Origin of the sequence: Ligilactobacillus araffinosus DSM 20653 (genome assembly GCF_001435375.1) — a bacterium.
Classification (GTDB): Bacteria; Bacillota; Bacilli; order Lactobacillales; family Lactobacillaceae; genus Ligilactobacillus; species Ligilactobacillus araffinosus.
This window is the reverse complement of the sequence record NZ_AYYZ01000012.1, coordinates 1-57,671: the sequence shown is the minus strand read 5'-3', so window position 1 is coordinate 57,671 and position 57,671 is coordinate 1. Positions and strand designations below refer to the sequence as shown.

Annotated in this window: 52 protein-coding genes, 1 tRNA gene and 1 pseudogene (1 of these 54 running past the window's edge); 24 read left to right on the top strand and 30 right to left on the bottom strand. The window is 39.5% G+C overall.

What is annotated here, in order from left to right; genetic code table 11:
• Nucleotides 1-211: the 3' portion of a polysaccharide deacetylase family protein gene (locus FC64_RS02310; protein ID WP_057906357.1), read on the top strand. 713 nt of this gene lie to the left of the window's left edge; the window shows 211 of its 924 coding nt (coding positions 714-924); the start codon falls outside the window, past its left edge; the stop codon is at nucleotides 209-211.
• Nucleotides 212-249: 38 nt separating this feature from the next.
• On the opposite strand, the gene phoU is transcribed toward FC64_RS02310, so the two are convergent.
• From phoU to FC64_RS02275, 7 genes are all read right to left on the bottom strand, one after another.
• Nucleotides 250-1,005, bottom strand: a complete 756-nt coding sequence (gene phoU / locus FC64_RS02305; RefSeq protein WP_057906356.1) for a phosphate signaling complex protein PhoU — start codon at nucleotides 1,003-1,005, stop codon at nucleotides 250-252.
• A gap of 14 nt (nucleotides 1,006-1,019) precedes the next feature.
• Nucleotides 1,020-1,775: a phosphate ABC transporter ATP-binding protein PstB gene (pstB, locus tag FC64_RS02300; RefSeq protein ID WP_057906355.1), complete on the bottom strand. Its 756-nt coding sequence runs from the start codon at nucleotides 1,773-1,775 to the stop codon at nucleotides 1,020-1,022.
• A gap of 12 nt (nucleotides 1,776-1,787) precedes the next feature.
• On the bottom strand, nucleotides 1,788-2,576 hold the full coding sequence (pstB, locus tag FC64_RS02295) for a phosphate ABC transporter ATP-binding protein PstB (protein ID WP_057906354.1): 789 nt from the start codon (nucleotides 2,574-2,576) through the stop codon (nucleotides 1,788-1,790).
• Nucleotides 2,576-3,472, bottom strand: coding sequence for a phosphate ABC transporter permease PstA (pstA, locus tag FC64_RS02290; RefSeq protein ID WP_057906353.1), 897 nt, complete (start codon nucleotides 3,470-3,472; stop codon nucleotides 2,576-2,578). The genes pstB (FC64_RS02295) and pstA overlap by 1 nt, the downstream gene beginning before the upstream one ends.
• Complete coding sequence (pstC, locus tag FC64_RS02285) at nucleotides 3,472-4,374, bottom strand: phosphate ABC transporter permease subunit PstC (protein ID WP_057906352.1); 903 nt, start codon at nucleotides 4,372-4,374, stop codon at nucleotides 3,472-3,474. The genes pstA and pstC overlap by 1 nt, the downstream gene beginning before the upstream one ends.
• On the bottom strand, nucleotides 4,374-5,240 hold the full coding sequence (locus tag FC64_RS02280) for a phosphate ABC transporter substrate-binding protein (protein WP_057906351.1): 867 nt from the start codon (nucleotides 5,238-5,240) through the stop codon (nucleotides 4,374-4,376). Before FC64_RS02280 ends, pstC begins: the two co-directional genes overlap by 1 nt.
• A 251-nt stretch (nucleotides 5,241-5,491) precedes the next feature.
• Nucleotides 5,492-6,373: a phosphate ABC transporter substrate-binding protein gene (locus FC64_RS02275; RefSeq protein ID WP_057906350.1), complete on the bottom strand. Its 882-nt coding sequence runs from the start codon at nucleotides 6,371-6,373 to the stop codon at nucleotides 5,492-5,494.
• Nucleotides 6,374-6,567: 194 nt separating this feature from the next.
• Between FC64_RS02275 and FC64_RS02270 the strand changes: the two genes are divergently transcribed.
• The gene (locus FC64_RS02270) at nucleotides 6,568-7,386 is read left to right on the top strand and encodes a response regulator transcription factor (protein WP_057906349.1); all 819 of its coding nucleotides are present in this window, start codon (nucleotides 6,568-6,570) and stop codon (nucleotides 7,384-7,386) included.
• Between the two features lie 48 nt (nucleotides 7,387-7,434).
• Here the strand turns inward: FC64_RS02270 and FC64_RS02265 are convergent, their stop codons facing one another.
• The 5 genes from FC64_RS02265 to rpsF all read right to left on the bottom strand — a co-directional run bounded on the left by FC64_RS02265 (nucleotide 7,435) and on the right by rpsF (nucleotide 11,095).
• Entirely contained in the window at nucleotides 7,435-7,761 is a 327-nt protein-coding gene (locus FC64_RS02265) for a heavy metal-binding domain-containing protein (protein WP_057906348.1), read from the bottom strand.
• A gap of 457 nt (nucleotides 7,762-8,218) precedes the next feature.
• Nucleotides 8,219-9,706: a peptide MFS transporter gene (locus tag FC64_RS02260; RefSeq protein WP_057906347.1), complete on the bottom strand. Its 1,488-nt coding sequence runs from the start codon at nucleotides 9,704-9,706 to the stop codon at nucleotides 8,219-8,221.
• A 219-nt stretch (nucleotides 9,707-9,925) separates the two neighbouring features.
• Nucleotides 9,926-10,162, bottom strand: coding sequence for a 30S ribosomal protein S18 (gene rpsR / locus FC64_RS02255; RefSeq protein ID WP_057827196.1), 237 nt, complete (start codon nucleotides 10,160-10,162; stop codon nucleotides 9,926-9,928).
• A 21-nt stretch (nucleotides 10,163-10,183) separates the two neighbouring features.
• Nucleotides 10,184-10,774: a single-stranded DNA-binding protein gene (ssb, locus tag FC64_RS02250; RefSeq protein ID WP_057906346.1), complete on the bottom strand. Its 591-nt coding sequence runs from the start codon at nucleotides 10,772-10,774 to the stop codon at nucleotides 10,184-10,186.
• 30 nt (nucleotides 10,775-10,804) lie between these two features.
• Nucleotides 10,805-11,095, bottom strand: a complete 291-nt coding sequence (gene rpsF / locus FC64_RS02245; RefSeq protein ID WP_057827198.1) for a 30S ribosomal protein S6 — start codon at nucleotides 11,093-11,095, stop codon at nucleotides 10,805-10,807.
• Between the two features lie 251 nt (nucleotides 11,096-11,346).
• Here rpsF and FC64_RS02240 point away from each other — a divergent pair.
• A pseudogene (locus FC64_RS02240) lies at nucleotides 11,347-12,576 on the top strand (MFS transporter).
• Nucleotides 12,577-12,638: 62 nt separating this feature from the next.
• On the opposite strand, the gene gyrA reads toward FC64_RS02240, so the two are convergent.
• The 7 genes from gyrA to dnaA form a co-directional block, all read right to left on the bottom strand.
• Nucleotides 12,639-15,224, bottom strand: coding sequence for a DNA gyrase subunit A (gene gyrA, locus FC64_RS02235; RefSeq protein WP_081035616.1), 2,586 nt, complete (start codon nucleotides 15,222-15,224; stop codon nucleotides 12,639-12,641).
• Between the two features lie 54 nt (nucleotides 15,225-15,278).
• Nucleotides 15,279-17,228 (bottom strand): DNA topoisomerase (ATP-hydrolyzing) subunit B, encoded by a 1,950-nt coding sequence (gene gyrB, locus FC64_RS02230; RefSeq protein ID WP_057906345.1) that lies wholly within the window; start codon nucleotides 17,226-17,228, stop codon nucleotides 15,279-15,281.
• 5 nt (nucleotides 17,229-17,233) lie between these two features.
• Entirely contained in the window at nucleotides 17,234-18,415 is a 1,182-nt protein-coding gene (gene recF / locus FC64_RS02225; RefSeq protein ID WP_057906344.1) for a DNA replication/repair protein RecF, read from the bottom strand.
• A gap of 4 nt (nucleotides 18,416-18,419) precedes the next feature.
• Nucleotides 18,420-18,638 (bottom strand): S4 domain-containing protein YaaA, encoded by a 219-nt coding sequence (gene yaaA, locus FC64_RS02220; protein WP_057906343.1) that lies wholly within the window; start codon nucleotides 18,636-18,638, stop codon nucleotides 18,420-18,422.
• A gap of 213 nt (nucleotides 18,639-18,851) precedes the next feature.
• The gene (locus tag FC64_RS02215) at nucleotides 18,852-20,228 is read right to left on the bottom strand and encodes a sugar porter family MFS transporter (protein WP_057906342.1); all 1,377 of its coding nucleotides are present in this window, start codon (nucleotides 20,226-20,228) and stop codon (nucleotides 18,852-18,854) included.
• 180 nt (nucleotides 20,229-20,408) lie between these two features.
• Entirely contained in the window at nucleotides 20,409-21,548 is a 1,140-nt protein-coding gene (gene dnaN, locus FC64_RS02210; protein ID WP_057906341.1) for a DNA polymerase III subunit beta, read from the bottom strand.
• 162 nt (nucleotides 21,549-21,710) lie between these two features.
• Nucleotides 21,711-23,099, bottom strand: coding sequence for a chromosomal replication initiator protein DnaA (gene dnaA, locus FC64_RS02205; protein ID WP_057906340.1), 1,389 nt, complete (start codon nucleotides 23,097-23,099; stop codon nucleotides 21,711-21,713).
• A gap of 511 nt (nucleotides 23,100-23,610) precedes the next feature.
• Here dnaA and rpmH point away from each other — a divergent pair.
• From rpmH to FC64_RS02170, 6 genes are all read left to right on the top strand, one after another.
• Entirely contained in the window at nucleotides 23,611-23,745 is a 135-nt protein-coding gene (rpmH, locus tag FC64_RS02195) for a 50S ribosomal protein L34 (RefSeq protein ID WP_057827207.1), read from the top strand.
• A 71-nt stretch (nucleotides 23,746-23,816) separates the two neighbouring features.
• Nucleotides 23,817-24,191: a ribonuclease P protein component gene (gene rnpA, locus FC64_RS02190; RefSeq protein ID WP_057827208.1), complete on the top strand. Its 375-nt coding sequence runs from the start codon at nucleotides 23,817-23,819 to the stop codon at nucleotides 24,189-24,191.
• Complete coding sequence (locus tag FC64_RS02185) at nucleotides 24,191-25,036, top strand: YidC/Oxa1 family membrane protein insertase (protein WP_057906338.1); 846 nt, start codon at nucleotides 24,191-24,193, stop codon at nucleotides 25,034-25,036. Before rnpA ends, FC64_RS02185 begins: the two co-directional genes overlap by 1 nt.
• 151 nt (nucleotides 25,037-25,187) lie before the next feature.
• On the top strand, nucleotides 25,188-26,381 hold the full coding sequence (locus FC64_RS02180; protein WP_057906337.1) for an acetate/propionate family kinase: 1,194 nt from the start codon (nucleotides 25,188-25,190) through the stop codon (nucleotides 26,379-26,381).
• A 237-nt stretch (nucleotides 26,382-26,618) separates the two neighbouring features.
• Nucleotides 26,619-26,840 (top strand): immunity protein, encoded by a 222-nt coding sequence (locus tag FC64_RS02175; protein ID WP_235804829.1) that lies wholly within the window; start codon nucleotides 26,619-26,621, stop codon nucleotides 26,838-26,840.
• 468 nt (nucleotides 26,841-27,308) lie between these two features.
• Complete coding sequence (locus FC64_RS02170) at nucleotides 27,309-28,091, top strand: glycerophosphodiester phosphodiesterase family protein (RefSeq protein WP_057906335.1); 783 nt, start codon at nucleotides 27,309-27,311, stop codon at nucleotides 28,089-28,091.
• A 57-nt stretch (nucleotides 28,092-28,148) separates the two neighbouring features.
• Here the strand turns inward: FC64_RS02170 and FC64_RS02165 are convergent, their stop codons facing one another.
• Both FC64_RS02165 and FC64_RS02160 read right to left on the bottom strand, forming a co-directional pair.
• Nucleotides 28,149-28,400: a GlsB/YeaQ/YmgE family stress response membrane protein gene (locus tag FC64_RS02165; protein WP_057906334.1), complete on the bottom strand. Its 252-nt coding sequence runs from the start codon at nucleotides 28,398-28,400 to the stop codon at nucleotides 28,149-28,151.
• A 34-nt stretch (nucleotides 28,401-28,434) separates the two neighbouring features.
• Nucleotides 28,435-29,217, bottom strand: a complete 783-nt coding sequence (locus tag FC64_RS02160; protein ID WP_057906333.1) for a hypothetical protein — start codon at nucleotides 29,215-29,217, stop codon at nucleotides 28,435-28,437.
• Between the two features lie 135 nt (nucleotides 29,218-29,352).
• On the opposite strand from FC64_RS02160, the gene FC64_RS02155 reads away from it, so the two are divergent.
• On the top strand, nucleotides 29,353-29,730 hold the full coding sequence (locus FC64_RS02155; protein WP_057906332.1) for a DUF302 domain-containing protein: 378 nt from the start codon (nucleotides 29,353-29,355) through the stop codon (nucleotides 29,728-29,730).
• A gap of 153 nt (nucleotides 29,731-29,883) precedes the next feature.
• Here FC64_RS02155 and FC64_RS02150 read toward each other — a convergent pair whose 3' ends face one another.
• Both FC64_RS02150 and FC64_RS02145 read right to left on the bottom strand, forming a co-directional pair.
• Complete coding sequence (locus tag FC64_RS02150; protein ID WP_057827216.1) at nucleotides 29,884-30,150, bottom strand: hypothetical protein; 267 nt, start codon at nucleotides 30,148-30,150, stop codon at nucleotides 29,884-29,886.
• Between the two features lie 68 nt (nucleotides 30,151-30,218).
• Entirely contained in the window at nucleotides 30,219-30,983 is a 765-nt protein-coding gene (locus FC64_RS02145; RefSeq protein WP_057906331.1) for a CPBP family intramembrane glutamic endopeptidase, read from the bottom strand.
• A 217-nt stretch (nucleotides 30,984-31,200) separates the two neighbouring features.
• Here FC64_RS02145 and FC64_RS02140 point away from each other — a divergent pair, with 217 nt between their 5' ends.
• From FC64_RS02140 to mnmG, 3 genes are all read left to right on the top strand, one after another.
• On the top strand, nucleotides 31,201-32,418 hold the full coding sequence (locus FC64_RS02140) for a coiled-coil domain-containing protein (RefSeq protein ID WP_057906330.1): 1,218 nt from the start codon (nucleotides 31,201-31,203) through the stop codon (nucleotides 32,416-32,418).
• 343 nt (nucleotides 32,419-32,761) lie between these two features.
• A complete protein-coding gene (mnmE, locus tag FC64_RS02135; protein WP_057906329.1) occupies nucleotides 32,762-34,153 on the top strand; it encodes a tRNA uridine-5-carboxymethylaminomethyl(34) synthesis GTPase MnmE in 1,392 nt (463 codons plus the stop codon).
• Nucleotides 34,154-34,174: 21 nt separating this feature from the next.
• Nucleotides 34,175-36,100, top strand: coding sequence for a tRNA uridine-5-carboxymethylaminomethyl(34) synthesis enzyme MnmG (mnmG, locus tag FC64_RS02130; RefSeq protein ID WP_057906328.1), 1,926 nt, complete (start codon nucleotides 34,175-34,177; stop codon nucleotides 36,098-36,100).
• Nucleotides 36,101-36,149: 49 nt separating this feature from the next.
• Here the strand turns inward: mnmG and FC64_RS02125 are convergent, their stop codons facing one another.
• From FC64_RS02125 to FC64_RS02110, 4 genes are all read right to left on the bottom strand, one after another.
• Nucleotides 36,150-37,523 (bottom strand): Bax inhibitor-1 family protein, encoded by a 1,374-nt coding sequence (locus FC64_RS02125; RefSeq protein WP_202987238.1) that lies wholly within the window; start codon nucleotides 37,521-37,523, stop codon nucleotides 36,150-36,152.
• A gap of 110 nt (nucleotides 37,524-37,633) precedes the next feature.
• Nucleotides 37,634-38,185, bottom strand: a complete 552-nt coding sequence (locus FC64_RS02120) for a hypothetical protein (protein WP_202987237.1) — start codon at nucleotides 38,183-38,185, stop codon at nucleotides 37,634-37,636.
• A gap of 96 nt (nucleotides 38,186-38,281) precedes the next feature.
• The gene (locus FC64_RS02115) at nucleotides 38,282-40,198 is read right to left on the bottom strand and encodes a M13 family metallopeptidase (protein ID WP_057906325.1); all 1,917 of its coding nucleotides are present in this window, start codon (nucleotides 40,196-40,198) and stop codon (nucleotides 38,282-38,284) included.
• Nucleotides 40,199-40,664: 466 nt separating this feature from the next.
• Nucleotides 40,665-40,737: transfer RNA gene (locus tag FC64_RS02110), tRNA-Lys, on the bottom strand.
• 184 nt (nucleotides 40,738-40,921) lie between these two features.
• Between FC64_RS02110 and FC64_RS02105 the strand changes: the two genes are divergently transcribed.
• The 7 genes from FC64_RS02105 (at nucleotide 40,922) to FC64_RS02075 (ending at nucleotide 49,209) form a co-directional block, all read left to right on the top strand.
• Nucleotides 40,922-41,440, top strand: coding sequence for a GNAT family N-acetyltransferase (locus FC64_RS02105; protein ID WP_057906324.1), 519 nt, complete (start codon nucleotides 40,922-40,924; stop codon nucleotides 41,438-41,440).
• 626 nt (nucleotides 41,441-42,066) lie between these two features.
• Nucleotides 42,067-42,783, top strand: coding sequence for a response regulator YycF (gene yycF, locus FC64_RS02100; protein ID WP_057827225.1), 717 nt, complete (start codon nucleotides 42,067-42,069; stop codon nucleotides 42,781-42,783).
• A 27-nt stretch (nucleotides 42,784-42,810) separates the two neighbouring features.
• Nucleotides 42,811-44,709: a cell wall metabolism sensor histidine kinase WalK gene (walK, locus tag FC64_RS02095; protein WP_057906323.1), complete on the top strand. Its 1,899-nt coding sequence runs from the start codon at nucleotides 42,811-42,813 to the stop codon at nucleotides 44,707-44,709.
• A complete protein-coding gene (locus tag FC64_RS02090) occupies nucleotides 44,699-46,030 on the top strand; it encodes a YycH family regulatory protein (protein WP_057906322.1) in 1,332 nt (443 codons plus the stop codon). The genes walK and FC64_RS02090 overlap by 11 nt, the downstream gene beginning before the upstream one ends.
• Nucleotides 46,031-46,045: 15 nt before the next feature.
• Nucleotides 46,046-46,840: a two-component system regulatory protein YycI gene (locus tag FC64_RS02085; RefSeq protein ID WP_057906321.1), complete on the top strand. Its 795-nt coding sequence runs from the start codon at nucleotides 46,046-46,048 to the stop codon at nucleotides 46,838-46,840.
• A 46-nt stretch (nucleotides 46,841-46,886) separates the two neighbouring features.
• A complete protein-coding gene (locus tag FC64_RS02080) occupies nucleotides 46,887-47,675 on the top strand; it encodes an MBL fold metallo-hydrolase (RefSeq protein ID WP_057906320.1) in 789 nt (262 codons plus the stop codon).
• 208 nt (nucleotides 47,676-47,883) lie between these two features.
• Nucleotides 47,884-49,209, top strand: a complete 1,326-nt coding sequence (locus FC64_RS02075) for a S1C family serine protease (RefSeq protein WP_057906319.1) — start codon at nucleotides 47,884-47,886, stop codon at nucleotides 49,207-49,209.
• Between the two features lie 165 nt (nucleotides 49,210-49,374).
• On the opposite strand, the gene FC64_RS02070 is transcribed toward FC64_RS02075, so the two are convergent.
• Nucleotides 49,375-49,560, bottom strand: a complete 186-nt coding sequence (locus tag FC64_RS02070) for a hypothetical protein (RefSeq protein WP_057906318.1) — start codon at nucleotides 49,558-49,560, stop codon at nucleotides 49,375-49,377.
• Nucleotides 49,561-50,007: 447 nt separating this feature from the next.
• Between FC64_RS02070 and rlmH the strand changes: the two genes are divergently transcribed.
• From rlmH to FC64_RS02055, 3 genes are all read left to right on the top strand, one after another.
• A complete protein-coding gene (gene rlmH / locus FC64_RS02065; protein WP_057906317.1) occupies nucleotides 50,008-50,487 on the top strand; it encodes a 23S rRNA (pseudouridine(1915)-N(3))-methyltransferase RlmH in 480 nt (159 codons plus the stop codon).
• Between the two features lie 116 nt (nucleotides 50,488-50,603).
• Entirely contained in the window at nucleotides 50,604-52,157 is a 1,554-nt protein-coding gene (locus tag FC64_RS02060; RefSeq protein ID WP_057906316.1) for an Nramp family divalent metal transporter, read from the top strand.
• A gap of 12 nt (nucleotides 52,158-52,169) precedes the next feature.
• Nucleotides 52,170-52,610, top strand: coding sequence for a universal stress protein (locus tag FC64_RS02055; RefSeq protein WP_057906315.1), 441 nt, complete (start codon nucleotides 52,170-52,172; stop codon nucleotides 52,608-52,610).
• Between the two features lie 108 nt (nucleotides 52,611-52,718).
• Here the strand turns inward: FC64_RS02055 and FC64_RS02050 are convergent, their stop codons facing one another.
• Complete coding sequence (locus FC64_RS02050; RefSeq protein ID WP_057906314.1) at nucleotides 52,719-54,170, bottom strand: APC family permease; 1,452 nt, start codon at nucleotides 54,168-54,170, stop codon at nucleotides 52,719-52,721.
• Nucleotides 54,171-54,369: 199 nt separating this feature from the next.
• Between FC64_RS02050 and FC64_RS02045 the strand changes: the two genes are divergently transcribed.
• A complete protein-coding gene (locus FC64_RS02045) occupies nucleotides 54,370-56,484 on the top strand; it encodes a putative ornithine decarboxylase (protein WP_057906313.1) in 2,115 nt (704 codons plus the stop codon).
• A 55-nt stretch (nucleotides 56,485-56,539) separates the two neighbouring features.
• On the opposite strand, the gene FC64_RS02040 is transcribed toward FC64_RS02045, so the two are convergent.
• Nucleotides 56,540-57,433 carry a LysR family transcriptional regulator gene (locus FC64_RS02040; protein ID WP_057827237.1) on the bottom strand — a complete coding sequence of 298 codons (894 nt, stop codon included), beginning with the start codon at nucleotides 57,431-57,433 and terminating at the stop codon, nucleotides 56,540-56,542.
• Nucleotides 57,434-57,671 lie beyond the last annotated feature (238 nt).

The window sequence follows — 57,671 nt, the reverse complement described above, 5'->3', positions numbered from 1 at the left end:
TCGAACCCCTTATTTTGCCTATCCATATGGGGAAGGTACCAAACGTGAACAAAAATATCTTGCAGATCATGACATGGTCACTTTCTCTCTTGATAACGGAATCGTTACCCCTGGTTATGATTTACGTCAGCCCCTTCCGCGAACAATGGTTGATGAGCATTCCTGGAATAACGTTATTAAAAAGTGGGTAAATGCTAGTGTAGAAAATTAAAAAATAAGCTTGACGCAGTTATGGTCAAGCTTATTTTTTTATTTATTTTCCCGTTTCATTCGTGCTTTTTTCCGTTCATGACGGACCAGTGCTTCTTGTTCCTCTATTTTTAAATATTCATCGCGATTAAGCTTTCCTGGGTTTAATTCTTGAATCTTTCCTGTTGTATCATAAACAACCCATTCGCAAAGGTTAACAATATGATCACCAATTCGTTCCAAGATCCGTGCAACCATTAAATAACTCATTGCCGCCACGGCGGTATCCGTTTCACGTTTCATGATTTCAACAATCATTTGATAGATATGATAATATTGCTGATCAATTTCCGGATCCAATGCCGCAATCTTCCGGGCTTCAGCTTCATTATCCCGAATCGATGCATCCAGTGACTGTTCAAGCATATTGCGAATATCCGCCGTTAAACTTGAAATCAACTCTTCGATTTCCGGAATCCGGTTATTACCTTTTAACCGAATCGTTTCCCGGGCAATAATAATTGCGTGATCGCCAATCCGTTCCAAATCAGAACTGGCTTTTAAAATACTAATAATTTTCCGAAATTCATGGGCAACTGGCTGTTGCAATGCAATTAAATTCAATGCCCGTTCTTCAAGTGAAATTTCATTATTATTAATCGTTTCATCACGCTCAATGATTTTTTCTGCAAGTTGTTGATCATGCTCAATAAATGATTTTGTAGCCTGATAAATTTGCTCGCTAATGTCAATTCCCATTTCATTAAAACGGCCGTTAAGTTTTTTCATTTCGTCTTTGAAAATTTCTTTTACCATTTCTTTTTTCCTCCTTACCCAAATCGTCCATTAAGATAGTCATCTGTTAATTTTTCTTTAGGGGTTAAAAATAGTTCTTTCGTCTTTCCATATTCTATCAAATCGCCGTTTAAAAAAAAGGCCGTATTATCAGAAATTCGTGATGCTTGTTGCATGTTATGAGTCACGATAATGATTGTATAATCTTTTTTTAACTCAACCAATGTATCTTCAATTTTAGCATTTGAGACTGGATCAAGAGCGCTCGTTGGCTCGTCCATCAAAATAATTTTAGGCTGAACTGCTAAAACACGTGCAATACAAATCCGTTGCTGCTGTCCTCCAGAAAATGCCAATGCATCTTTTTTCAAATTATCTTTAACTTCATCCCATACAGCTGCTTTCTTTAAACTTTCCTCAACAATTTGGTCAATCAAATGCTTATCCTTGATGCCTTTTAATTTCAATCCAAAAGCAATATTATCATAAACTGATAGCGGAAATGGATTAGGTTGTTGAAATACCATCCCAACTTCTTTTCGAAGTTCGACAACATCCATTCGTGGACTATAAATATCCTTACCCTGAAGCTTAAAGCTGCCGGTGATTGTCACATTTTCAATTAAATCATTCATTCGATTTAAACATCTTAAAAAAGTTGATTTCCCACATCCTGAAGGTCCAATCAAGGCTGTAATTTGTTTTTCATTAAACCCAATATCAAATCCGTGAAGCGCTTCTTTTTTTCCATAATATAAATGAACCTTTTCTACTGTCATAATTTGTGTCATTCGATTCACTCCTTAGCCAAAATTTCCTGAAACATAATCTTCGGTCATCTGAATACGTGGTGCGGTAAAAATTCGTGAAGTTTTATCAAATTCAACAATCTGACCTAAATTAAAGAATGCAGTATAATCACTGCTTCGTGATGCTTGCTGCATATTATGCGTTACAATAATAATTGTGTATTTTTGTTTCAGTTCTTGAAGAGTGTCCTCAACTTTACGAGTCGAAATGGGATCAAGTCCACTCGTCGGTTCATCAAGTAATAAAATATCCGGTTCCATTGCAATTGCCCGAGCAATACACAGTCGTTGTTGTTGTCCTCCTGAAAGCTGCTTCCCATTTTTATCAAGTGAATCTTTGACTTCATCCCATAAAGCAACCGCCTTAAGACTTTGCTCAACTTTTTGATCTAAAACTGAGTGTTTTCTAATTCCGTGATATTTAAGTGCATATGTAATGTTTTCGCGAATTGATTTATAAAATGGGTTCGGATGTTGAAATACCATTCCAATCCGTTTACGTAATTCATAAATATTGATATCATCATTGTTAATATCTAATCCATGATACATAATTTGACCTTCAACCCTGGCAATGCCGTCATTCATTCGATTCAATGAACGTAAAAATGTCGACTTTCCACATCCAGATGGGCCAATCAAGGCTGTAATTTGATGTTGCGGGAATTCAATTGTTCCCTCCGCAAAAGCCTTTTTTTCTCCATAAAAAACTGCCAAATCTTTAGTTTTCAACGCAATTTTTTGATTAATTTTCTTAATATATTTTTCTGTTATTTCCATCATTACCGTTCCTTATCCGTTGCCGTTAGTTTTCGATAAACTACATTACCAAGCCAGCGTGCCCCTAAGTTAAAACCTAAAATAACAATAATCAATACTGCTGCCGAGCCGCTTGAAACTTGATGCGCATCAGGCAAAATAGATTCAGTATTAACCTTCCAAATATGCACTGCTAATGTTTCAGCTGGTCGGAAAACATTTAATGGACTAGTTGACGAAAATGGATTCCAGTTTGCATAATTAACTACTGAATCACTTTGTCCTGCCGTAAAAATTAAGGCTGCTGCTTCCCCAAAAATTCGCCCGGCACTTAAAATCACTCCAGTTAAAATTTTAGGTAAGGCACATGGGAAAACAATTCCCATAATTGTTTTCCACTTTGAAATTCCAAGTGCAACTCCCGCTTGCCGTTGTTCAAGCGGAACTGCCCGAAATGCATCTTCAATACTACGCGTTAATAATGGTAGATTAAAAAATGTCAGTGTAATTGCTCCGGAAATAATCGAAAAACCAATTTGAAACTTAATTACAAATAGTAAATATCCAAATAATCCAACTACAATTGAGGGTAATGAACTTAACAACTCAATGATTGTTCGTAAAAGATTTGTAAACCAACTGTCTTTAGCATATTCGGCCAAATAGATTCCCACTCCCAATGCAATCGGAAACGAAATTAACGTTGTCAAAATCAAGATATATACCGAATTAAAAATTTGATCCCGAATTCCACCGCCTGCCGCAAATGATTGACTTACACTTGTAAGGAAATGCCATGACATTCCTGGCAAGCCAGTAACTAAAATATAGCCAATTAAGAACAATAAAAGTAAAATTAATAATCCAACCGATCCGTAAATAATATTTTTAGCAATCTGATTAGTTTTTTTAGGATTCATTACTTAATTGCTCCTTTCCGGGTAATTACTCTGATTAATAAATTGAAAATTAATGACATTAATAGTAATACCAATGCTAAAGACCATAATGCGTTATTTGATACGGTTCCTAGAACTGTATTCCCCATTTGACTTGTTAATTGACTCGTTAATGTTGCCGTTGGCGTTCCCAATCCTTTAGGCATTAAAACGGCGTTGCCGATTACCATTTGAACTGCAAGCGCCTCACCAAAGGCCCTGGTCATTCCGAAAATAACGGCGGTCAGAATTCCTGGAAGGGCTGCTCGTAAAACGATTTTATAAATTGCTTGCCATTTTGTAGCTCCTAATGCTAAGGCTGCTTGCCGATAATTAACTGGAATGGCTTTTAAACTATCAGCTGTTAATGAAATTACCGTTGGTAAAATCATTACAAATAAAACCAATGTTCCCGCTAAAATTCCAAAACCGGTTCCACCAATCAATTTACGCACTAATGGCACAACGACCATTAACCCGATATAGCCATATACAACGGATGGAATCCCGACAAGGAGCTCAATGACAGCCCGTAATGCCTTTGTTCCTTTACGTGGTGCATATTCAGTCATAAAAATTGCCACCCCGATTGCAAAAGGGGTTGCAATTAAAGCCGCTAGAATCGTCACTAAAAATGACGTTACAATCATTGGTAAGGCTCCAATTTGATGATGGTTGGGATTCCATTGCTTCCCCGTTAAAAATTCAACGATGCTTAAATGATCTTGTGTAAAAGTTGCTATTCCTTTATTCATAATAAAATAAAGAATTGAAATAATTAGAACAACGATCAAGCCCAAACAAGCATAACATAAAATTTTTCCTCGCCGATCTTCAGATATTTGCTTTGATTTACTCGTCAATTTTTGTTTAATCTCATCCATTATTGCCCCTCCTTTATTGGCGTAACTTTACCACTAATCGTCTTTTGAACTTGCATATCATGGATACTGATATATCTCATTTCCTTAATCATTTTATGTTGAACAGGAGTTGAAAGCATATATTTCAAAAACTTCTTTGTTTCACCCGTCGGCTGTCCCTTAGTATACATGTGTTCATATGACCAGATTTTCCATTTATTCGTTGCGACATTTTGGGTTGTAGGCTGAACTCCATCAATTTTTAATGGATGAATTCCTTGACTTCGAAGGTATGCAAACGAAATATAACTGATTGCTCCTGGAGTATTTGCAACGATCTGCTGAACCGTTCCATTTGAATCTTGTTCCTGGGCATTCATCATTTCCCAACCGTTCATTACGTCACTTTCAAAAGTAACTCGTGTTCCACTTCCTTTTGAACGATTAATAACCACGATTTTTTGATTTTGTCCGCCAAGTTGCTTCCAATTAGTAATTTGACCTTCAAAAATTTCGCGAAGTTGCTGCATTGTAATATTTTTAACTTTTACTTTCTGATTTACAATGGGCGCAATTCCTGCAACCGCCACCTTATGATCAACTAATTCATTTGCTCGAATTCCGTTTTGCTGCTGTGCAAAAACATCTGAGTCACCAATTTGAACCGCTCCTTCTTGAACCTGGCTTAATCCGGTTCCGGAGCCACCTCCTTGAACAGTAATATTACCGCCATGTTCTTTTTGATATTCCGTTGCAGCTTTTTCAACTAGTGGTTGTAATGCAGTTGAACCCACAACGGTAATTTTATTCTGGGTTTGATTTCCGCATCCGCCTACAAAACCAACTATCATGCACAACATTATGATTATGATTGTCTTTTTCTTCATAATGACGCTCCTTTTACACTACTCATTGCACTTTATAAATTACTAATAATATGTAAACTTTTAATCTGATATTTGTAAATCGAATGTAAATTTTGTGTAAAAGGAAATTTACTAAGCCAACTAGACTGTACTTTAATATGCTATGAATTAAACTATGGGTTACGCCTAAATAAGCTATACTTATAACAAGTACAGCTTTTGTTTTAACTAAAGATTAATTTATATTTTAAAAAACGAACTTTTCAAAATACTTATTTTTTAGAAGTTACGATTCCATTTTCAGCTTTTTGAACTTTCATATCATGAATACTAATATATTTTGTTTCTTTAACTAGTTTATCTTGAACATGATTGCTCATCATATATTTTAAAAATAATTTTGTCGCCCCTGTCGGCTTTCCCTTAGTGTACATATGTTCATATGACCAAATTTTCCATTTATTTGTTTCAACATTTTGATTGGTTGGTCGAACTCCATCTATATTTAATGCCCGGATTCCTTCTTTATTAAGATATGAAAATGCAATATAGCTAATTGCCCCTGGAGTTTTTGCAACAATTTTTTGAACTGTTCCATTTGAATCTTGTTCTTGACTACTTACAGTCGGCTTGCCATTCAAAACAACGGATTCAAACGTTGCTCTTGTCCCACTCCCCTTAGCTCGATTAACAATAACTATTTTTTGATCTTGACCACCTACTTGCTTCCAATTAGTAATTTTTCCTGTAAAAATATCCTGCAGTTGATGCATGGTTAAGTTTTTTACGTTTACATCTTGATTAACGATTGGAGCCATTCCTACAACGGCTACCTTATGGTCAACAAGTTTTTTTGCATCAATTCCTTTTTGTTGACTTGCAAAAATATCTGAATTCCCAATTTGAACTGCACCTTCTTGAACTTGACCTAAACCTGTTCCGGAGCCACCTCCTTGAACTGTTATGTTTCCTCCATTATTATTTGTATATTCATCAGCTGCCTTTTCTACCAGTGGTTGCAATGCCGTTGAGCCTACAATTGTAACTTTCTCATTTGACTTTGCAGTTTTTTGACTATTACTTCCACATCCTCCAAGGATGCCTCCAGTAAATACAAGAACTGTAATGAGTGATAACAATTTCCTTCTTTTCATTTTACATATCTCCTTTCCTACACTGTTACCTTATTCTTAAAACGTAAATTTCAATTCGATTTAATGTAAAACCGATGTAAATAAAAGACGTCAATGTAAAATATTCATGAATTTATTATTTTTTTATATATTTTTCAAAAAATTATCCCTTTTCATTTATAATTAATAGTAAATGAGTTATTCGAGGTGATTTTATGGAAGACCGGTTGATACTAATTACCAAAAAGATTTCATTATTTATGAAGTTAAATACCTATTGTAATGATCATGGATGGATGGTTTACAATACGACTGAACCTGAAGAATCATTGGATTTTATTAATCATCGACATGTTGCTGGAATTATTTGGGACTTAGATGCGGCTTCGCCTGAAATTACCCTCTCATTAATAAAAAAAATTCGGACACAATTTAATAAACCAATCTTAACGTTAGCTGCTAATAAAAATTTTGACTATGAAATGAAGCTTTTTGCCTTACATATTGATGATTATATTGTTGAGCCTTATGAATATGAAGAGGTCATTGTCAGAATGCAGCAGCGACTTTGGGGAAGAACAATTCAAACACCCAAACAACCGCCCGAACTAATTGACCAAGAAGTAACTGTCAATGATGAATTATTTGCAGAATATATTACGGCGGAAAATCTTTCTCCTCATCAACATCACCATAAACACCAACATTTTCAACTTGATGATCTTTTATTGGACATTGACCATTATCGTGTTCTAAAAGATAATGAAGATCTTGGACTAACACCTAAAGAATTCAAGCTTCTTTACTTTCTTATAAAAAACAAAGGTCAGGTTATTTCACGCGAACAACTTTTACGTGGCGTATGGGATTATAATGATGATCTAGGCACCTCACGAATCGTTGATATCCATATCAGTCACCTTCGTGATAAAATTGAACCAGACCCTCATCATCCTAAATACATTAAAACTGTACGTGGATTTGGATACACCTTTGAAGGTCAGGGATTAAAAATTGTTAAGGATAATAAATAAGCTGTGCTTAAACTTAAGCACAGCTTTTGTTTCATGTGAAACTTGTTTTTAATCTGTAAATTTAACGGCCGTTCCGTATGCTACAACGGATTGCATATCGCCGCCGATTGAACCGGAATCAAAACGCATCATGACAACTGCATCGGCATCAACATCAATTGCTTCCTGCTTTAGCCGCTCAATCGCTTTTTCTCGTGATTCATGTAGCATACGCGTGTATGCCTTAATTTCACCACCAACAATGTTTTTCATGCTGGCACCAAAATTACTGAACATATTTTTCGATTGGGTCGTCACTCCAAAGACTTCCCCAATAACTTCATATGAACGTCCTGGAATATTTTCCGTTGTTGAAATTAAAATCTCTTTGCTCATTCTTTTTCCTCCTCTAAAAGTTGATTCAATTTTACCAGATGGAATGTCAAATTGCACGCTAATTTTTTCAGAAAATCCGGCGATTTTCACGTTGCTTTTCACAAAGGAAGCCCGTCAATTTGAAATTTAATTTTTATTTTCGTATAAAAAACTCCGCAGACTGAACTGCGGAGAAAAAAGGAGTATATTTTATGAAATCTCAAAGGGGAAGCTTGAGTTTCATGATTTGTAATCAACTACTTTTCAGGGGAGAAAAAGTAATGAAAATGTTTCGGCCTTTTCTATCAGGCTATGAATATAATTTACAACCAAATTATGAATTTTTTGTGAAGATTACGTCGCATAATGTCTATTAAAGTTTAAGATTTTATTAAGAAGGTGGATTTTCAATCTCTTTTTTAATTTTTCAATAACTTACATCCTTAATTTTGTGATTGTAAATCATTTCACTTTTAATTTAATCCACGCCTTCCATCAATGCATGAATCTTCTTTACAAAAAATACCAAGATAATCCCAAAGATAATGCTTACTGCCCCGATTGCAAGGAAGTATGGAACTTCGGTTGCTGATGAGTAGTATTTAACGATCTGAGAGTTAATTGCTTGCCCAGCCGCATCCGCTAAGAACCACATACTCATCATTTGAGAACGGAAAGCTTTTGGCGCTAACTTCGTTGTTACTGATAACCCGATTGGCGAAATCAGCATTTCCCCAATTTCAACAATAAACCATGAGCCAACTAACCAAAATGGACTAACACGGCCTTGTGTTCCGTCCAAAATTCCCGGAAGAGCCATCCAAACGTATGACAATCCGGCAAAAATCAATCCAGCAGCAAATTTTCCTGGAGCACTCGGCTGTTTCTTCCAATGATTCCATAACCATACAAAAAGCGGCGTTAAAATCATAATAAATAACGGGTTAAGCGTTTGAAAGTTCGAAGCTGCAAAATGCCAGCTACCAATATGTAAAACTGTTCGATTTTCAGCAAATAACGCTAAAACAACTGATCCTGACTCTTCAATTGCCCAGAAAATCGCTGCCGCAATAAATAACGGAATATATGCTCGTACTCGTGATCGTTCAACCTTCGTAACCTTCTGACTGCGAAGCATGATCACAAAGTAAACAATTGGAAGGGCAACTGCAATAACGGTGATCAATGTAATAACGTTATCGATATTCAATGCATAAAACGCAGCCATGATTCCAAGGACCACTGCAAAAACGATGATTCCAATTATTGACCCGCGAATTACAGTTTTCAAACTTTGCTGATCAATCGGATCTTTTGGATGCAAACTTGAATCAGATAAATATTTCTTTCCTTCAAAATAGTATTGGACCAACCCAACAAACATTCCAATTGCAGCTAAGGCAAATCCTGCATGGAAGTTCATATTTCCTGAATGTCCAAATAAGTTTGCCACAAATGGCACCGCCCATGGTGCAACTGCTGCTCCTAAGTTAATTCCAAAAACAAAAATGTTAAATCCTGCATCCCGGCGCCGATCGCCTTCAGAATACAGATCACCGACCATATCAGAAACATTTGGCTTCAATAACCCTGTCCCGATTACAATCAATGCAATTGAGGTATAGAGTGCAACCTGACCGAATGGGAGGGACAATGCAATATGCCCAAACATAATGAAGACTCCACCAATAAAGACTGTCTTCCGACTTCCCCAAACCCGGTCACTTAACCAGCCACCGACAACGCCGGCCATATATACAAGCGAGCCGTAAATCGCCATGATCGAAGCAGCCGTCCCCTGGTCAATTCCAAGGCCGCCTTTCGAAATGGCAAAGTACATATAAAATAGCAAAATTGCCCGCATCCCGTAGTAACTGAATCGTTCCCATACTTCAGTTGAAAACAGAGTTGCAAGCCCCCGCGGTTGTCCAAAAAATTCTTTTTGTGGTTGATCTTGTTCTTTCACATCAATTCTCCAATCTTTTCTGCCTTTTTAACAACAGTTTGTATATTTTTAATTTTACCAAAAAATTAAATTTTAACAATAGTAAAATTAAAAATAAATTAGTAAATCAGGAGAATATCCCATATTTATTGGATTTTAAAAATTAATTATTATCTAATCTTTAAGCATACAAAAAAGGCATGCCTTCTACATGCCTTTTTGCTCGCTTTTAACGAATTATTAGTCTTCAGCAACGAATGGTAATAAGCCCATGATCCGTGCACGTTTGATAGCTGTTGTAAGCTTGCGTTGGTTCTTTGCGCTTGTACCTGTTACCCGACGAGGTAAGATCTTACCACGTTCTGAAATAAAACGACGTAATAAGTCTGTATCTTTGTAGTCAATGTATTCAATGTGGTTTGCTGCGATGTAGTCTACCTTACGGCGACGACGACCGCCACGACGTTGTTGTGCCATGTTGATTTCCCTCCTTGTTAATTAGAATGGTAAATCATCATCTGAAATATCAATTGAATTTCCATTATCTGCAAATGGATCATCATTGTTTGAAGTATCCTGATCGTTATCATTTGTACTTCCTAAGTTGCCAGTTTGAACATTTCCATTGAAACTTCCACCCTGGTTTGCATTTCCACTTGGATTTGGATTACCAAATGGATTTCCGTTTCCAAATGATGAATTATTATTCATCGGAGCGCCTTGACCTTGTGCTTCTTCAGGATGTTCCCGGCGATATTGTTCTGATTGGGCCTTTGTTTCTAACAATGAGAAGTTGTCAACAACGACTTCAGTCACATATACCCGAACTCCTTGCTGGTTTTCATATGATCGCGTTTGAAGCCGACCTTCAACCGCCACCATTGAGCCTTTGTGGGTAAAGTTGGCAAAGTTTTCAGCTGCTTTCCGCCACATTACACAGTTAATGAAGTCGGCATCCCGGTCACCATTCTGATTTGTAAACGGCCGTTCAACAGCAACTGTAAAGCTTGCCACCGCAGAGCCGGATTGGGTGTAACGTAAATCAGGATTCTTTGTTAATCGACCAACGAGAACTACGCGATTAATCACGGTCATGACCTCCTTTATCGTTTTTCAATATTAGTCTTCACGCTTTACGATCATGTGACGTAAAATACCGTCATTGATCTTTGAAAGACGATCAAACTCGTTGATTGCATCTGCGTTTTCAGCGTTAACGTTTACGATATGGTACATACCTTCGGTGTAACCGTTAATTTCATATGCAAAACGACGCTTTGACCAATCCTTTGAATCAATAATTTCAGCACCATTGTCCTTCAAAACGTTATCAAAACGTTCAACTAATTCATTTTTAGCTGCTTCATCAAGTGAAGGATTGATGATGTATGTGATTTCATAATGTGTCATAGTGTTTGCACCTCCTTATGGACTTTTGGTTCTTTTCCAAAAAAATAGAAAAAGAACAAGGTATTACAAGTTATAAGTTTATCATTTAAGTTTTCGATTTGCAATAAGAATCGTAAATTCCGTTACAAATATATATTCGCAAACAAAGTTGCTTTTTGAAAGATTGAAAAACAAAAAAGAAGAGTAGAATATTTTCAGGAAATTGTCAAAATAAACAACGCCTGTGAGCGTTACTTTTGGAGGGAACGTTTATGAAAGATTCATCAAAACCCCGTCTCAGTAAAGAGCAGAAACTTGTAATTGCCTCCACTGCGACGGGTTTTTCTTTTGAAAATATGGATTTCAATTTTATGTCGTTTGCATTATCGTCAATCATTGCCAGTCTTGGAATCTCAACCGTCCAAGCTGGATGGATCACGACGATCACCCAGTGGGGCGTTCTTTTAGGCGGACTGCTGTTTGGCCTTTTAAGTGATAAGTACGGTTGAATTAAAATTTTTTCGTACACAATTTTCATCTTTGCTGCGGGAACGGCTTTAATGTACTTTGCCCATAACATCACGACAATCTACATCCTGCGGTTCCTCATCGGTCTTGGAAACGGTGGAGAGTACGGTGTTGGAATGGCCTTGATTGCCGAACACTTTGCTGCCAAACAATACGGTCGGGTCTCATCTGTCGCCACAATCGGCGGTCAACTCGGGAGTATTCTTGCCGCTATCTTATCAGCCTTGATTCTTCCGCGACTTGGCTGGCACGTCCTTTTCCTTGTAGGGGTATTTCCAGTTATTTTAGCCTTCTTCATTCGGCAAAATCTTAAAGAAAGCAATACTTTTATTACTAACCAGCAAAAAGAAGACAAACCGAAAGTTTCATTTAAACGACTTTTCTCAACTCCGAAACTTTCAATACAGACCCTTGGATTGATCTGCATGGTTGTTGTCCAAGCTGGCGGATACTTTGGATTAATGAACTGGCTGCCAACGATTGTTCAAAAGCAGCTTGGAATCAGTGTCCGCGGTTCTTCTTTATGGATGATTTCAACCATCATCGGAATGTGTATTGGAATGCTTGTTTTCGGTAACATTTTAGACCTCCTCGGGCCGCAAAAGTCATTCGGACTCTTCCTTTTTGGAGCAGCATTGGTAATTTACATTCTTGTCCGTGCCCGGAACATGATTGAGTTATTGATTCTCGGAGCAATCGTTGGGTTCTTTGCTAATGGGATGTATGGCGGTTATGGGGCAATTATTAATTACCTTTATCCAATCGACATTGTAGCGACAGCTAACAGCTTTATCATGAATATCGGCAAGTTCATTGGAAGTTTCTCAACCGTTGTGATTGGCTTCTTAATGAGCAAACTCCCAATGAAAGGCGTGATGGCATTCCTTTCAATCATGTACCTCGTCAGCTTTGCTATCATGATGTTCCTTCCAGGCTTAAAGACCATGACAAAGGAATTACGCGCAAGTAAATAGTAAAACATTAACATAAACAAAAAAACGGTTGTGTCATCTGGCACAACCGTTTTTCTATGCTCTTATTTGTCTTGTTCTTCATTTTCTTGATGAGTAAGTTCACGATCAGCTAAATCTTGAACCCCTTGCTTCATCAAATCATGTTCGTTTTCACCACTCGCTGATGTATCCGCGTTTGCATGCGTTTCTTCATCTGATTGCTCTTCATCTTCCTTTGGTTCTGGATCAACCTTGGCAACCGTTGATACCGTTGAATCATCTTCAAGGTTAATCAAATGAACCCCCAATGTTGACCGTCCTGTTTGGGATACATCTGCAACGTTAAAGCGAATCAAGACCCCTTTATTCGTGATCACCATGATATCCTCATCGCCATTGACGATCGTTAATCCTGCTAACGGACCGTTTTTTTCGGTGATATTGGAAGTTTTAATTCCTTTACCACCCCGGCCCTTGATTGGATATTCACTGACTGGCGTCCGCTTTCCGTATCCCTTTTCAGAAATTACGAAGACGTCGCTGCCCGGAACAAGAATATCTGATCCGATAACATAGTCATTTTCACGCAACCGAATTCCACGAACCCCAGCTGCTGACCGGCCCATTGACCGAACTGTGTTTTCGTTAAATGATACTGCATATCCTAAATGCGTTCCGATGATCATGTTTTGGTTACCGTCTGTCAACGAAACGTTGATCAATTCATCGCCATCGTGCAAGTTGATAGCTTTCAAACCGTTCTTCCGGATGTTTTCAAAGTCTTCAACCGGCGTCCGTTTAACGGTTCCTTCCTTCGTCGTGAAGAAGAGGTATTTAGCATGTTCACCATTATCATGCGGAATATTGATCACCGTTGCAATTTTTTCGCCGGCATCGATATTCAATAGATTAATTACCGGAATTCCTTTCGCTGACCGGCCGTATTCAGGAATTTCATAGCCCTTCATGCTGTAAACTTTTCCGAGGTTCGTAAAGAACAGCAACCGGTCGTGGGTTGAAGTTGTAACCAGATGTTCAATAAAGTCATCATCATGAACGCCCATACCTTGAACCCCACGGCCGCCACGCCGCTGAGCTTTGAAGTCGCTTGTTGGAAGCCGCTTGATATAACCGTTATGAGTCAAGGTGATTGCAACTGATTCTTCTTCGATCAAGTCTTCATCTTCAATACTTGTGACTTCACCAACCATCAATTCGGTCCGTCGTTCGTCACCGTATTTAGCTTGAATATCAAGCAATTCTTGATAAATGATGTCATTGATCCGATCCTTACTTGCCAAAATACCTTCGTAATCAGCAATCGCTTTCATTGTCTTATCATAATCAGCTTCAACCTTATCGCGTTCCAAACCGGTCAATCGGACAAGCCGCATATCCAAAATCGCTTGGGCTTGTTTGTCACTTAATTCAAATTCATTCATCAAGCGGTCCTTGGCAACATCGCCGCTTTCAGATTTTCGGATAATGTCAATGATTGCTTGAATATGATCCAATGCGATCCGCAATCCGGCTAAAATATGAGCCCGGGCTTTGGCTTTCCGCAAGTCGAATTCAGTCCGCCGCCGAATAACTTCAACTTGATGTTTCAAGTAGTATTGCAAAATCTGCTTCAAGCTCAAAATTTTTGGGGTACCATCGACAATGGCAAGCATATTAAAGCCGAATGACGTTTGCATCAGCGTCATTTTATATAAGTTATTTAAAACAACTGACGCACTTACATCCCGGCGAATGTCAATTGTGACCCGCATTCCGTCACGGTCAGATTCATCATGGATCGCCGTGATTCCGTCAATTTCCTTTTCCCGGGCAAGTTCTGAAATGCGTTCGATCAACCGAGCTTTATTTACCATGTACGGTAATTCGTGAATGATAATTTGCTGTTTACCGTTCTTCTGTTCTTCAATGTCAACCTTTGCGCGTAAAATAACCGTTCCACGACCTGTTTCATAAGCTTTTCGAATGCCTGACTTCCCCATTACAATTCCACCAGTTGGAAAGTCTGGTCCTGGAATGGCTTCCATCAAGTCCGCCGTTGTTGCATCTGGATTATCCATCAAAATATGAATTGCCGAAATGACTTCTGATAAGTTATGCGGTGGAATGTTGGTCGTCATTCCGACTGCGATTCCGGTTGCTCCGTTAACTAACAAGTTTGGAAAACGTGCCGGCAAAACTTTTGGTTCCCGTTCAGTTCCGTCATAGTTTGGTTGAAAATCAATGGTATCTTTATTGATATCTCGCAGCATTTCCGTCGCAATCTTAGACATCCGTGCTTCGGTATACCGCATTGCGGCCGCTCCATCACCATCGACAGAACCAAAGTTCCCGTGACCATCAACTAACATGTAACGGTAACTAAAGTCTTGTGCCATCCGAACCATTGATTCGTAAATTGCCGAGTCGCCATGCGGATGAAATTTCCCCATAACTTCCCCAACAATTCTGGCTGATTTTTTATAAGGCTTGTCGGGTGTAACGCCAAGTTCGCTCATTCCATATAAAATCCGACGATGAACTGGTTTCAAACCGTCACGCACATCTGGCAATGCCCGCGCAACTAAGACACTCATTGCGTAGTCCAAAAATGACGTTTGCATGACGTTCGAAAGATCAACGTCTTTAACACGATCTGGTAATTCTACCAAAACAGCTGCCTCCTCCTAGAAAATCATTTTTCATCAAGCTTTTTATTTTTTAGATTAAACGTCCAAGTTATCAACGAACGTTGCATTCTCTTCGATAAATTGCCGCCGCGGACCAACCTGATTACCCATCAGCATTTCAAAGATTCCGTTTGCTTCTTCGGCATCTGATAATTGAACCCGCAACAACCGCCGCTTTTCAGGATCCATTGTCGTTTCCCATAATTGTTCAGCATCCATTTCTCCAAGCCCCTTGTAACGCTGGATAACTGGTTTTGGTGATGCTGGTAGTTGGGCTAAAACTTCATCTAACTCCTCATCTGAGTCAATGTACCGAACCATCTTTCCTTGCCGAACCTGGTACAAAGGCGGTTGGGCAATATAAACATAACCCTTTTCGATCATTGGCCGCATAAACCGATAGAATAATGTTAATAGCAATGTCCGAATGTGGGCCCCATCGACATCGGCATCGGTCATAATGATCAATTTGTGGTAATTAGCCTTTTCAACGTCAAAGTCTTCACCAAATCCGGTTCCTAAAGCGGTAAAAAGCGACCGAATTTCTTCATTGGCTAAAATTCGATCAAGGCTAGCCTTTTCAACGTTCAAAATCTTTCCCCGAATCGGAAGAATCGCCTGGGTCAACCGTGAACGGCCTTGCTTTGCTGAACCGCCAGCTGAATCTCCTTCGACGATAAATAATTCTGAAATTTCAGGATCTTTGCTTGTATTATCAGCTAATTTTCCTGGAAGGTTTGAAATTTCCAATCCATTCTTCTTCCGGGTAACTTCCCGTGCGCGTTTAGCAGCAACCCGCGCTTTGGATGCAAGGATTCCCTTATTAACGATTTCCTTGGCAACCGTTGGATTTTCAAGCATAAATTTACTGAAAACTTCACTGAAAATCTTATCCGTTGCAGCCCGCGCATCTGAATTTCCAAGCTTTGTCTTGGTTTGGCCTTCAAATTGTGGGTCAGGGTGCTTAACTGAAACAACAGCCGTTAATCCTTCCCGGACATCTTCACCTGAAAGATTAGATTCATTATCCTTCAGCAGGCCTGTCTTCCGTGCGTAATCATTTATAACCCGGGTTAACGCCGTTTTAAATCCTGATTCATGCGTTCCCCCTTCGTATGTATGAATATTATTCGTAAAAGTTAACAGATTAGAATGGAAATCATTGGTATATTGCAATGCAACTTCAACGGTAATTCCTTTTTGCACCCCTTCAACGTAAATTGGTTCAGGAAAAATAACTTCCTTGCCCTTATTCAAGTATTCAACGTAGTGCTTGATTCCGCCAACATAATGGAATTCTTCATGCGTTGGTTCTTCCGGCCGTTTATCATCAATCGTAATCTTAAGCCCCTTATTCAAGAAAGCTAATTCACGAATCCGGGTCGTCAATGTTTTGATATTGTAAACCGTTGTTTCGGTAAAAACATCTGGATCTGGTACAAAGTGAACCGTTGTTCCGTGTTCGTGAACTCCGGTTTGACCGATCACATGCATTGCTGTATTGACTTTCCCTAACTTAAAGTCCATTGCATAAATATTCGGATCGCCTTCCCGAGTAACTTGAACATCAAGAGAAGTTGATAACGCATTAACAACAGAAGCACCGACCCCGTGAAGTCCACCGGATACCTTGTATCCGCCACCGCCGAATTTTCCGCCGGCGTGCAATACTGTAAAGACCGTTTCTAGGGCTGGCCGTCCCGTCTTCTTTTGAATATCGACTGGAATTCCCCGGCCGTTATCCTTAACAGTAATACTATTATCTTTTTCAACCGTTACATTAATTTCAGTTGCAAAGCCCGCAAGAGCTTCATCGATTCCATTATCAATGATTTCCCATACAAGATGATGCAATCCTTGTTCACTCGTTGACCCAATATACATTCCGGGACGTTTTCGAACCGCCTCTAGTCCTTCTAAAACCTGAATTTGACTTGCATCGTATTCTTTGGCTTTTTCTTCTTGTAATTCTTTATCTTCCGCCATGCATATCACTCCTTATTCGCGGTCTTATCTTGTTTCGTTGGATAAAACACTTCAGTTTTCAGCTCTGGTTGCTTTTCGGGAATGATTTGGCCATCCCGAATATGAAAAATCCGTGGTTCTTTGATCAAATTTCGAGCAACATCACTTAATCCTGGAGTTGTTAAAAATGTCTGAACCTTGTCTTGAATGGTTTTTAAAAGGTGTGTTTGCCGTGCGCCGTCGAGTTCTGACAAAACATCATCAAGCAAGAGAACCGGATACTCGCCGGTTTGATTTTTCATTAAATCAATTTCCGCAAGTTTGACCGATAATGCCGTGGTTCGCTGTTGTCCCTGTGAACCATACGTTTGGACATTTTTTTGATTGATCAAAAAACGGACATCATCGCGATGTGGACCATAAAGGGTCGTTCCTTGGAAAATCTCTTTGGCTTGATTTTGCTGGTACAGCTCCATCAAGGCTTCTGAAAGTTCAACCTCCGTTAGTGTAGCCGCATCCTTAACAGTACTTGAGTACTCAAAGGTCATTTTTTCCTTTCCCTGGGTAATGCTTTGGTGAAGCTTTTGCGCATATCCTTCCAACTCGCTTAAAAATTTAACTCGTTGACTGATAATTGCACCGCCAACCGCTGCCAGTTGTTCAGATAAAACTTCAAGGTACAACTGATCTTGAGCCTCATGACTTTGCAGCTGTTTCAAATACCGGTTACGCTGTTTTAAAATATCTCGATACTGCGTCAAATCATGCAGGTATTTCGGCGAAACCTGACCAAATTCCATATCAATAAAGCGACGGCGAACAGTTGGGGCGCCCTTAACCAAGGCCAGATCTTCCGGTGCAAATAAAATCACGTTCAACTGACCAAGATATTCGGACAACCGTGCCTTTTCGAGGTGATTGGCCTTCGCCTTTTTACCATGTTTTCCGATATCCAGTTCCAATTTTAATGATCCGAGTTCGCGCTGAACGTTCCCCTTGATTTGGGCAGCATCCTTGCCAAACTCAATCAGCTCACGATCATTATTCGTCCGATGACTCCGAGTCATCGCTAAAACGTAAATCGATTCTAACAGGTTGGTCTTTCCCTGTGCATTTTCCCCAATCAAAACATTGATTTGTGGTGAAAATTCAACCTGCGCCTCATCGTAGTTTCGAAAATGGTGGAGATTTAATTCCGTTAACTTCAATTCCTTAGCGGCCCGCCTTCATGACATACGTTTTGCCGTTTGGAAGTTCAACCTTATCATCCGGATAAAGTTTCCGTCCCCGACGATCGTCAATTTCACCATTGATCTTGACGTTATTTTCACTCAGATACCATTTTGCCTGTCCGCCCGATGAAATTTCATCAACGATTTTTAATAATTGGCCTAAGGTAATGTAAGGTGTTTTCAGATTAACGGTTTCCATTCGTCAAACCTCCTTCAAAAACCAGTCTAATACTTAATAAGTATACCCTTTTTTGGATGCAAAAACAATTTAACTCGCGATAAAATGCGTTTTAAGCTCTTTTAACATCATTGAGTGGGAATCCATTAATCAATGGTAAAAATGCTTATTTTGAATTTTAAGCATAAAAAACGAGATTACCGTCTTGGCAATCTCGTTCAAATTCAAATTTAATTATTTTTGACTTTCACAAATGCCACGCCGTTCAATTTCTTCAAGCGTATGGCCCTTTGTTTCCGGAACCTTAAAAATCACGAAGGCAACGGCAAGCAAACAGATCACGCCGAAAATCGCAAAAACTGTTTCCTGTGACATTGAAACGGTCATTAATGGAAAAATCAATCCGACTGCAAACGCTCCGACCCAATTAAATGCTGAGGCCGTTCCGGTAGCCTTGCCCCGAATCGCAAGCGGAAAGATTTCGCCAACAATAACCCATGTCAGTGGAGCCCATGTAAATCCATAGAACCCAACATAAATGCATAAGAAGATAATCGTGATCAATGGATTAACGTGGTTAAATAGGGTATTGATCACGGCTGGCAAAATAAATGCCAATCCCATTCCGGTTCCGCCAAAGATCAATAATGTCCGTCGATTAAACTTATCCGCAATTGCAAGAAAAATAAATGATGATAATACTAAAATCAGGCCTTCAATTACCGGCCACATCAAATTCGAAGAAGCAGCATGCCCGGTTGCCTTAGCAACAATCAACGGAATGTAGTAAAAAATGGCATTGACTCCCATAAATTGCTGGAAAGCCGCAACGCCAACACCGGCAATTACTAAGTAACGGTATTTACCTGTAAACATCTTGCTTAATTTCTGCTGATCTTTACTTTGATCCTCAACATTTTTAATATTTTGAATATCTTGGATTTCCTTTTCAGCCTGCGCACATGGTTGAACAAGTTGAAGAACTTGCCGGGCTTCATCGATGCGGTCATTTCTTACTAAATATCGCGGTGATCCTGGAAGATTCAAACTTCCTAAAAATAGAATCAATGCCGGGACAGCTGCCATTCCTAGCATTGTTCGCCATGCAAACGTTGCTGGCAAATATTGCAGAAAATAATCAATCACGTATGAAAGCAACGTCCCCAAGGCAATCATCGTAAAGTTGATTCCGGATAATCTTCCCCGAGATTTGGCGGGAGTCATTTCCGACATATAATTTGGAACCGTTGCGGAAATCATTCCAACCGACAATCCCAAGAAAACCCTGACTAACGATAAATAAATATATCCATTCCGCGGTGCAAATGCTGAAAGCAATGACCCGGCAATAAAAATCAGCGCTGAAAACGATAATACCCGTCTCCGCCCAATTTTATCAGTCAAATGCCCCGCAAGCATCCCACCGAAAATCGCGCCAAACATTAAGGATGAAGTAATACATCCTTCCCAAAATGCAGAGTGCATATTCCAGTCAATCTGCAAAAACGGCAAAGCTCCAGTCATAACTCCAATATCGTAACCAAATAGAATTCCACCAAATGAGCCGAAGAAATAAATATACTTTCGCGGTACTTTCTTTATCGTATTCATAATATGCACATCCCTTTTCATTTTATGTTTTGCACAACTTATTATCGTAAAAAAATTCACAATCAATTTTACAAAACATAATTGTAAATTTTATTTTATCGTTTGTCACGAATTTTGTTTACAAAAAGTAAAAAAAAAGGCGGTGACACGTCACCGCCTTTTTCACTTCAATTCATTCAATTAGTATGTCCGAACTGGGGTAATCAATTGAACAAAGTCTTCACTGTCTTCCGTTGGCATCAATGTAAATGGCCGCAATGGTAATGTTAATGATAACTTAACTTCTGCTTGGCCAAATGCTTGTAATGCAGCCCTCATGTAATCTGGGTTGAAGGAAATTTCAATGTCATTTCCAGTCATCTTATCAAATTGTAATTCTTCTTCAATGTTTCCGACTTCTGGTGAATTACTTGATAAAACTGCCGTTTGACTTTCGCTGTTCAAACTTAATTTAACAACATTGTTTCGGCCTTCATGAGACAATAATGAAGCACGTTCGATCGCATGGAGCAAATTAACCGCATTTAATTCAATTTCGGTTTCTGAACTTTGTGGAATCAACCGATCTGTATCCGGATACATTCCTTCAAGCAACCGTGAATAAAATGCTGTAGTGTCAAAGTTAAATAAAATTTGATTTTCAGCAATCTGAATTTCCAAATTGCCAGTTGAATCAGCAATCATTCGTGAAAGTTCGATTAGTGAACGGCCTGGAACAATAATATCATAATCAATATTTTCAGCGCCTGATAATTTTACCTTGCGTTGACTTAATCGGTGCGAGTCCGTTGCAACTGCGTGTAATTCACCATCTTTGATCGTCAAATGAACCCCCGTCAACAACGGGCGGCTTTCTTGCGTTGATACCGCAATAACGGTTTGATTAATAACCTGTTTCATGATATCTGCTGGAATTGATAATTGTTCATTTGTATCAATTTCAGGTAAATGCGGATAATTATCGGCGTCAACCCCGTTAACTTGATATTCTGTTTGACCAGATGTAATAGTTGCTTGGAAATGATCATTGACTTCTATCGTAAATGTATTTTCAGGCAACCGTTTAATGATTTCACTAAAGAATCGTGCGGGTAAAACAATCGATCCAGGTTCGTCGATTAACAATTCATAATTGCTATCATCAATTGAAATTTCGTTTTCAATTGAAATATCCGAATCGCTTCCAGTTAACGTAATTGAATTTTCAGTTGCGGTAATTTTTAATCCCGTTAGAATTTCAATCGCGGTTTTAGAAGAAATTGCCCGTTGCACATCGGTTAATTTTTTAATAAATGCGTTGCGCTTAATTGTAAATTTCATAGGTAAGCTAGCTCCTTAATTAATATATATAGTAATTATTAATTAGTAATAGTATTAGGCTCTGTTATTCTTGTGGAAAACTTTTGAAAAGCTAAGATTTCCTGCATTTTCCTTGTGGATATGTTGTGGATAAAAATCTAATTGATTCACATTTGTCCACAATCAGACCTGTAACTGATCTTTGATTTCTTTAATATCGTTTTGAAGATCCTTATTTGTCAAAAGTTCAGTTTGAATTTTTTCATGCGCGTGGATCACGGTTGTATGATCCTTACCGCCAAATTCTTGACCAATTTTTGGAAGGGATGCATCTGTCAATTCCCGTGAAAGATACATTGCAATTTGCCGCGGCATGACGATTGATTTAACCCGTTTCTTTCCTTTGAGGTCAGTTACAGTGACATTAAAGTACTTTGCAACCTTGTTTTGAATAATTGGAATCGTAATTTCCTTTGTTGCTCCCTGACCAACTAATCCTCGGAGCGCTTCCGCAACCATGCTGGTCGTAATCGGAGCATCCGTCATTGAAGTAAAGACTTTGATCCGCGATAAGGCTCCTTCTAAATCACGTACACTAGAGTCAAAATGACCAGAAATATAGTTCAACGCTTCATCTGGAAGATCTAATCCAAGTGATTGCGATTTTTCACGCAAAATAGCAATTCGGGTTTCAAAATCTGGTGGTGTGATGTCGACCGGCAACCCCATCTTGAATCGGGTAACCAACCGGGTTTGAAGGTTTTGAATTTCGTTTGGTAATCGATCAGCCGTAAGAACAATTTGTTTGTTATTTTGGAAAAGAGTTTCAAATGTATTGAAGAATTCTTCCTGTGTCCCAACTTTATTTGCCAAGAACTGAATATCGTCAACAAGTAAAAGATCAACATTCCGGTACTCATCGCGAAATTCAGATTGGTTTTTTAACTGAATCGAATTGATAAAGTCGTTTGCAAATGCCTCGCTTGAAACATATTTAACTTTAGCTGTCGGATCGCGCTGCAAAATTGTATGACCAATTGCTTGCATTAAGTGCGTCTTCCCTAATCCGGCGCCGCCATAAATGAAAAGCGGATTGTAAACCCGTCCAGGATCTTCAGCAACGGCCAATGCAGCGGCATGCGCCATTTTATTTCCATTTCCAACAACAAATTTTTCAAACGTATAATCGCTATTTAATTGGTTGTTATGAACGAAATTATTGTTAGAAGCTTTTTTTGGCGATGTTGCTGGAATTGGCTTTTCAGTTTCAGTATTTAGGGTATTTTCAGCTGCTTGATTCGATGGTTCATCGTTATCATCTGCTGCGGAACGAATTACGATATTTATTCGCCGACCAATCGCTGGTTCAAGCAAATCAATGATCGTTTCGCTGATATTTCGTTCCCAATATTCTTTAACCATTTGAAATGGGACCTCAATGACAAGGGTGTCATTTTTAAACTCGATAGGTTTGGCCGGCTTGATCCAAGTATTAAATGCAATATCGTTAAATGAGCCGTGCAAACCGTCGAAAATGATTTTCCATAAGGAATCGAGTTCTGGTTCAAGCACGAAACGGCCCTCCTTTTGTAAAAAATTTATACGTCCATTGTAGCATTAAAAAAAATAGTTTTCCACAGGTGTGAAAAATAAAAAAATTCCAATTCACGGATGTTAGTTTAATTATCCACAGGTGGTTATTTTTTGTGGATAAAACTGGCTGATTGTAGCATTATTAACGGGCATTATTTAAAATTGAAGTCACTGGTATCAATGATTTCACAAGTTATCCACAAAATTATCCCGAAATCACAAAAGTTAAATTCACGGGATGTTAATTGTGGATATGTTTGTCTAAAAAGCTGTGGGTTTATTTTTGGTAATTCACAATTGTTCCAAAAATTTAAAAGGCAAATCGGGGATAAAAAGCGTCATGGCAAAGTTGAAAAATCACCTGGGTTTGGAAAAATCGCTTTTCAACTTAAAATTTGTATGTTAAACTTACAAAGTAAGTCTGTTTGAGGACTATTTTGATACAATAATTTAGATAGTTTTGACATCTAAAAATAAGGAGGTGGAATTCATGAAGAGAACATACCAACCTAAGAAACGTCACCGTCAACGCGTACATGGTTTCCGTAAGCGTATGAGTACAAAGAACGGTCGCAATGTGTTAGCACGTAGACGCCGTAAAGGTAGAAAAGTATTGTCTGCATAGATCACTGGACCGTCAGTGGTCTTTTTTCTTATCTAAAGAGCATTCGGATAAGTCCATTTAGGAGATCGACAATGAGAAAATCATATCGCGTCAAAAAAGAAGCAGAATTCCAAACGGTTTTTACAAAGGGTAAATCATGTGCGAACCGCCAATTTGTCGTTTATATGCTTGAAAAACCGGGACAGATTCATTTTCGGGTCGGCATCTCAGTTGGAAAAAAGATTGGGAATGCCGTTGCGCGAAACTGGGTCAAACGCCGGATCCGGCAAACATTAACGGATCTCAAGCCGCAATTGAAACAGGATTGCGATTTTCTTGTAATTGCGCGGCCGACAGTTGCGTGGATGTCAACGGCAGAAGTAAAAAAACATTTAAGCCATGTTTTGCGGTTAGCAAAGGTTTTGCCTGCAAATAACAAAGCGAAAAGTGAGGAATTACAAAAGTAATGAAACGACGTACAAAAAGAAACGTTGCGATCCTTGGCACTTTATCACTGGCCTTGCTTTTAGGCGGATGTACAAGTAATGCCCCAATTACATCTCATAGTACAGGTTTTTGGGATCACTACATTATTTGGAATTTCGTCCGGGCTATTCGGTGGCTGAGTAATTTCTTTGGCCACAACTACGGCTGGGGAATCGTGGTCTTTACAATTATTGTCAGAATTATTATCTTACCGTTGATGTTCTACCAGATGAAGAGTATGCGGAAGACCCAAGAAATTCAACCGAAATTGATGGCATTGCAAAAGAAGTATCCTGGAAAGGATCCGGAATCAATGCAAAAATTAAGCGAAGAACAGCAAAAGCTTTATGCCGAAGCCGGAGTCAATCCAATGGCAGGATGCTTGCCAATGTTGATTCAAATGCCAATTTTGATTGCTTTGTACCAAGCAATTTGGCGGTCACCGATTTTGAAGAACGGCGACTTTTTATGGATGCACTTGGGTGAAAAAGATCCGTACTACATCATGCCAATTTTGGCCGCAATCTTTACATTCTTAACTTCGAAATTATCAATGATGGGTCAACCGGAAGGAACAAACAACATGATGAATAATATGATGTTGTACTTCATGCCGATCATGACTGGTTTCATTGCTTTTAATTTACCGTCTGCATTGTCAATCTACTGGGTTGTAACCAACGCATTTTCAGTGGGACAGACATTGTTACTTCAGAATCCATTTAAGATTCGGCGGGAACGCGAAGAAAAGGAAGCGGCTGAAAAAGCCCGGAAGAAACGGCTTGAAAAAGCTAAACGGAAAGCTTATAAGAGTAAACGGAAATAGTTGCAAAGCTTATAACAGCAACCGCGTGTGTGCGAGGTTGCTGTTTTTTTATAAGAAAATTAATAACTTGATTTGACAACGAAGCCAACTTGCAATGTATTTTACTTAATGGTATCTTGATTTTAGATTTTTACATAAGGGAGAAATTCAATTGGAAAAAACATTAGTAATTAATTCAGGAAGTTCAACTTTAAAGTTTAAATTATACTTAATGCCTGAAGAAAAGGAAATTGCAAAGGGATTACTTGAACGCATTGGATTTGATGGATCAGCAATTAAAATTGTATACAATGACGGTAAAAAATATACGGAAGAATTACCGCTTGCTAACCATGCAGTAGCGATCAAAGAAATGCTGAGGTTATTGAAGGAACTTAAAATCGTCGATAATTTTGAAGAAATTACAGGAGTTGGCCACCGGGTCGTTGCTGGGGGTGAATATTTTGATCAGTCAGTCGTAATTGATGATGATGTAATTCAAAAAATTGACGAATTAGCTGATTTTGCACCATTACATAACCCGAATAATTTGATTGGAATTCAAGAATTCAAAAAGTTATTACCGGATGCAACCGCGGTTGCCGTTTTTGATACGGCATTCCATCAAACGTTGCCGGAAGAAAACTACATGTACAGCACACCATACGAATGGTATGAAAAATACGGCGTTCGGCGTTACGGCGCTCACGGAACAAGTCACCAATTCGTTGCTGAAAAGGCGGCTGAATACTTAGGCAAGCCATTAAAGGACTTAAAGATGATCACCTGTCACTTGGGCGCTGGTTCTTCAATGTGTGCCATTAAAGACGGCAAGTCATTTGATACTTCAATGGGCTTCACTCCGTTGACAGGAATTACAATGGGAACTCGGTCAGGGGATGTCGACTTTTCATTAGTTGCATACGTAATGAAGAAGATGCAGACAACGGATGTTGATGCAATTCTAGACACGTTGAATAAAAAGTCAGGGTTGCTCGGTGTATCGGGACGGTCACTTGATATGCGCGACTTACAGGCTGCCGAAAAGGATGGCGACCAACGTGCATCCCTTGCAATTCGGCTTTTTATAAAAAACATCGTTCGGTATGTTGGTCAGTATTATGCTGAGATGGGCGGCTTAGATGCGATCGTCTTTACAGCTGGAATTGGCGAAAATGAAAGTGCAATTCGAAAACGGATAATCGACCGTCTTTCATTTATGGGGGTTGCAATGGATGATGCAAAAAATGATGCCAACGTGGATGGCGTTGTTTCGACTACGGATTCAAAGATTGCAGTATTGCGTGTTCCAACGAATGAAGAATTAATGATCGCGCGGGACGTTGAACGGTTGAAAAATAAATAAGAAGGATGTGACAAAACGTAAAAAACGCGAGCGTGGTGGAAGCAGAAAAGCAAACGAATCGTGCAGTATAGATTCGGAGGTTTTTGAATTAGCTCTGTGTCACCACTTAGCTTATTTGTTTTGGAATCCGATTATGCAGAGGTTGTGATGTGAGTCACAACCTTTTTTTATAAAACGCTTGCAAAAGATGGAAAGCTAAATATAATAGAAATTAATTTCAGGGGAAAGAAGGAAGTTATGATGTTATTAATGCGGATTTTTGGAGTTGTTTTATTTTTAATTGGGCTTTGGCAGTTTTACGTAACATGGAAGTATCATCATTTTTTAACAACAAAGGGAACGGATAATGCTTTTAGTCCACTAGCGCTGTATTATGGTCTTGCCTTAGGGATTGTTATATTTTTACTTGGGTTAGGCTTGATGATCTTGCCACAATGGATGTATGGATTGATTCAGTAAAAAGTTAAAGAAAAGGTTAAGTATAAATATTCAGGAAAGAAAAATTAGAGTTCAGGAAATTTTAAATTATTTTTATTAGAAAAGAATAATATAGTAACTGAACATAGATAGGTTCTATGTAGAAGATAAACACTTTAATAATGACAAACAGTGGTATTAATTTTCACTTACTCAAACTTATTATTGTATGAATATTTAAACCGTCAAATACATGTTTGCAATGTATTTACTCTTTGACAATAGATATAATCTATGAAATAGTATCCTCTCCCAACCGATACTGAAAAATGATTAACCTGGACCATTGTTTAGTCAGTTGCTTGCCGGAAGCTTGCCTTGCTCTTGACCCCTTTATAGTTTATGGTAGAGTTTTCGGAAGCGTTGAAGATGAGACCGCCCAGTCCCATCTTTTTTTATTGGTTAAAAAAGATTAAAATAAAGCTAATTTAGACAAAGGAAAGTGAGCAAATGGGACAGCATAAGATTATTGCGCATCGCGGAATGTCTACCCTAGCGCCTGAAAATACAATGGCGGCGTTTGAATTGATGCCACGGTACAATGTAAATTGGCTTGAAACGGATCTCGCAATCACAAATGATGAAAAATTAGTAATCATGCATGATGGTGATATTGCTCGGACAACAAATGGCCGGGGACAGGTAACGGCGTTAAATTTTGAAGAATTACATCGATTATCTGCCGGGGAATGGTTTGATTTGAAGTTTAGAAATGAAAAGATCCCGACCTTCGATGACGTAATTGATTTTATTAACTGTAATCAAATTAACCTTAATCTGGAGATCAAGCCAATTAACGGCAAGGATGCAATGCGTTTAACACGTTCAATGGTGCGGCAGTTAGCAAGCCAGATTGATCGAATCGATTCGCAGATTCGGGTGATCATTTCTTCATTTTATCCGGATATTTTAATGAGAATGAAACAGGTGCGGCCGGATTTAGAATATGCGTGTCTGTTTAACCAATATACCCTTTCATTAGCGAAACCCTTAACGGGATTTTTAAATACAAAAATCATTCATCCGGACAATCGCCGATTAACGGCTGCGAAGGTCCGGCAATTAAAGAAAGCCGGTTATGAAATCAATGTTTGGACGGTTGATAAGATCGATCGGGCCAATCAGTTATTTAACTGGGGCGTTGATGGAATTTTTACCGATATTGGACAAGATTTCCCCAACTATCGCCAAGGCCAAGTTCAAGATAGTCATTATTTAACAACTTGGTTCTAGGTTTCATGTGAAACAAAAAGCGGAGATTGTAACTTATGTTACAATCTCCGCTGCTTTTTATTTAATCAAAAGTTTTAAAACAAGTGAAACGATCAGGACAAGGATAACGGCGCCGATGATTGACGGAATAATTGCCATGCCTGCAATTACGGGTCCCCAAAATCCGAGGAGATGTTCTCCAAGAGCGGAACCAATCAAACCGGCAATGATATTGGCAATCCAGCTCATTGAGCCGCGCCGATTTGTCAGCCAGCCGGCAACTGAGCCAATGACAGCTCCGATAATTAAAACCCAAATCAAATGTAACATTTAAATTCCTCCTTTAACTGATGTCCTATTATAATCAATTAAGTTTAAAATCTTTTTTAATTTGTTTAATATTTTGTGGTCGAAGGGTGATTTTTAATACCAAATAAATAAATAACAGGAAGAAAATAATATTAATAATTCCATTTCCGAATAACGGTGCAATGTGGGCTAAGATCACCGCACAGAAGGTTTCAATGAAACCAAAGAAAATCGAAACGATAATATTGACGCTTCGAAGGTAAAAGAGACCGCACATCAATCCGAATGCAAATTCAGCAACGAGCTGATAAATTGTTGAAAGAACGCCACCGTACATGTTATTGAGAACAAAAACTTCGAAAACACTGAAGAGCGCCGAACTTAAAATTAAGCTTTTAAGGATGACGTTGGAAGATGATTGCCAATTATGAATCATTGCTGGCATTAAAATAGCATAAAACATGATGACCGGAATCGTTGCGGATGCCAAGATGAAAAACAGCCAGAAAAACGGGCTGAGTGAAATTTCAAGCGAAGTTGCCGACGGAACAGTCTTAAACATTGCGTTGATCGCAATTACAAAAATCAATGCAAAAACCAAAAGCCAGCCGATCCGTTTAAAGCCGTACCATTCAAAATAGATTTTTTCTTTTGTATACAACCAATTAATTGCGAGGGCAATGATAATTGTGACCAGGTTGCTGATTAACATATCATTTGAATTGATTCGAACATGAAATGCCCGGCAAACGATGTGCAAAATTAGCATCCCGCACAGCCATAACAGTAATGTGATCCATACTCGTTTAAAATCTTTTGTATTTTTCTTTTCAGTCATAACCTAGTCCTTAAATTTATTTTTATTACTATATTTTAATACATATCCCAGATGAATTAAATTTAAAGCAGGCATTAGGTCCAAATAAAAGTGAAATTAACGGTATAATTAAAGTTAAGAAAGGAAGCAAAAGCAATGGAACACGTTATTGTTAACTCAAACATTGATACGGTCGAAAAAAAGGTCGTTGACTTTATCCATGGGAAGGGATTCAAGGTTTTCGATAACATTGATCAAAAGGCTGAAGCCAGTAATGTTGGTCTTGAAATTCCGGAAACCCGGTTGATTATTTTTGGTAATCCGAAAGTTGGAACATTATTGATGCAAGAAAATGATGATATTACCTTTGAATTACCGATCAAAGTTTTATTGATCGCAAAGGATGAACAAACAGAATTGATCTATCGTAATCCGTATGATTTCCCAGGAAATGATCAGTTGAAAGATCGAGGGAAAAAGATCATTGAAAAGATGCACCACATGTATCAAGAAATGATAGAAGCTGCTAAATAAAAGGTGTGACAAAACAGTAAAGACGAACGAATCGCGCAACAAAGATTCGGAGCTTTTCGAACTTCACTAGTTTCACGTTGTAGCTTGTTTGGTTTGGAATCCGATTATGCGAATACAACAAAGAGGTTGTGACTCCCAGTCGCAACCTCTTTGTTACTTAAATGCAATGTAAATCTGATGACTACGAGGAAATTCGATGTTCATCCGTTCTTTTAAAACTGAAATACATTTTTGCTGATTCAATTTTGAAGCTTGGAAATGTTTAAATCCATTTTCATTTAATTGATAATTACCGCCATTTTGGGTAATTTCAATTTTCCGATCTCGTTTCCATGTTGTCAGGATCACATGAAGTCGTTTACCGGTCTTCATTCGCTTTTGAATCATTACTGAAGCATTATTCCGCGTGATTAATTGCAAATTATTCATCTCCGTTTCATATACCTTAATTTTACAAATTTTAAAGCTAAAAAGCACGGATAAAGTAATTATAAGTTAAAATCATGCTCAATTTGTTTCCGGGAGCGCGGTTTAAGCTGGAAGAATAAAACTAATAACGCCACGATGAGAATTGGAAGCGCAGTATTCCATCCTGCTTGACTTTCAGTGGTGTTGGTTAGACTGATCGAGGTAAAGTCTACGAGCATATGGAATAAAATCGGGGTAATCAAATTATTTGTCCGCAAATACATGAATGCTAAAATCACTCCCAAAGAAAAGGCGACCACAATTTGAACAATAGTATTCGGGAACGGTTGTGAAAAGGCATTGACGGCATGGGTAAGGCCAAAAATTAGGCTACTTAAAAGCACTCCGCCTAAAATTGGATTTTTTCCCCGCCAATTATGAATCAAACTTCCGAGAATCATTCCGCGAAAGGTAAATTCCTCGGCGATTCCAATTAGGGCCGCTAAAACAAGATAAAGTCCAATATGATGCATTTGATTATAATTTAAAACAATCGCGATAATATAATACCCGATAAAAAGGTCGACCATCCAAGATCGCAGAAAGATGTTCCAGTTTCCAAAATGAAATTTTTCCTTGGTATAAAAATGATTAATTAATAAAGTGGCAATAATGATGCCGACTTCGCATCCGCCTTGAAGAAGTAATTGGTCTTTAAAAAGGGTAATGTTTAATTCTTCCTGAACAACTGCAAGTAGGATATTAATTCCAAAAAAGCAGATGATCCAAAAAGCCCAGGAAAACCAAGGCTTGCTGATTTGTTTTGAATGATTGGCTGGCGCCATTCAAATTCCTCCTCCATTAAGTCTTTAATCCTAACTATAACAGAAATTGGAGTGGAGGCTTACGAATTACAATCTAAACTTTGAAATTTGACGATCAAAGGGTTAAAAGCTGGTAAAATCTTTGATTATTCTTCACATCGCTCATTACAAAATGGTAAAATTAAAGTGATTTTATTTGAAATGATTAAATCCGATATTTAGCAAAAGAGGTATCCGAATGAAGAAATCATCAGTTTTTGATCAGAGGACATCTGCTTTGAAAAAAATTATGAAGGGGCGCAAGGCAGAGACTCAGTCATCAGCTGCGACGGTGGAATCCACCCCAACGGCATCTTCACAGCGGGCGTCCCTTGAAAGTCAGCTTGATGCTGCGCAAACCAAATTGCGTGAGTTAAGTCATGAAATTGCACAGTTGCAAACGGCGGTCGATAATCAACACCGGCAAGCAGATCAGGCAAAGCAGGCGGCGCAAACCGCGCAAGCTGAGCAACAACGCATTGAGGAACAAAAGGTTCAAACTCAGCAGGACCTTCAAAGTGCAACGATTGAAAATATCAATAAGTTGAGTCAAAAAATCAGCAATAAGCAAAATGATATTTTAATTGACCGGCAACGAATCGATGAATTAAAAGATGCAAAGGACACGAGCAAACGTTCAGCTGAGGATGAAGCGCAAATTAAACGGCTGAATGAACAGCGAAAAGCCCTTGAAGAAACGCAGGCTGAAGTTCAAAAGAACGTTGATGGGGCAAACCAAATCGTTCAGCGTGAAATTCAGGCAGTTGAAAAGGCGAAGGTTGCAATCAGCGACGCAGCTGATCAAGATGTCCAACAGGCACGGGAAAAACTTCAAATGAAGCAGATTGATTTGAATACTGCCCGGTATAATTTACGGGGAGCTGAGCGGAAGTTGGCGGATGTGAAGGAAAACTTAACAGAAGTCAAGAATCAGACAAGTCTTCTTCAGGGTGACGCGACTGCAACTCTTCAAGCCACAAAAGAAAAATTGGCCAATGATGAGCAGCTTTTGGTTGATTACCAAAATCGGTTAGCGGTTCTCCAAAATGCAAATAATCGGATGCAAAGTTTGCGGACTGAATTACGGCGGGCAGAGGAAGCCGTTCAACGCGAAACCCGGAAACGTGAAATTATTCAACAAGATTTAGCTGAAAAGATCAATCAGTTAACGGTGGCGAAACGCAAAGGGCTGGATTGTCAACAAGAAATCGAAGAATTGCAACGTGAATTACGGACAGTGTCACAGCCGGAAATTCAAAAGCCGGCAGTTCCGAATCAGCGATTGCCTCAAGTGGGCGAAAATACTCGTCATCACGGAACACCGAAACGGACATCCCTGCTTAAGGTTGCCGCATTAACGGTTTCAGAAATTCTTACCCGGCTTGATTTTGGGCATCATAAAAAGCGCCAGAAATAATAAAGAGAAGTTAAAACTTTTGCTAAAAATCTTCATATAAAATTCATAATTACGGGGCATACTACAAATATAGTAAATAACATCCCTAGTTATTTGCTACCTAACATACTCCAAATATACAATCCTTTTTCTCTAGTCTATGGTTACATAGATTAGAGTTTTTTTATTATGGTGATTTCTTGACTTTTAAAAAATAACCAAGTAAGATTAACCACGAGATAGTTTGAATAGTAGATAAAGTAGTCAAAGTGCTTTATCCACGCTTTTTAGTAGTCGCTAATTGGTGTGGTGGAGGCACTTTTTTATTTTTTCAGACTAAATTAGTGAAGAAAGGGATTCGGAAATGGTAGAAGAACAAACAGAATATGATACAATTGCTGCAATTTCAACTCCGCCTGGTGAAGGTGCAATTTCAATTGTACGTTTAAGCGGGGACGATGCATTGCCAATCGTCATGAAGATGTTTAAGGGAAAGGACTTAACAAAGGTTCCAACGCACACGATCAATTACGGGCATATTATTGATCCGAAAAATGGCGAAACCGTCGATGAAGTTATGGTAACCGTTATGCGGGCACCGAAAACATATACCCGGGAAGACATTGTTGAAATTAACTGTCACGGTGGAATTGTTCCAACCAACAAGATTTTGCAATTGTTGCTGACAAATGGTGCGCGAATGGCCAATCCAGGTGAATTTACTGAACGGGCCTTTCTTCACGGTCGAATTGATTTGACCCAAGCAGAATCAGTACTTGATATTATCAAGGCTAAAACTGACCGTTCAGCTAAGTTAGCGCTTGATCACCTTGGCGGCAGCTTAGCAAAGCTGATTCGCGGATTGCGTGAAGAAATTCTTGATACCTTATCAAAGGTTGAAGTTAATATTGACTATCCGGAATATGACGGAACTGAAATGATCACCACTAAGCTTTTAAAGGAACGGACGATCGAAGTTAAGAAGAAGATTGATAAGTTGCTTGAAACTGCTCAAGGCGGCAAGATTTTACGCGAAGGATTAGCAACAGCAATTATCGGTCGGCCAAACGTTGGGAAATCAAGCCTTTTGAATTATCTGTTACATGAAGATAAGGCAATTGTAACTGATGTTGCTGGAACGACCCGGGACGTCATTGAAGAATACGTCAACATTAAGGGAATTCCATTGAAACTGATTGATACGGCTGGAATTCGTGAAACGGAAGATAAGGTTGAAAAGATCGGAGTTGAACGGTCACGCAAGGCAATTGACCAAGGAGACTTGGTAATTTTGGTATTGAATGCCAGCGAACCGTTGACGGATGAAGACCGGCAGTTGATCGATTTGACGAAGGATAAGCAACGGATCGTAATTCTGAACAAAACCGACTTGCCGCAAAAGATTGAAATCGATGAAGTCGAAGGTTTAGTTGGCAAGGAAAACATCATTCAAACATCAATTCCAAATAATATTGGCGTTGACGATGTTGAACAACGGATCAAGGACATGTTTGCTAACGGAATTGAAAGTTCACAAAATGCGGTCATCATTAATAATGCCCGGCATGTTGCCTTGTTAAATAAGGCTGCTGACTCATTGGATGCCGTTTTAGTTGGAATTAAGAATGGGATGCCCGTTGACCTTTGTCAAACCGACATGCGCGATGCCTGGGAAGACCTAGGTGAAATTACCGGGGATTCATATAAAGACGAATTGTTGGATGAATTATTCAGCAAGTTCTGCTTAGGAAAATAAAAACGATATAAGGAGAAGATAATGCAAGTAGCAAAAGGAAAACCTTATAAGGCAAAAGACTACGACGTGATCGTTGTTGGTGCGGGGCATGCCGGCTGTGAAGCAGCACTGGCAGCTGCCCGGATGGGAAATAAAACCCTTTTAATGACGATCACTCTCGAAATGGTTGCATTTATGCCATGTAATCCATCTGTCGGCGGTCCGGCAAAGGGAACCGTTGTCCGTGAAATTGACGCTTTGGGCGGCGAAATGGGAAAGAACATCGATAAGACCTATGTTCAAATGCGGATGCTGAATACAAGTAAAGGTCCGGCGGTCCGTGCATTGCGCGCACAAGCTGATAAGCGGCAGTATTCAATCGAAATGAAGCATACCCTTGAAGAAGAACCAAATTTAACTTTGCGTCAAGGAATGGTTGATGATCTGATCGTTGAAGACGGCGAAGTTAAGGGCGTTATTACAAGTACCGGGGCGCATTACGGTGCTAAGACCGTTGTTTTGACAACCGGAACATCTGCTCGGGGCAAAATCATTATCGGGGAATTGATGTATTCATCAGGTCCGAATAACTCGCAACCGGCCCTTGAATTAACGAAAAACCTTGAAGAAAAGTATGGTTTTGATATTGTTCGGTTTAAGACCGGAACACCGCCGCGAATCGATGGCAACACGATTCACTATAACGAAACGGAAGAACAACCGGGGGACGCTGAAGTTAATCACTTTAGTTTTGAAAGCTCTGATGATGAATATATTCCCGTTAAGGATCAATTGTCATGTTGGTTGACCTATACAAACGAAAAGGTTCACCAAATTATTCGGGATAACCTTGATCGAGCTCCAATGTTTACTGGGGTAATTGAAGGGGTTGGTCCGCGTTACTGCCCTTCAATTGAAGATAAGGTCGTTCGATTTGCTGATAAAGACCGGCACCAGCTTTTCCTTGAACCTGAAGGACGAAAGACGGATGAATACTATATTGACGGGTTATCAACTTCATTGCCTGAAGAAGTTCAGTTACAAATGATCCACAATGTTAAGGGCCTTGAAGATGCCGAAATGATGCGTCCAGGATACGCAATTGAATACGATGTTGTTTCTCCGTATCAATTACGACCAACCCTTGAAACTAAGTTGATCAAGGGCCTTTATACTGCGGGGCAGATCAACGGAACGTCAGGTTATGAAGAGGCTGCGGGTCAAGGCTTGATTGCTGGGATCAACGCCGGCCGGCACGCTTTAGGCAAGAAGGAGATTGTGCTTAAACGAAGCGATGCTTACATTGGCGTTTTAGTTGATGACTTGGTTACAAAGGGAACAAACGAACCATACCGGTTGTTGACTTCCCGGGCTGAGTACCGCTTGATTTTACGGCATGATAATGCGGACTTGCGATTAACGGATATTGGTCATGAAATCGGCTTGATTTCAGATGAACGGTATGCAAAATTTGTTCAAAAACGGCAAGCCATTGAAGATGAAAAGAAACGGCTTGAATCAATTCGAATTAAGCCAAATCCAGAAATTGATGCCTATCTTGAAGCCCATGGTGATAAAGCATTGAAGGATGGCGTATTAGCCAGTGACATGTTGCGGCGGCCATATATGAGCTACCAAGATTTATTGAAGTTTATTCCTGCTCCGGATCATGAACTTAATAAACGGGTTATTGAGCAGATTGAAATTCAATACAAATATGAAGGCTACATCAAGAAGGCGGAAGAAAAGGTTGAAAAACTTCACCGGATGGAGGCCAAGAAGATTCCTACAAATATTGACTACAATGCAATTGACGGGTTAGCAACGGAAGCGGTTGAAAAATTAACAAAGATTCAACCCGAAACGTTGGCTCAAGCAAGCCGAATCAGTGGGGTCAACCCGGCTGATATCTCAATTCTTGCAGTTTATATTCAACAGGGAAGAATTGCAAAGAAGACAGAAGAATAGGAAAAAAGACGAAGTTCGGTTGAACTTCGTCTTTTTGGTTATGAATCTTTTAATTACTATTTGATGAGGAGAAAATCGATAAGATATCCAAGAAGAGGTTGATAAAATCAAGGAAGATATCTAATGAACTGTCTAGTGCAAGGAATGTTCCATCATAACCATCGGCAATTTCACCCCGAAAATTAGCAAGGAAACGCACCTTGATCATCTGATTGTCATAGATCGTATAAAGAACGAAAACAAAGATGTCGGCAACTAGTAAGAGATTCATCAAAAGGGTTGATCCAATCAAAATATTAAAAAGCATAAGAATAATAACTGCAAGGAGTGCTCCCAAAAGCGGGCCGCCCCAACCGGCAGCGTTTTTCTTAGTTTGAAGGCCGAATAGTGCACAACTACTGAAAATCGCAAAGGTTATTAAGAAAGCTTCAGCAGTAACGATCATGGCCCTTGAAAAACCGACCGTGTTGTAAAGGGCACCGATACTGACAAGAACTGATTGGGTCAGCATCCAAATCGTGAGGGCGATTGCACCGATTTCATAACTTTTTTGGTGAGTTTTCCGGGCCTTTTGGGCAAGCCACATAAGCAATCCAAGAAAGATAAGATAAGTAATTCCATGAAGTGAAAATGCAAGTTTAACCATTAAAATTCCAAAATCAAAGAAGATCCATTCAAAAGCGGCAAGGAAAAGACTTGCTAAAATTTCAGCCATCACAATGCCGTAAGTCTTGGCAATGTGCTTTCCTAAAAGTTTACTTTCTTCTGAAGTAACTGGGAACAGCATTGCTTCACGGACAAATTTCCCCTTTTTTACAAAGCTTCCGGAAGCGCCAACGCTATTTGCAGCCGTGTTCAACGCAACTAACGATGAGGTTTCTTTTTCAGCTTGTCCCTGAACTTGAACGTCAGCCGAAATTTCTTCTGCCCGGGCCTTTACACGTTGAGTTTTAAGGGATTCTTGCCACTTTTGAACCGCGTCATTTAGAATCAAAACAACGTGGGAATCAACGTAATTAAGCGGAATCGAAATAAGATGTTTGCTGTCTTGAGTTTTAACAAACTTTTTAAAATCTGCAGGGACATTCTTAGAGGTTAATAAATTAAGCCGGGCATTTTTCTTCGTTCCGCTCATCCCAATTTGAGCAACATCCGCAGCCGAAAGTTGAAATTCAGTGTCTTTCATTGGAACTCGCACGCGGATGTAATCTTTTGTTAAGACAACCAACGGCTGCTTGCTATGGAAAAGGTAAATTAATGGGATAACAGCGGTTATGCCAAAAAAAACGGTACAAAAAAGTCCCATCCCAGCATCACCGCTAGTCAGGACGCCAACGCCCATTGCAACCAATAAAAGCGACATGATTGTTAATGCAATGAGCTTGAATTTACTCATATAAACTGAAATCTTTTCATTTTTCAAAATCACTCAATCCTTTTCTTTAAGATATTAAAAATTTTAACATAAAAATAAAAAAGATTACGAAATTTTTCGTAATCTCTTAATTGATTTCTTGAATTAACATCTAAAGATTAATCAGGATCATAAATATCACACTGGATGTTTTGATAGGATGCCCAGCCGATAAAAAATTTAAAGAAGGAAATCGTTTTAGATGAAGCGACGCATGTCAGTTTGTATGTAATTTGATGGAAATTGCCGTCGTCTTCAGACTTAAATCCTTTAGGAACGGGAAGTTTTGACTTTAAATAAATTGTGAGTTTACCACTTGTTCGATAAACGCTAGGATGATATCCAAATTCTAAGTGAGGAACTTCGAACACAATGCGCTTAATTTGATCAACGGGAACGATAAGGTTATTTTCTTTAAAGCGGTTAATTGCTTTTCTAAAAGTAATGGCGTTTTCCCGAATAGAAATTAACGGGAATGAACCGTTTAATAAAATAACTAAGTAAGAAAAGAAAATCCATGCACCTGATAGGAAAAGAAATCCAAAAGTAATAGCGGCCCCTAGATCGTTAGTTGGAAAACAAAAAGTGGTCATCCACATAATGATTATTGAAAATAGCATTGGAAAAATAGCATGTGATCGGCTGATGTAAAGGGAATTTTTATCTTTCAAAATCACTCAATCCTTTTCTTTAAGATACTAAAGATTTTAGCATAAAAATAAAAAAGATTACGGAATTTTCCATAATCTCTTAATTAAATTATTGAATTACCAAATATTGACCCGTTTGTCAGGTGCTAAGTACATTCCATCATCTTCGTGGACGTCAAAGGTTGTGTAGAAATCATCAAGGTTTTTCGGTTGAACGTTTGCCCGTAAGACATGCGGAGCATGCACGTCGATGTTAAGCAGCAGTTTCATCCGTTCCATCGATGCTTTCATTCGCCAAATTCGCGCCCAATTAATAAAGAATGCTTTCAGATCTGGTTGGGCTTCGCCTTTTGCGGCTTCAAGAGCACAGCTTAAACCGCCAGCATCAGCAATATTTTCCGAAACAACCAATTTTCCGTTGACTTTTCCGGCTTCGGTTTCAAGGCCGTCAAATTCATTGATCATGTCTTGGGCAAGGCCTTGGAAATGCTTCAAGTCGGCTTCAGTCCACCAGTTATGCAAATTTCCTTTTTCATCAAATTGAGCACCGTTATTATCAAAGGCGTGGGAAATTTCGTGGGCAATCACCGCCCCAATTCCACCATAGTTTGCACTTGCCGATTGGTGTAAGTCATAAAATGGAGCCTGCAAAATTGCCGCTGGGAAAACGATCACGTTAAATTGCGGATCGTAGTAGGCATTGACCATGTGCGCTGGCATTTGCCATCTTGTTCGGTCAACTTGTTTGCCCCATCGGTTGTAATGATCAGCAAGGACGATTTCGCTAAAGGATTGGGCATTATCAAGCAAGCTAAGCTGTTCATCGACCTTAAATTTCTTATATAACGGGTCAAGTTCATCCGGATAACCAACGTTGATCCCTAATGCATCCAGCTTAACGATGGCCTGCTTGCGGGTCGATTCACTTAACCAATCATTGTTTTCAAGGCGGTGCTTATAGACATCGACCATTTGGTGAACCATGTGTTCAACGTCGGCTTTGGCATCTGGACTGAAGTACTTATGAGCATAGTAAAGCCCAACAACCTGATCAAACCGGTTGCTGGCAAGGTAGTAAGCAGCTTTTTGCGGTTTCATGGCTTCCTTTGATCCAGAAATTGCCCGGGAAAATTCGCCACCGGTTACGCGGAAATCATCCGTTAAATAACTTGTAACGCCGGTCAAAGTATTAACGAGCAACCAGCTCTTAAAGTTTTCAAAGGTGTCTGGGTTGACGATTTCATCAAGGGCTTCATAATATTTCGGCTCTTCGACGATAACTTGATCAGGCGTGTTTTTAATCAAGTCTTCGGTGTATTTTCCTAAATTAAGGTAGGAACTAAATTTCTTAAAGTCTTCAAATGAATATGGGTTGTACATCTTCGGGTAGTCTGCCCGTTCAGTACTGTCCTTTTCGTGCGGTGCAAGTGAACGGTCAAATGCTAGTGCGCGTTCAAGATGAGTTTGAGCGGTGGTTTCATCATAACCGGCCATCTTAAAAAGTTTCATCACCATTGATGAGAACACAGCGATTAAAGCCTTGCCATTTTCATTATTATCAGCATAGTACGTTTTATCTGGAAGAATCAACGAAGGAACCGAGGCATATAATGTGTAACGATCAGTGTTCTTCATGTCACTTGCAACGTAAAGCTGGAACGGGGCTTCATAGCCTTTCATTGTAAGTTCGACAGCTTTGTTTTCCCAGTCGCTCCAATCTTTCAAATTTTCAACGCGTTCCATAAATTTTTTAGCAGGAGTAAATCCATCGGTATTTCGCTTGTCAAAGTTTGAAGCTAAGCGGTAGTATTTAATGAACTCGTTTAAATATTGGTCTTCTGGCTGAACAGTCCCATCCAGCATCTGACCGAAATCATGCATTAATGTTTTTTCAATATGATCCGCAAGGTCTTGAAATCCACCAGTTGTTGCTTTATCAGCAGGAATTTTAGCGGTTTTAAGCCATTCGCCGTTTACGGCCATATAAAGGTCGTCTTTGATTAATTGTTCATTGATTTGTTCTTTTGCAGCCATAAAATGACCTCCTTATATAGGGTATTTTACCCATTTAAATTCAGAGCGACAAGCAGGCAAATAAAAAGCCAAACAACCGTTAGGCTCTGTCCCACTGCAAACAGAACCTTCACCAATTGTTTGGCCGATCATTAACTATTTACTTTGGCTGCATGAGCATTTTGCATTGGGATTACTCTTGCAATTGCAAGCTTTACCGTCTGCACATCCGCATTTGCAGTTGCATTGACATTGATTTACGCTCATTGAACACCCTTCTTTGAATTTCAATCTTTTATTTTCAAATTAAATAAGGAGCCTCGACCCTGACTTGAAAACATAAATCTTCCAATATGGTCACTTGTTTACCATCTAACACAGGGCTTCTAACTCCTTACACTTTCAATTATATGCAGTTTGGTGATAGGTGCAAAGAAAAAGAACTGGGTAAAACAAAAAGCCGTGATCACATCACGACTTTCACTGATGGGTGGTCAGGGGATCGAACCCTGGACCCACGGATTAAGAGTCCGTTGCTCTGCCAGCTGAGCTAACCACCCATAAATCTTTAGTTGATAAGCGATAAGAACTTTTCACATCTCATCGACGATTAATATAATATCAAGGATAGAAGATGAATGCAAGCTTTTTTTGAAATTTTTTTGAGAAATTTGAAAAAAGGCTTAAAAATGGCTAAACTAAGGGATAAATTAATTTTCGGAAAAGAAGAAATGAGGAATTAAAATGAGTTTAATTTACCTGCGGCACGCCACTCAACGAGATCTATCATCAATTATGGAAATTATTCATGAAGCGCAAGCACTCCTAAAAAATGACGGCAGTCCGCAATGGCAAAATGGTTACCCCACTAAGGAAGTTTTTCAAACTGATATTCAGCGAAATGAATGCTTGGTTTTGATGGTAAATGATCAAGTTGCTGGAGTAGCAACCCTGGCACATGATCCGCAGACAAATTATCAAAATCTCAGTGATGGCCATTGGAACGTAACTGATCAACCGTACGCAACGATTCATCGGTTAGCATTGTCATCTGAATTTCGGGGAATGCATCTGAGTAATTATTTGATGAGTAATTTAATTTCAATTGGAATCGAACAGGGCATGCAAAACTTCAGAATCGACACCCATGCAATGAATGAACGAATGCAAAGCTTGATTAAGTCAGCTGGATTTCAATATTGCGGAATCATTAATCAGGGGGATAAAGTTCAAGAACGTTTGGGATATGAATTAAATTTATAAAAGTAAGAGGCTGGACTTTCGTCACAGCCTTTTACTTTTTTTGTTCTGTGTTTTTATCGCACCTAGAATTACTTTCCAACCTTTCATCAATAAAACCGAAAGCTGGTAAAAATTAAAACCGCCATGTGAAGTTAATCTAAATCATCCAAGTATGAGGTAACAGAAGTTAACTTGAATACTTAAAGCACCTTCATGTAAATTAATAAAAACTCCGGAGATGATTATTAATTTGACCATGTAAGTTTTAAAAATTACCAGCTGTGAGTGTAGTTAGTAGTAAAGGGGAGAATGTATGATTTATTCCTTGAAAGCTCAGTGACAAATTTGTTGGAGAATGTATAAAAGAAGTCAATTTGCCATATTTGCTTTAAGTGAAAATCACTAACTACTTTCACTAATCGTTTTATAAATGAAAACTTTGAAAACCAAGTCTAGAGCTTAACTGTATTATAGCATAGTTTTCAAAATGTTCGGTCAGAATTTCGGATGAAGATCACCGTTTTTTCATGGTTTGGTTTTCATTCGGTGATGATTTATAATAGAGACTGAGAATTTTTCAATTCGATGAGGCGGGTGATTATTTAATAGTCGCTGAAAACCCATTTTAATGGGGGAGGTATTTGCTTATGAAAAAGATTTTAGTTGTCGATGATGAAAAACCAATTTCCGATATTATTAAGTTTAATTTAAAAAAAGAAGGTTATGATGTTTACACCGCCTATGATGGTGAAGAAGCCTTGCAAAAAGTTGAAGAAGTTAATCCCGACTTGATTCTTTTGGACCTGATGTTGCCAAAGATCGATGGACTGGAAGTTGCCCGTGAAGTGCGCAAGACTCACAACATGCCGATTATTATGGTTACGGCTAAGGATGCCGAAATCGATAAGGTTTTAGGCCTTGAGATGGGAGCTGACGACTACGTAACCAAGCCGTTTTCAAACCGAGAATTAGTTGCCCGGGTCAAGGCAAACTTACGGCGGCAATCAGCCACAATGGCGGAAGCTCAAGCTGCAGAAGAAGAAAGCAAAAACAATGACATTGCAATTGGTGATCTTGTAATTCATCCGGATGCCTACGTGGTTTCAAAGCGGGGTGAAAAGATCGAATTGACTCATCGGGAATTTGAATTGCTTTATTACTTAGCAAAGCACATTGGTCAGGTAATGACCCGGGAACATTTGCTTCAAACCGTATGGGGATACGATTATTTTGGTGATGTTCGTACCGTTGACGTTACGGTTCGCCGGTTACGTGAAAAAATTGAAGATAATCCGAGCCGTCCAATTTGGCTAGTAACCCGGCGCGGAGTAGGATACTACTTGCGGAATCCAGAAACAAATTAAAATTAAATCAAAAGGATTGAGATCAAAGTGAGTGAAGAAAAGCAAAACGTTAAAGAAGAAAAACTTCACTTTTTCCAATCGATCCACTTTAAAATTGCCCTGGTATTTGCGCTTTTACTGTTAATTGCGTTTCAAATTGTCGGGGCTGTTTTTATTCAGCGATTGAAAAGTGATAATTTAAAAACATTTAAACAACGGGTCGAATTGTCGTCGTACGTTGATAATTCCCTTGCCCAAAATTTGAGTTCAAGCGACACGCAAAAAGCGAATGCCAAGATTCGAATGATTTTGGAAGACGTTAATAACAGCAACATTACCGATGTTCAGGTTGTTGATGCAAAAGGAAATATTCGGGGCGATAACGACGTTGATAAGCGTTCTTTAGTCGGACAGCGGACAACTGATAGCGACATTAAACAGGTTTTATATAACGGGCGGACATATTCAAAAATGACGTATGATCGCAGCGACAATAAACGGTATTATATTTCAATTACCCCGTTATTCAGCTCGACGGGGAATACGAACGCGGTTGTGGGGGCGGTTTATATCCGTGCCAGCCTTGAGAGCGTTTATGATTCATTAAACAATGTAACTGCAATTTTTGCCACGGCGGCGTTGATAGCGACGGTCATCGGTCTTTTGTTAGCAATTATTTTATCAAGTGCGATCACTAGACCAATCGATGAAATGAAAAAGCAAACTGCCCGGATCGCGAAGGGGGATTATTCGGGGCAAGTTCATGTATACGGGAAAGACGAACTGGGGCAATTGGCAGAAGCCGTTAACAACCTTTCAGTACGGGTTGAAGAGTCGCAGGAACAATCAGAGTCTGAGCGGCGACGGTTGGATTCGGTTCTGACTCACATGTCTGATGGAGTTATTGCGACAAACCGCCGCGGAAAAGTTAACATTATTAATCAGGCAGCATGTGATTATCTTGATGTGAATGAAGAAGATACCCTTGGCAAATCAATTTTAGATGTTCTTGATATTCGTGAAGATCACACATTGCATGATTTACTTGAAAATCAAGAGGAAATTACGCTAGATATGTCAGCGGATGACCATGATCAAATTTTGCATGCGTACTTCTCGCTTATTCAACGGGAATCTGGCTTTATTTCGGGAATTGTTTGTGTCTTGCGAGATGTAACCGAACAGGAAAAAATTGACCGTGAATTGCGGCAATTTGTTTCAAACGTTTCACACGAATTGCGGACCCCATTGACAAGTATGCGGAGTTATATTGAGGCGTTAAATGACGGTGCATGGAAAGATCCGGAAGTAGCTCCATCCTTCTTGAAGGTTACGCAAGAGGAAACGGACCGGATGATTCGGATGATCAATGATTTGTTGAAACTATCGCGGATGGATTCTGGCAGGGTCAAGCTTGATCTTGAACTGGTCAACTTGAATGAACTGTTCAACTATGTTCTTGACCGGTTTGAAATGATGCTTGAAAAGGATAATAACGATACGCATTCAACCAAGTCAAAAAACTATACGATCAAACGCGACTTTACGAAGAAGGACCTTTGGGTTGAGATTGATACGGATAAATTTATTCAGGTAATTGATAATATTATGAATAATGCGATTAAGTACTCGCCAAATGGTGGGGTAATTACATGCCGGCTATTAGAAACCCAAAACCACGTTATTTTGAGTATTTCAGACCAGGGATTAGGAATTCCGAAGAAAGATTTGAATCATGTCTTTGACCGGTTCTTCCGCGTTGATAAGGCGCGGTCACGCGCTCAAGGCGGAACCGGCTTAGGACTGGCCATTTCAAAGGAAGTTATTGAAATGCACCACGGTAAAATTTGGGCCGACAGTGTTGAAGGTCAGGGAACGACATTTTACATCTCTCTTCCATACCATGAATATGACGATGACGAGGAGGATCTTTGGGATGAAAATTAAAAAATATTTGTTGCACATTGGCCTTTTGATTGCAGTGGTCATCAGTTTAGTTTTCTCAGCCATTATTTGGATTGATCCAGCAACTTTTCATCGGAATACAACTCAAACGACAACGACGAATGAATCCGGCAATTCAGCAGATGCAACGGTTCACTATGACCTTGCCGATGTCTATTCGCCAACGGGAATTGCAATAACGCAAAATAAGCAGCAGATTCAACTAACGAGCAGTAAGGATAATTTGATCAGTGACCTTTGCAAGGATCTGCGAAAGATCGAGGTTCAGCAGATCACTGTTCAAAATGATAAGGATTTTAATACGTACCGTAAGGATTTACTTGAAAATGACAACATCATTTTGTCATATTCAAATCAGGTATCGATTGGACTTTTTGAAAAACTGATTAGACGTTCAGATATTGCCAAGCAGTATGAAAATCAGCGATTTCAGCATATTGTGCTTCCGACAGCCAATCACCGGGAAATTTATTTGTTAAATGACGTGAACTACAAGGTATATAAGTTGCGGTTGAAGACTTCAATCCCAGCTGAAGTATACCGGCGGGTAACGGCAAAGGATATTCAACAAACCCCGATCGAATATCAGGAGATCAGTAAGGGCCGTTATATTAAGAATTATCCGAAGGGTGTTACGGTTCCGAAATACAGCTACTTGATCAATAAGGAAAATTCGAGTTTATTTGTGACTCACTTATTGGGGGCTTCAAGTTCAAATTCGATTGCAACTAAGGAACATAATGGGGTAACAACGTATACGACGGATAATGGGCAACGATTGGTTATTAACAGCAAGGATGGAACGGTCAACTATGCGCGTGAAGGCCGTGCAAATGAAGACAAAAAGATCAGTTTTAATGATGCCCTTAAAAACGGCTTTGATAATTTAAGTCATCTAGGAGTCTCATTGGACGATGTTCGGTATCAAAATTATGATGAAAACCATTACCAAGTAACATATCAAAGTTACATTAATGGGTACCCGATTATTTCACCGAACTTTTATGGGACGTATGAGATCGGAATGCAACCGAATGGCGCAACCGAATACCGGTTCTCAGTTGATGATTTGCAAGTTCCATTACCGAATAATAACCAAACCGTTAATTTGCCGCCAACCAGTCAAGTTTTGCAAACGTTGAAGGACAAAAATTATAACCTGGGAAAAGTGAAGAGCATTATTGTCGGTTATCAATGGACCCAAAATGCGGGTTCACAAATGGTTGTTGATCTGACACCGACGTACTTTATCCGGTATAACGGTAACTGGATCGATTACCAAACATTAAGTCAGAATCATTAGTTAGGAGGAGCAAGAATGAATTTTAAACGAATTGAATGGATCTTCTTTGTCGCGTTTATTATGCTAGACGTCTTTCTTGTTTCTTCATATTTTAAGCAGGGTCCAATAATGGATGCAACGGTCAATCATCCCGAGAACACCACGGTGTCAGTGCTGAAAAGCATGCGGGATGATCAGATTACGATTGGTGAAACGTCAAATGAAACGGGGACGGGATACTATGTTTCAAGCCCCAATAATGATGATTTAAAAAATAAGGCTGGTCAACTTCGTTATCAAAGTTGGAGCATGAACGGCAATCTGCTAAATTCAACTTTTGCAACGATGATCAAGGTCAATGCTGATAACCCGCAAAAGGTTTTGAAATCGATCGTGAATGATCCCAATCAAATCGTTGACGGGAAAGATTATCAATACAGTAAGGCCCTTTCAACAAAGGATACGATTGTTTATACTCAAAAAGTCAATGATGAACCGTTTTATGATAATGGCGGGCAAATTCGGTTCCATTTAAAAAATGGTTATGTTCAAGGATATACTCAGGGACACCTTGATAATTTGCAAACGTTGCGCGGGGCGCGGAAAACTCTGAGTCAAAAACGGGCTTTGATTTGGCTATACCAGTATAATAAGCTTCCGAGCAATTCAACGGTTGAATCAAGTAACCTGGCATATTCAAAAATGCTGACGGTTAACGGAAATACGGTTTACATTCCAACTTGGGTTTTTGAAATTAAAAACAACGCTTCTGGAACGATTATTTACCGGCGAATCAATGCCTTTACCGGAGCGGTGATGGATGATAATTAATCTGAAATGAAAGGGGCGGATCGAAACGGAAAATCAAGAAGATGTAATGCAAGTCAGTATCCTTGCAAGCGGAAGTACGGGAAATGCAACGTACATCGAAACGCCTGAACATCAGATTTTAATTGATGCAGGCTTGTCCGGAAAGAAAATCGAGGAACTCATGAACTCGATTGGACGGACGTTAAATGATGTTGATAGTTTATTTGTGACGCATGAACATACAGATCATAGTAAGGGTGTCGGCGTTTTGGCCCGGCGTTATGGAATGGATGTGTATGCTAACCAGAAGACATGGGATGCTATGGCGCCAAAAATTGGTGAAATCAAACCGGCACAGAAGCATCTTTTAGAAGCGGGGAAAGTATTGTCATTAGGCGATCTTGATGTTGAAAGTTTCGGAGTATCGCATGATGCAGCTGATCCGCAATTTTATGAGGTACACCATGCAGGCCATTCGTTTGCAATTGTTACTGATACAGGATACGTTTCCGAAAGAGTCGAGGGTGTTATTCAGGATGCCGAAGCGATTTTGATGGAATGTAATCATGATACGGAAATGTTGCGAATGGGGCCTTATCCATGGGCATTAAAGCAACGAATCATGGGTGATACCGGTCACCTTTCAAATGAAGATGGAGCTCGAGCGTTAATCAATGTTTTGGGCAATGATACCAAACAAATTTTTCTTGGTCATTTAAGCAAGGAAAACAATATTAAGGAACTAGCGCATCTTACGGTTGAAAATATTATGAAGCAACATGATTTAGCTGTTGAACATGATTTTCATCTTTGGGATACCAGTCCAGATCAGGCGACTACGCTAATGAAATTATAATTAATTGGTAATTGAAATCAGTTTTAATTAAGACTACGACCTTCGTCGTGGTCTTTTTAAGTAAGAAAACAAGGTTAAATCATCGATTACTTTTTCTTATATTTAGGTTTAAATTTCTTTGATATTTTACGAATATTATTCATAAAGTGTTCAAATTTAGTTTTTATAATTTGAGATATCAAAGTAAGTTAGAAGGGAGTGGATCTTAATGGGTGACAAAAATCAATATAGCGGTGATTACACAGAAAATAATCAGATCGAACAACCGCAACCGACACCCCAACGACCGAAGAAAAAAACAATGTCGTTGAAAAAGGTCTTTTTGGTGGCATTGGCCGGCGGAATCCTTGGCGGCGGAATCGTGATTGGCGGATGTGCAGTTTATAACCGGTATTCTAGTCAAGCGGTAACCCAGGATAACCGGAAAGGAAAAATTGTTACAAGTAACATCAAGGTAACGGAAACCAATCAAGCAACAAAGGCATTTAATAAGGTTAAAAATGCCGTGGTTTCAGTTGAAGCATATTCTTCATCAGACAACTCATTGGATTCGCTTTTTGGAAACTTTGGCGGCGGAAAGAGTGCCAAGGAGACTTCTGAAAGCGAAGGCTCAGGGGTCATTTACAAAAAGACGGGGAATACAGCATTTATCGTTACGAACAATCATGTTATTGCGGGGTCGAATAAGGTTGAAGTGTTAATGAGTAACGGAAAGAAATTGCCGGCAACAGTTGTGGGCCATGATGCAATTTCTGATTTAGCGGTCTTGAAGATCAATGCTCAAGATGTAACGGAAGTTGCTTCCTTTGGAAATTCAGATGATATCCAGGTTGGACAGACTGCCCTTGCGATTGGCTCGCCATTGGGGTCTGAATATGCAACTTCATTAACGGAAGGAATTATCTCTGCTAAGAAGCGGACGATCGACGTTACGAATAGCCAAGGAGTGACAACGGGTCAAGAAACGGTTATTCAAACTGACGCGGCCATTAACCCTGGAAATTCAGGGGGACCATTGATCAACTTAGCCGGTCAGGTGATTGGAATCAACTCGATGAAACTTTCAAGTACAGGGACAGGCTCAGGTTCATCAACTTCGGTCGAAGGAATGGGCTTTGCAATTCCAAGTAACGAAGTGGTTTCAATTATCAATCAGTTAGTTGCGAACGGCAAGGTGATTCGACCAGCGCTTGGAATTTCATTGATCGACTTAGCTAATATTCCGGAAGAACAACAACAAAGTATCTTGAACCTTCCGTCAAGCGTGACGGGTGGAATCGTGGTTGCCAAGATCAACGATAACTCGCCGTTGAAGGGGTCAGGAATTCAAAAAGGCGATGTAATTATTAGTCTGGGCGGTAAAAAAGTTACTGGCTTAGCAAGTTTACGTGAGGCGCTTTATGCCCATAAACTTGGAAGTACCGTTGAGATCGGATATTATCATAACGGTCAGGAAAAGACGACCAAGGTCCGATTAACGCTTGAAGCCAACGATCAAAATACGACGGCAGCAACAAATGAAGATGGAAATTAAGTAAGGGGTGACAAAACGTCAAAAACGAGCGTGACGGAAAGCAGAAAAACGCATAGATTTGGGAGTTTTCGAACTTTACTAGCTTCGCGTCGTAGCTCCGTTTGTTTTGGAATCCGATTATAATAAGTGAAGAGGCTGTGACTTACCTTACGTCACAGCCTCTTTTTAATACTGATCACAATATTTGCAATATGGATGTTGCACATAGTCTTTCCAAAAAGCAGCGTTGATTTCTTGGGTATGACCACATTTAATGCAACGCACAATGTAATTTGAAGATGAACCAATAATTCCAGGATTGAATGATGGAACCTTGACCAGTTCAAGCGTTTTGGTTAACATTTCTGCCATCTGAAAGCCTTCTTTCACTTATATTATAAGGGATTGCGACTGTTAAGCAAAAATACTTGGCGTCACGTTTGTTCGGGTATGAAATGGCAAAAGTTGCGTGAAGGGTTGAAAAATGCGTATAATTTAACCAGTAAAACGGAAGTTATCCCCAATTTGTCCCCAAAATTCTGGTGAAAAACACACAGGAAAAATTTAAAAGTTATCCACAAAGTTGTGAACAGTTGTGCAAAAGTGTTGAAATTAGTTTGCCTTAATGCGTGGAACTTGCTATAAAATAGAGACTTTTGAAAATGTTTCACGGTGATTAAAGGAAATGAATATAGTTTCGGAATTGTGGACAATGAAAATTTTAAATTCTAAATATGGGGGCGAATTTTTGTTCGTACAAGATATTGATTAGATAATTGTGAATATGTGGATAACTTTGTGGAAAAGAGTTGATGAGCATTGAATATCAAAATTGTTTGTGTTGGTAAATTAAAAGAAAAATACTTTAAACAAGGAATTGCAGAATATGCTAAGCGCTTAAGCAAGTTCTGTAAGTTCCAAATTGTTGAGGTTCCGGATGAAAAGGCGCCGGAAAAGTTAAGTGATGCAGAAATAGAAAAGGTTAAAGAAATCGAAGGCGAACGGATCTTATCAAAAATCAAGGATAAGGAATACGTTTATGCGCTGGCAATTTTAGGAAAGGAACGAACTTCTGAGAATTTTGCGGAAGAAATCAAAGAGCTGACAACTTACGGAACAAGCGACATCACGTTCGTAATTGGTGGTTCATTAGGGTTATCACCAGCAGTTTTAAAGCGGGCCAATACACAGATTTCATTTGGACGTTTTACAATGCCGCACCAATTAATGCGGTTAGTTTTGACCGAACAGATCTACCGGGCGTTCATGATCAATGCGGGAGCGCCGTACCATAAGTAAAGATAATCGGCGGTAAGTTAGGCGAATAGGCTGAAATTTGAAAAAGTTAGGCTTGCCAAAACTATTGGTTTTATATACCATAATAATTGTAAAAATTAATAGGAAGGGTGAAAGAGATGGTTGAAGAGAAACATCATCTTATCGAGTATGCGAACGGAAAGTCGTTGGAAGAAATCAACGGAACCGTTCATGTTCCAAAGGGAAAAGGATTTTGGCGAACCTTATTAGCATATTCCGGACCAGGTGCACTTGTTGCGGTTGGCTACATGGATCCCGGTAACTGGGCAACATCAATTACTGGAGGGCAAAACTTCCAATACTTGCTGATGTCAATTATCTTACTGTCAAGTTTGATTGCGATGCTTTTGCAATACATGGCAGCTAAATTGGGAATCGTAACCCAAATGGACCTTGCGCAAGCGATTCGGGCTCGTACAAGTCGGACCCTTGGAATTATCTTGTGGTTACTGACCGAAATGGCGATCATGGCAACGGATATTGCGGAAGTTATTGGGGCGGCAATTGCGTTGAATCTGCTTTTCCATATTCCATTAATGATCGCGGTCTTCATTACCGTATTCGATGTTTTGCTTCTTTTGTTACTTGCCAAAATCGGATTCCGTAAAATTGAAGCAATCGTTGTTTGCTTGATCTGTGTGATTCTTTTTGTTTTTGCATATGAAGTAATCTTATCAGATCCAAACTGGGGAGCTGCAATTAAAGGCTTAATTCCAAGTGCAGGCGTAATGGCAAGTCATCCGTCAATTAACGGGGAAACACCATTGACCGGTGCTTTGGGAATCATTGGGGCAACCGTGATGCCGCACAATTTGTATCTTCACTCATCAATTTCACAAACCCGTGAACTTGATCACGCGAGTGATGAAGACATCAAGCGAACGATCAAGTTTACAACATGGGACTCAAACATTCAGTTAACCGCTGCATTCTTCGTAAATGCATTGCTCTTGGTCATGGGGGTCGCGGTTTTCAAATCAGGTGCAGTTAAGGATACATCCTTCTTTGGTTTATTCAATGCATTAAATAGTCCAAGTTTGTTACATAATCATATTTTAGCGTCAGTTGCCCGCACGGGAATTTTATCGACGTTATTCGCGGTTGCATTATTAGCTTCAGGTCAAAATTCAACCATTACGGGAACGTTGACTGGCCAGGTTATCATGGAAGGCTTCGTTCACATGCGGATGCCATTATGGGCCCGGCGATTAGTAACGCGGTTATTATCAGTTGTTCCGGTTATCCTTTGTGTAATGACGACGAGCGGCGAATCAGTTACTCACCAACACATTGCAATCAATAACTTGATGATCAACTCGCAAGTCTTCTTGTCATTGGCATTACCATTCTCAATGGTTCCGTTATTGATGCTGACGAACAGTAAAACCGAAATGGGGCAGTTCCGGAACAGTTTATGGGTTAAGATTGCCGGCTGGATTTCAGTTGTTGTCTTGATTTTCTTAAACCTTCAGGGCTTACCAGATCAAATGACGGCTTTCTTCAGCGATAATCCGACACCGCACCAAGTTTGGTTAGGCCACATTAGTGCAGATATTATCGGAACGCTGATCGTTCTTTTGCTGATTTGGGTAATTGCTGAATTATGGGCAAGCAATCGGCGAATCAGACAGTCACAGGCAAACGAAAAGTAGAGGAGAAAAAGAATGGCTGAAAAAATTAAAAATATCAAACGAATCTTAGTGGGGGTCGATGATTCGGACGACGCACAACTTGCTTTCCGAGTTGCAATGCAACGGGCAAAGGAACTTGATGCGACCTTATACATCACGTCGATCCTTGAAAAAGATGAAATGAACGTTTATCAAGTGTTGGATGCTGATTACATGCGCCAACAAGTTGAAAAATTAAAGAAACACATTGAAGATTACCGGAAGATTGCCCTTGAAGCAGGGGTCAAGAAGGTTAAAACGGTGATTGCGGAAGGCGATGCCGGCGAAACAATTATCAAAAAAGTGATCCCGCAAGTCAATCCTGACTTGCTGGTCATTGGGGCATTAGCCAAGGAAGGCCTTGAAAAGTACTTTGGTTCACAAGCCGCCTATATGGCAAAATACTCGCCAATCTCAGTTTTAGTTGTCCGGTAAGGTAAAATATACAAATAAAGCTCGCAGGAACGAAGATGGGTTCCTACGGGCTTTTTAATTGGTATTAAGTAAACCAAAAATCCATGGCTTCAACCATGGATTTTAATTTTATTCTTTTTTTAATCCTTTATGTTTAACTTCAAGTTTCCGTAATCCAGGAAGCAAGAATCCAAGAACGATTAGGAAGCCAACGGTCAGGAAATTCATGATCAATTGATGGTTGAATGAAGCGGTTCCTGGGTTAGCATTTTGCGGAATGAATCCAAGGGTGGCACATACAAACGTGAAGATGAAGCACCACCAACCCATTGCAAGGGCGCCTTTCCGGTTTTTAATGTAAACATAATCGGACTTGAATTCGTCTTCGCGCCAGCGAATGGCGATGAATGCGACGAAGACAAGGGCGGTCTTGTATGGTGAAACGATTCCGTTCAGGTTCAATAACCAGTTGTAAATTGAATTGATGCTTGGTAACGTTCCACTCAAAAGCAAGATCAATAAACTGATGCCGGCAGTTAAGATGTAACTGTTAACTGGCCGGCCATTCTTGTTGGTCTTGGTTAACCAACTTGGCATGTACTTCGAAGCGGTGTCACTTGCGAATACCCGGCTAGCAGCGTCGATTAAGATCGCTAACTGAGCCAACATGAAGAAGAGTTGAACAAAGGCAAAGACATACATCAAAGTCTTACCCATGCCGCATTGTTCTCCAAGAAGTCGGAAAGCGTAGTACGGACCGTTCATCTTAAAGTCTGATGGAATGTGGTTGGCGTTGAAGAAGACAGCCAATGCCAATGTTCCAAAGATCGTTAAGAAGGCCGTCATTAATGCTAATGCCCACATTGCTTTATGGAAATCTTTGCGTGGATTTTTCAAGCGGCTGATATACGGTGCAGCCAGTTCAGCCCCGGACATTGCAAAGATCAAAAGTCCGGTCGTTGAGAAGTAGTGCAGACTAAAGCTTGGCTTGAATGCACTCCAGCTGAAGTGGGTTGCGATGTGTGCGCCGTGCGCAAGTGCCCAAACCGTCATAAAGACGAACAGCATTGAGATCAAGAACATGGCACCGCCGCCAATGATCGACAAAATTTCCAATGAGTTTTTAACTTTGTTTTCGAAAATAATGAACAATAGGATAATAATGAATGTCATTAATCCAAAGGTTGTCGTTGACATGTGTTGGTTCAAGGTTGCATTTCCTAAAATGATCCAACTGATTGAAACAACAACGGAGTTTGAAACGTCAACTAAGTACGGGATTGTTTGGGTCCAGTACATCCATGATGTAACGTATCCGAAAAGATCACTGTGGGTCCCGCGGCGAATCCAGGAAGCAAGGCCCCCGGCTTCTTCACCGCCAAAAGTTAATCCCAATTGAGTTGCAATCAAAGCATAAGGGATAACGTACGAGAAAAGTAAGAAAATCCATGAAACAACAACTGAAAGCCCTTGGTTTTGAAATGGATAGAAAATATTTTCAAAACTAATGATTGTAACGAAGTCCAGTAGGGCAATTACTGGCCAACTCATATAATGTTTTTTCGGTGCTAAATCATCCATAAATCGAAAAATCCTCTCTTTATTAAATTTTATTCGGTAATGGATGATTTGCCCGGAGCCTTATTCCAGCTAAAACCAGCATTATACTGCATTTTATTCCTCCTATTGTTATACTAGATATGAAAAAAGATATACCTTTAATAGTGTAATTCAAAAATTATGTTTATGAAAGATTTTTTCAGAAAAAGAGTGATTGAAAATGAAGATTTTGAAAGTTGCTGCTCCGAAAAGTTTGATGCAGTATGTTTCAAAGCAATGGCCGGTCGTTGAACTTGCTTCAACGCTCAAAGGGGCTGAATTAGCCGCCATGGTTATCAGTGCTGAAAATGAAGATGAAATGCAGCTGGCAGCAGTTGTGCAAGCCCAATCAATGTTGGATATTCCGGTTGTGAAGGTTGATATTACACAACCGGCTGCTGATATTACCCGGGAAATTGATGCTGCAGCGTTGCAGTACGAAAAGAAAGAGGTTCCCCGGTTTTTAACTGATCTAATTGAATTTGCAAATCGGCGGCCAATCAGTTTTACTACTCCCGGACATCATAATGGAAGATACAACGAAAATCATCCAGCCGGAGTCGTTTTTAACCGGTTTTTCGGTGAAAATATGCTTTATGCTGACACAAGCGACACGGTTGCCGAACTAGGTGATACGATGACGCATGCCGGGTCACCATTAGAGGCTGAACAGAAAACCGCAGAAGTTTACCATGCAGATAAGGCATATTTCTGTCCGAACGGAACAACGGGCTCGAATGACATCTGTGCAAGTGCGGTTTTACGGCCAGGTGATTTAGTTTTATTTGACCGGAATAACCATAAATCACTTTATAACGGCGCTTTAATTATGAATGGTGCTAAACCGGTGTATATCCCAACGGATCGAAATGCTTTGGGATTGATTGGTGAAATGGATCCGCAATTTTTAACAGAAGAAAGATTGCGCAAGGAAGCTGCGAAGGTTGATCCAGATAAGGCGGCGCAAAAGCGGCCATTCCGGATGGCGGTTATTCAAGCCGAAACGTATGACGGAGTTTTTTACAACGCTAAGTGGATGCTTGAACGAATTGGGAAGTTATGTGATTACGTTTTATTTGATTGCGCATGGGGTGGCTTTGAACAGTTTATTGAAATGATGAAGCCGTTGTCGCCGTTAGCGCAAGCCTTTGGCCCTGATGATCCTGGAATTTTAGTAACCGAATCGCTTCATAAACAGCAAACGGGGATGGGATCGGCTTCTCAAATTTTGAAAAAAGATTCTCATATTAAAGGCCAAAAGCGGTACGTTGATCATAAACACTTTAACAATGCCTATTTGAAGTACGTAACTTCCAGCTATAATTACCCGTTGTACGCGTCAATGACGGTCAATCCGTACATTGCAAGCGGGAAAAGTAATTTAGCATGGTGGAATGATATTCTGAAACGCGGGATCGAATGGCGCAAAAAGCTGCTTCGGGAATCGAAATTATTCCGGCCGCTGGTTCCGCAAATGGTTGATGGCCGTAATTGGGAAGATATTCCAACCGACGAATTAGCGAGTGATTTGAAATACTGGCAATTATCATCTGAAAGCAACTGGCATGGATTCAAGCGGGCAGTTTCTGGAGAAGCCATCATTGATCCGTTGAAATTAACGGTTATGACGCCGGGAATTGATGTTGAGAATGAAGAATATACTGAAAACGGAATTCCAGGAGCGGTTGTCGCTGAATTTTTGACTGAACACCGAATCTTAAAAGCTAAATCCGACTTGAATTCGTTGCTGTTCTTATTGACACCAGGCGATACGCCAAGTGATTTGGACGCGTTGATGACAGCGTTATTGGAATTTGAACAGTTATACTTAAACGATGCACCATTGGAACAAGTTTTGCCAAAATTAGCGCGGAAGTATGCTGATCGGTATCAAGGTTACACAATTCAACGGTTATGTGATGAAATGCATGCATATTATCGCGAACACCGGACCTTTAAGTTGCAACAGGCATTGTTTGAAAAGCCAAACATGCAGAATTACGAGATGCAGCCGGCCGATGCGGATTTAGCATTTCGGCATAATAAAAGTGAGTTATGTGATTTGGAGAAAGTTGAAGGACGAATTGCAATGGAAGGCGCATTGCCGTATCCACCAGGTGTCTTTATCGTGGCTCCGGGCGAACGGTGGCAAAAAGTTGATTGCGACTACTTTAAGACATTAGTTGGCGCAATGGAACGGTTTGACGGGTTTGTTCCTGAAATTCAAGGAGTTTATTATCAAAAAGATGATCACGGCAAGATTCATGTGCAGTGTGAGGTCCTAAAAGAAGAATAAAAAAGCGGTTGAGATTAAAATCTCAGCCGCTTTTTTGTATTTTGTCATATTTATTTTATTCATGATATGTTGGTAACCACTCATCAAGTAGTTGTAAGTATTCCTTTTCAAAGTAGTTATTGTTAAGGTATACCAGGTAAATTGGATGGGTAATGTTAATGGCATGAAGTTTAACTTCCATTAATGAGCCTTCATGGATTTGCCGGGCAACGATTCCCCGGTACATGAAGCTGATTCCGGTTCCCATTTCGAGCACCTGCTTGATGGTTTCAGGGTTACTAATTTGTGTTCGTTGATCAAAATCACTGACTTTTAAGTTTTGGGTTCCTAAAATTTGTTGCATAATGGCATATGAACCAGAGCCGCTTTCCCGATAAATCAACGGAAAGTTTAATAATTCCGTTAACTTGTATTCCCGATTCGGATCAAGGCCTAATTTCGGGGATGCAACGGCAATAAACGGTTCATCGATTAATGGCCGGACCGTAAATTGTTCGGTATCGAAGTTTCCTTCAACCAGGGCAAAATCAAGTTTGCCGGAATGAAGTTGATCAAGACATTCCTTTGTGTTCATAACATCGCAGTGAAGGATAATTTCAGAATGCCGTTCGTTTACGAATGAAATTAAGTCTGGCAGCATTGAGTTGGTTAATGATTGGGTTGCTGCTAGGTGTAATGGCCGCTTGTTTTTCGGAATCGCATGTAAATGTTCTTTAAATTTATTGCTTTGGGAACGCAACGATTCCACAAATAATAGAAGCTGCTTACCTGATTGGGTAAGGTGAAGCTTTCGTTTTTTGTAAGTAAATAACTTTACGTTCAGTTCTTCTTCAAGATTTTTAAGCTGTTGAGAAACCGCTGGCTGACTGATGTAAAGTTCTTCTGCCGCTTTGGTGTAAGAACCAACTTTGGCAACCGTCAAAAAAGTGATTAATTTGTGATCAAACATAATTTAACCTTCTTCATTGAGATAAACGATACTTATAATCTTATTTTATATTATTAATTTAGATTATTCAACGTCCGAATGAAGGTTATCCGGGAAAGATAAAGAAGAACAAAAAAGAGGTCGTGATCAAATCACAACCTCTTCTCGCTTTCAGGATGCTTAATTATTTAAGCATGCTTGCAAATTTTTCTAATGTACGGATCATTTGAGCTGTGAAGCCTGATTCATTGTCGTACCA

Bases quoted from the DNA above. Each gene is read 5' to 3' on its own strand.
- FC64_RS02270 (WP_057906349.1), top strand. From the start codon at position 6,568: ATGGAAGACCGGTTGATACTAATTACCAAAAAGATTTCATTATTTATG.
- FC64_RS02215 (WP_057906342.1), bottom strand. From the start codon at position 20,228: ATGAATACGATAAAGAAAGTACCGCGAAAGTATATTTATTTCTTCGGC.
- FC64_RS02080 (WP_057906320.1), top strand. From the start codon at position 46,887: ATGCAAGTCAGTATCCTTGCAAGCGGAAGTACGGGAAATGCAACGTAC.
- yaaA (WP_057906343.1), bottom strand. From the start codon at position 18,638: ATGGAAACCGTTAATCTGAAAACACCTTACATTACCTTAGGCCAATTA.
- FC64_RS02105 (WP_057906324.1), top strand. From the start codon at position 40,922: ATGAGTTTAATTTACCTGCGGCACGCCACTCAACGAGATCTATCATCA.
- FC64_RS02280 (WP_057906351.1), bottom strand. From the start codon at position 5,240: ATGAAGAAAAAGACAATCATAATCATAATGTTGTGCATGATAGTTGGT.
- rpsR (WP_057827196.1), bottom strand. From the start codon at position 10,162: ATGGCACAACAACGTCGTGGCGGTCGTCGTCGCCGTAAGGTAGACTAC.
- FC64_RS02045 (WP_057906313.1), top strand. From the start codon at position 54,370: ATGAAGATTTTGAAAGTTGCTGCTCCGAAAAGTTTGATGCAGTATGTT.
- FC64_RS02175 (WP_235804829.1), top strand. From the start codon at position 26,619: ATGATGTTATTAATGCGGATTTTTGGAGTTGTTTTATTTTTAATTGGG.
- yycF (WP_057827225.1), top strand. From the start codon at position 42,067: ATGAAAAAGATTTTAGTTGTCGATGATGAAAAACCAATTTCCGATATT.
- FC64_RS02140 (WP_057906330.1), top strand. From the start codon at position 31,201: ATGAAGAAATCATCAGTTTTTGATCAGAGGACATCTGCTTTGAAAAAA.
- FC64_RS02055 (WP_057906315.1), top strand. From the start codon at position 52,170: ATGGCTGAAAAAATTAAAAATATCAAACGAATCTTAGTGGGGGTCGAT.
- FC64_RS02275 (WP_057906350.1), bottom strand. From the start codon at position 6,373: ATGAAAAGAAGGAAATTGTTATCACTCATTACAGTTCTTGTATTTACT.
- FC64_RS02085 (WP_057906321.1), top strand. From the start codon at position 46,046: ATGAATTTTAAACGAATTGAATGGATCTTCTTTGTCGCGTTTATTATG.
- phoU (WP_057906356.1), bottom strand. From the start codon at position 1,005: ATGGTAAAAGAAATTTTCAAAGACGAAATGAAAAAACTTAACGGCCGT.
- gyrB (WP_057906345.1), bottom strand. From the start codon at position 17,228: ATGGCGGAAGATAAAGAATTACAAGAAGAAAAAGCCAAAGAATACGAT.
- dnaN (WP_057906341.1), bottom strand. From the start codon at position 21,548: ATGAAATTTACAATTAAGCGCAACGCATTTATTAAAAAATTAACCGAT.
- FC64_RS02145 (WP_057906331.1), bottom strand. From the start codon at position 30,983: ATGGCGCCAGCCAATCATTCAAAACAAATCAGCAAGCCTTGGTTTTCC.
- FC64_RS02185 (WP_057906338.1), top strand. From the start codon at position 24,191: ATGAAACGACGTACAAAAAGAAACGTTGCGATCCTTGGCACTTTATCA.
- pstB (WP_057906354.1), bottom strand. From the start codon at position 2,576: ATGATGGAAATAACAGAAAAATATATTAAGAAAATTAATCAAAAAATT.
- rpsF (WP_057827198.1), bottom strand. From the start codon at position 11,095: ATGACACATTATGAAATCACATACATCATCAATCCTTCACTTGATGAA.
- FC64_RS02070 (WP_057906318.1), bottom strand. From the start codon at position 49,560: ATGGCAGAAATGTTAACCAAAACGCTTGAACTGGTCAAGGTTCCATCA.
- pstA (WP_057906353.1), bottom strand. From the start codon at position 3,472: ATGAATCCTAAAAAAACTAATCAGATTGCTAAAAATATTATTTACGGA.
- rnpA (WP_057827208.1), top strand. From the start codon at position 23,817: ATGAGAAAATCATATCGCGTCAAAAAAGAAGCAGAATTCCAAACGGTT.
- pstB (WP_057906355.1), bottom strand. From the start codon at position 1,775: ATGACACAAATTATGACAGTAGAAAAGGTTCATTTATATTATGGAAAA.
- FC64_RS02155 (WP_057906332.1), top strand. From the start codon at position 29,353: ATGGAACACGTTATTGTTAACTCAAACATTGATACGGTCGAAAAAAAG.
- FC64_RS02265 (WP_057906348.1), bottom strand. From the start codon at position 7,761: ATGAGCAAAGAGATTTTAATTTCAACAACGGAAAATATTCCAGGACGT.
- FC64_RS02115 (WP_057906325.1), bottom strand. From the start codon at position 40,198: ATGGCTGCAAAAGAACAAATCAATGAACAATTAATCAAAGACGACCTT.
- rpmH (WP_057827207.1), top strand. From the start codon at position 23,611: ATGAAGAGAACATACCAACCTAAGAAACGTCACCGTCAACGCGTACAT.
- FC64_RS02165 (WP_057906334.1), bottom strand. From the start codon at position 28,400: ATGTTACATTTGATTTGGGTTTTAATTATCGGAGCTGTCATTGGCTCA.
- FC64_RS02040 (WP_057827237.1), bottom strand. From the start codon at position 57,433: ATGTTTGATCACAAATTAATCACTTTTTTGACGGTTGCCAAAGTTGGT.
- FC64_RS02170 (WP_057906335.1), top strand. From the start codon at position 27,309: ATGGGACAGCATAAGATTATTGCGCATCGCGGAATGTCTACCCTAGCG.
- mnmE (WP_057906329.1), top strand. From the start codon at position 32,762: ATGGTAGAAGAACAAACAGAATATGATACAATTGCTGCAATTTCAACT.
- mnmG (WP_057906328.1), top strand. From the start codon at position 34,175: ATGCAAGTAGCAAAAGGAAAACCTTATAAGGCAAAAGACTACGACGTG.
- FC64_RS02090 (WP_057906322.1), top strand. From the start codon at position 44,699: ATGAAAATTAAAAAATATTTGTTGCACATTGGCCTTTTGATTGCAGTG.
- FC64_RS02160 (WP_057906333.1), bottom strand. From the start codon at position 29,217: ATGACTGAAAAGAAAAATACAAAAGATTTTAAACGAGTATGGATCACA.
- FC64_RS02060 (WP_057906316.1), top strand. From the start codon at position 50,604: ATGGTTGAAGAGAAACATCATCTTATCGAGTATGCGAACGGAAAGTCG.
- FC64_RS02075 (WP_057906319.1), top strand. From the start codon at position 47,884: ATGGGTGACAAAAATCAATATAGCGGTGATTACACAGAAAATAATCAG.
- FC64_RS02050 (WP_057906314.1), bottom strand. From the start codon at position 54,170: ATGGATGATTTAGCACCGAAAAAACATTATATGAGTTGGCCAGTAATT.
- pstC (WP_057906352.1), bottom strand. From the start codon at position 4,374: ATGGATGAGATTAAACAAAAATTGACGAGTAAATCAAAGCAAATATCT.